Origin of the sequence: Yersinia rohdei ATCC 43380 (assembly GCF_000173775.1) — a bacterium.
GTDB lineage: Bacteria > Pseudomonadota > Gammaproteobacteria > Enterobacterales > Enterobacteriaceae > Yersinia > Yersinia rohdei.
Map to the genome: position 1 here is coordinate 115,343 of NZ_ACCD01000003.1, position 57,671 is coordinate 173,013.

Below are 57,671 nucleotides of genomic sequence, written 5' to 3' on the forward strand. Positions count from 1 at the left end.
AGCTGGCACTTTCCCCCACCGATTCCATTGCCACTCCGTCAATATGCAGAGCCCAATCGCACTGTTGCTGATGGGGGTTGGCGATACTGCTGATATCAATAATGGCATCTTCCAGCCATAAAATGCGGCGGCGGAATTTAACATCACGATAAGCTGCGGTGTCCCATTGCACCTGGGTATGGCTATCCAGTTTTGGGGCTTTTTTAGCCCAATCTACCTCTGTATCTAACCAACTGAAGTTTGCAGATTGATGCCAGTTATGAATAACCGGTATTGCTGGCGGCTGATTGGCCTGATTAATGCTGATGGTATTGTGGCTGGCGCTGTTTTTGTAGTAACCGTAATGCAACTGCGCACCATAGCCGGTAGTGCCTAAATCCGGCAGGATCTCTTGGTTTTGCTCAAACAGAATTAAATTCAGTCGATCATAATGATCGTGTTCACCCCCATAAGGGCTGTGTTTTACCAGTAAAGCTCGGCCAGATTGTGGTTGGCGAAAAATGGTCAACCCACAATCTGGGGCATGCAATGTATCTGTTGGAATGATAGCAACCTTTTGTGGCGGCAATTCTTCAACGCCATACAACAGGGCATCCAAATTTAGCCGGGGTTGCTGGTGATAAATATGGTGCAGGGCGGCGGCATATTCATCATTTCCATAAGTTTTAAATGCAAACTCATACAAATGGGCATGATCAAGTTGCTCCTGCCCGGCGGTGCAATCATTGATGCGGGGGAACGTGCCATCTGGCATCAACAGTTTGAGAGGGAAACTGAGCATATCGCGATAGTAAGGTAAGGTCAGCAGACTATAGCTGCTGCCCGCCGCCAATTTTTCAAATGACCAAAAACCTTGCAGGGCGTAAAAGTGATAATGCACCGAGCCCTCAAACCATAGCCCTTCATTGAATAGCCCATGCTCCAACTGATAACGCAGGCCATAATCAGCATTAACAGCAAACTCGATATAGTGTTCTTCAGCCAAAATCAGGCCGATTACTGCAATCGCGCTACTGATTTTAACTTCATGGTTATGTAACTGACGGGTGCGGTGTTGCATGAGGAAATCAGCACCTGTGCGCAATAAGCGCCCGGCAATACAGTCGCGTTGTTCCTGGCTGAGGGTGTCGGCGATAAAATCATAACCCAGTGCAAAATCAAGCAGACAATTGGCTTCACACAATGTTTGCGCATTAGCTTTGCCCGGCCCATTGTACGGGATGCCGCCATGAACTTGATAATCTGGATAATAGCGAGCATAGCTCAGCAAGATATCCCGCACTTTATTGAAATAGATTAGCTCGCCAGTTAATTGCCACAACAACCCTAACTGATTACAGGCCTTGGCATTCAGGCCATTGAGTGCCCGCCACCAGGCCCCGTCATAGGGTTCACCACTCAATAACTGAGAATCTACCGGGCACCGATGTTGGGTCGGAGAGTTGCGATCCCACTCCAGCCGCACACCGTGGTCGGGGCAATAATAATAATGGTTCCAGGTGGCGATACCGGTGGCTGGGACGAGTATTTCCGCGTCCAGAACCACCTGATTCTCGGCAATCAGGGCCGCAATAATCCCCGGCTGCTGTACTGCACTGTCTTGTTGTTGCACAACCCGCTGGCGAATTTTAGCCATCTGCTTGTCAGTAAACTGCTTCATTTCTGGTCTGTCCTCGGCGCTATCCTTTGTATTGGGATAGCGGCTTATTTTTGTGTTATCGGGTAGAGCAGGATTTCAACAGCATCTGGATATTTGGCGATAAGATATTGCGCTTTTTGTTTAAAATCAGGATCTTCTGGATAAGCGCGAGCCGCTGTAATCATATTGACCAAGGCTTTTTTATCTTGCATACCATCCAGGTCTTTATAGGGCCAGGCTTGGTCGGTATTGATAAAACTGGCCACATATTGATAGCCTTTTTTCAGACTGTGTTCGTCCAAACTAAAGTTCCAAATATCTTTGTCAGCCACTTCACCAAGGCGGCCCAGCTTGTTATAGGCCTCCAGATGGAAATTGCTGTAATGCCACGGGCGGGTGCGCTCCAGCTCGGCATTTTGCCGGCCTTGCATATCAAAATGTGATGGAATTCGGCGCAGCTGTGTTATTTCCAGGCGTTTTTGCGCGGCGGCTTTTTGGTCACTGAAAAGTGCAAAAGAGGCGGCTTGGGCATCAAAGTAAGTGCCGTGGTTATTGTGCCAATTATCCTCTTCGAAACCGTTTTGGCTGGTGTTCATCCATTGGTAAAAATCTTGGTACCAAAGTTTGATAGCTTGATAGTCGGCAGGGGTGAGGACATTGGCCGGTTGTATTAATTCAACGGCATCAATTACATCTACTAATGCCCGACTATCAATCAAGCCAATACCACGGCCTTCATTAATGCCAGGGATTGCTTGAGCATATTGCAGATTTGGGTTCATGCGGGTGTTTGGATTGACGAACCAGTTGACCAATTGATCTCGCGCTTTCTCGGCATACTCGAGCTTGCCGGTAAAGCTATAAGCTAGCGCCAGGTAATAGACATCTTCGCTGAAGCTGTTCATGCGCTTTTTATCCGTCGCGTCACTGTTGGCCGCTGGATTTGTTTCGCCGTCTTTGCGCAAATAAGGCATGCCATCTTCCTTACTTGGGTCTGGCCACCAATAAGGCGGGAAGCTGTAATAGTCGTGTTTATCCCCACTGGCTGCTAACAGACTTTTATCCATGACAGAGTAAAGTGGCTTTTTTAATGCTTTATCCGCCTTAGCTATCAGATTTTTATAGGATTTTTCATACAGCGGGTTGTTTTGCTTAATCTGCTCAATGCTGTAGTTGATATCATCCATTTTTAATAATAATGGGTGACTCTCAGCCGCATAAATAAATGGCGAAGACCCCAGAAGAATAGCCAGTAATATGTTTTTTTTACTCGAAATTTTCATTATTACTTTCCTTATTCTTTATGATTTATAGGACTTAAAATAAAGCAGCGAGGTTTGTTAGGTTAATTATTTATGTTTGCTTTATAAAAAAATCAGTCTAATAAAAATAATATTTTAAATATTATTTCACTGTTTTTTCTAAAAGAGAACAATGTTCCATTTCTGATGGATTTGAATTCTAAGGTAAAGTTTCTGGACTTTTGTGATCAAGATCTACTTTATAAATTATCTGAAAATAAATGCGTTAAATTGTGATTGGCATCAAATTAAAACTCTGTTTTAGACACTTTTTAGCCAATTATAGCAATCACGTGTTTTTTTGATTTTTTAAAATAAATAACTCAACTTATTGTTTTATATCTTAATTTTTATTTTTATTGATTTTATCCTGATTTTTCAAATGTGATCTCAAGCAGAAAAACATAAATGGAATTAAGTTTTGTTTTTTATGGTGTAGTTTTTTGCTTTTCTCTGAGTTCTAATGTTATCGAGTATTTCGCAATTTCATTCCGTTATTTAAACATCTGGGTAAATTCATAAAAATTAGATTTCAACGAGGACGCTAAGATGAAGACACCAATAATAATGTCAAAAGTAAAAATAAAATCTTTGCTGTTGTTAACTTATTTAGCTATGGGAATTCCTTCTCTTCACGCGGCAGAAACCTTGCAAGTGTGGATTCGTGCCAGTAATGATTCCAAGAATATTTATAAAAAAGAAGCTGACACCTTTGAGAAAAAAACGGGCATCAAAATTGAATATTTCAATGCGACAACTGACTTTGAACAACGCCTGGCGCGGGCTGCTGCCGGTAATGCTTTGCCGGATCTGATTTTCAATGATGCCGTGGCCATTGGGCAGTTTGTTCAACTGGGCATTGTGGAGCCGATTGAGCCGAAAAATATCATTGGTGGGGAAGACATATTCGATACCGCCTGGAAAAGTGCCCAATATATTGATGGTAAATATTATGGTGTGCCCACTTCAGCACAAACCTTCGCTTTGTTTATACGCAAAGATTGGCGAGAAAAACTGGGGCTTGAACAGCCTAAGAACTGGAAAGATATCAGCGAATTAGCTAAAGCCATGACCTTTAATGACCCCGATGGCAATGGCAAAAATGATACTTACGGCTTTATTTTACCGGCCTCTACCACTCGTGGTTACGCCAGCTGGTTTATCAGTTCCTACCTTTGGCAGGCCGGTGGTGACTTTATTCGCCCAGCGGGTGAGGGCAAGTTTAAAGGCGCACTGGAAGAGCCCGCCGCCACTGAAACACTGAGTTTTATGCGCGGCATGGTGTGTGACAAGAGCGTCCAGCCTGGTGCCATTAATGCCACCACCGCAGATGCTATTCCGTCATTCCGTTCGGGCCAAAGCGGCATGTTCTTCTCCGGCCCGTATCACATTGCTTTATTTGATAAAGATCCCGGCAAAGAGACATTTGAAGTTATCCCGCCACCGGCAGGGCCAGCAGGGCAGGCGACACTGGCTGAAGGCACCACAGTCTTTATGATGAAAAGTAGCCAGAAAAAAGAAGCCGCTCAGAAATTCATAGAATTTATGATTTCACCACAAGGGCAGCAAATCGGTATGGGCATGGGCAGCAATAATATGCCGGTCGTGCGGTTGTCGATTAACAAACAGGTTGATACCAAAGCCGTTTATAACGATCCGCGCTGGGCAATGTTTGCTGATTTGTACGCCGAGCATGGCCGCTATATTCCACAAGTACCTAACTGGACACCTATTCGTCAGGTGACATCTGAAGGTTTCAACCGCATTTTAGCCAACTGTGACAGTGATATCCCTGCTGAATTAAAAGCAGTGAATCAGAAAGTAAATGACGAGTTGGCTAAACAAAATGTCTTAGGGCAGTGAGGGGATGATGATAACGCTAAGCCCCCGACTGAAACGTAATCTGGTTCCGTGGCTGTTCCTGGCCCCGGCACTGGTCATCTTCACCTGGTTTAAATTTATCCCCATGCTGCAAGGGCTGGTGATGAGTTTTTATAAGGTTAATTTTAACCAGCCAAATGAATGGGTTGGGTTTGCCAACTTCTCCCGTGCTTTTGGTGATGAAGCCCTGCATTCTGCGGTTTTTAACACACTGTTATATGTGGTGGTCACCATGGTGGTGGCCGCGTTTATCTCCTTCTTCTTAGCCATGCTATTAGAAGGCCCAGCTCGGCATCTGCGTTTTATCCGAACCGCTATCTTCTTGCCAGCGGTCACCAGTGCGGCGATCGTCGCCGAAATGTGGCGAATTCTGTTTAACCCGACCAGTAATGGTGTGGTGAACCACATTTTGTCTTGGTTCAGTATTGAAGCTCAGGGATTTCTGGCCGACACCGACCAGGCGCTGTGGACGGTGATGCTGCTGCATATCTGGAAAGCCGTGCCTTACAACATGGTTATTTTTATTGCCGGGTTGGCTGGCATTAATCGCGATTTGTATGACGCCTCAAATGTGGATGGTGCCAACTGGTGGAATCGCCTGCGTTACGTCACTTTGCCGGGCATGATCCCCGCACTTTCTGTGGTGCTGATGCTGTCGTTTATTCGTGGTTTCCGTGTGTTTGCTGAAGTCTATGCCACCACTGGCGGCGGCCCCTCTAATGCGACGGAAATGATAATGACCCATATCTACAAACTGGGCTTTGAGCAGTTTGATTATGGGTACGCCTCTGCGGTGTCCTTCCTGCTATTCGCCTTCACTGTGGTGCTGACTATCTGTCATCTCACATTGAAAAAGCGCATCGCCCGCTACTAACCTGAGCCGGAGACGGGGAATGAAAAGTAAAAGTTGGAACAGTATTGGTCGCTGGATAATTTATGGCCTGTTGCTGGTGGTGTTTGTTGGCCCGTACTGGGGAATTTTCGCCACCGCATTCAGTGGTGCGCCGGTAAAACCCGGTGAGCTGCTGGCCTGGCCAAATCAGTTCTCATGGGAGAACTTTATCTTTGCCTGGATGGATATTGGTGTTTGGCAATATCTGCTGAACTCCATTGTGGTGGTGTTCTTTGGCACGGTTTTACAGGTGTCAGTCAGTGCGCTGGCGGCTTATGCTCTGGCACGTAAAAAGTTTGTCGGCGTCTCACTGACCAGCTTGATTATTCTCTCGACCATGATGCTGCCGGAAGAAGTTATCGCTATTCCGCTGTATATGATAATTAACTGGCGGCTGCCGGTTATCGATGCTTCGCTGTACAACAGCTATCTGGGCATGATCCTGCCGGTCGTCGGCTGGGCTTTCTCTATCTTTGTATTGACCGAGTTTATGGCGGCTATCCCAAAAGAGCTGGAAGAGGCGGCGCGTATTGATGGCGCTAGTGAATGGCAAATTTTCTTCCATGTCATTCTGCCATTGGTTAAGCCCGCATTGGGCACGGTAGTGACCTTCGGCTTTATCATGATTTGGGATCAATATCTGTTGCCATTAATTGTGGTGAATCAGGACAGTCTAAATACCATTCCGGTGATCCTCGGCACTTTACGTACTGATGAGAGCATCACACCGAATATCTTTATTGCCATCACTCTGTTGGCGATGTTGCCGAGCATCATCGTGTATCTGGGTCTGCAAAAACATTTCAATCGCGGGATTATGTCTGGCGCGGTTAAAGGCTAGGGAGAAACAAAATGGGATCGGTTGTACTTAAAAATGTCTGTAAATCTTACGGTGACACCCATGTTATCCGCGATGTATCACTGGAAATCCCTGATGGTGAATTCTGTGTGTTAGTCGGCCCGAGTGGCTGCGGGAAATCCACCTTATTGCGCATGATTGCCGGGCTGGAGGAAATCTCCGGCGGCACAGTTGGCATCAATGATAAAGATGTCACTGATGTTGAACCCAAGATGCGCGACATCGCGATGGTGTTCCAAAGTTATGCCCTTTATCCGCAAATGACGGTGCGCGAAAACATGGGTTTTGCGCTGAAAATGGCCAAAATGTCCAAAGCTGATATCAGTAAAAAAGTAGAAACCACGGCCGAGTTATTGGGTCTGGAGGCCCTGTTAGAGCGGCTACCCAAAGATTTATCCGGCGGTCAGCGCCAGCGGGTTGCTATGGGGCGGGCGATTGTACGTAATCCACAGGTATTTTTATTTGATGAGCCGTTGTCGAATCTGGATGCCAAATTACGCACCCAGGTGCGCGGCGAGATCCGCGAGTTGCATCAGCGGCTGAAAACGACCTCAGTGTATGTTACCCATGACCAGATAGAAGCGATGACGATGGGGCAGATGATTGTGGTGCTGCGCGAAGGGCGGATTGAGCAGGTGGGGTCGCCTTTGGATCTTTACGATCGCCCGGCCAATCTGTTTGTTGCCGGCTTTATTGGGTCACCAGAAATAAATCAGTTGAAAGGTAAAGTGGTGCAACAGGGCGGGGAATTCTTGCTGCGGCTGGCTGACGATTCCTTGCTGAAATTGCCCGCGGATTTGCAGGTCACTGAGGGGCAAAATGTGGTGTACGCCATTCGGCCAGAGCAGGTCAATGTGGTGGATGAGACTCACTGTGCCAGCGCGCTGAAAGCCACTATTACCGCCATAGAGAATACCGGCTCGGATATGCAGCTATTTTGCAGTACTGGCGGCGGGCGTTTTACCTCGGTATTTAAACAGCGTCTGGCGGTGAATGAGGGCGAGACGGTTTACCTGCAACCTAAGCTTGCCGGTATCCACATTTTTGATGCCATCACCGGGCTACGGGTTGCCTGCAAGGCTGCATAAGGAACCCATGTCCATGACACCAATGAAATTATACACCCTGGATACTGACTGCTTAATTAAAGCCAAAGCGGTATTACAGCAGCCATTTTCACCTTTGCAACCGGCATTACGCCGGTTACTCAGTGAAGCTGATGCTCTGCGCGATCAGCGGCCGGAAAGTGTGACATACAAGGCGCTGTTGCCCGTCAGCGGCGACATTCACGATTACTATAGCTTTGGCACTTACTGGTGGCCGAATCCGCGCAAGCCCAATGGGTTGCCCTATGTCCGCCGTGATGGGCACACCAATCCGCAGAGTCAAAATGACGATACCGACACCCAGCGCATTGTGCGGATGTGCGATAACTGTCTGACACTCGGGCTGGCCTATTACTTTACCGGCAACAGCCGCTATGCACAGGTGGCGGCAGAACAAATTCGGTGCTGGTTTTTAGATGCCAAAACCCGGATGAATCCACACCTCAATTATGGTCAAGCTATCCCTGGCATTGTCTCTGGGCGTGGGACTGGGCTAATCGACACCCGCCTGATGTGGATGGTGATAGACACGATTGGTTTGATACTGCCCGCCAAGCTGCTGGATACTGAGGATACCGCCGTGTTGCAGCAATGGTTCCGCGACTTTAACCACTGGATGTTCCACAGTGAAGTGGGCCACTCTGAATATGTCTGGCACAACAATCACGGCACCTGGTATGACGTGCAACGCGCCGCCAATGCCATGTTTTATGGCGATCGTGGGCTGGTTTCCACCATTATTAAGCAGGGAATAACCCAGCGGCTGGCGGCGCAAATTGCCCAAGACGGCAAGCAGTGGATGGAACTGGAACGCACTGTGCCATTCCACTATTCCCTGTTCAATTTGGAGGCGCATTTGCTGCTGTGCCGCTACGGCGAACATGTGGAAATTGATCGCTGGGAATGGGTGCAAGATGGCCGCAATGTACAACAGGGAATTGACTATTTGCTGCCATTTATTGCTGAACCCGAGCTCTGGCCTTACCGTGATTTACGTGGCATCGATTATGACAGCGCCTTACGGCTGTTATTGCAGGCGGCGCGCGGTTACCCAAAAGATGCCAAACGCTATCAGGCCGTGCTCGCCACTTTACCGGCAGAAACCCTGACATCCCGAGATAGGCTATTGTGGCAAAGTTAGCCGCAGAGTTAACCGAGTAACACATTAATAAAGATAAAGTTGAGGTACACTCAAGGCTGTTTTTCAGTGAGTGGACGACCTAAATAATGAGTGACATCAATAATCCTGACGACCTGGCCTGCATTACCCGCTTCCTGCGCCGGCAACATGTGCTGACGCTGTGCGCTGGCAGCGGTATGGATATCTGGTGTGCCAACTGTTTTTATGTCTTTGATGAAGCCCAAATGGCAGTTTATCTGATGACAGAAAAGCACACTCGCCACGGCGAACTGATGCAAAAAAATCCGCAGGTTGTCGGCACCATTGCCACCGCACCGCGCACCATAGCATTGATAAAAGGCATTCAATATCGAGGCAATATCACTGAATTAACCGGTGAGACCGCCCAAGTGGCCCGCCAGCGCTACTGCCGCCGATTCCCGGTGGCAAAAGCTGCATCGGCACCACTCTGGCAGATAACGTTGCTGGAGATCAAAATGACCAATAATACCCTCGGTTTTGGCAAGAAACTCTATTGGCAGCAATCCCCTTCGTCCTTGACGCCACAGGGTTGTTAGCGGCACTCCCCAGCCAAATCACTGACTTGTCGTTGACCTTATTTAAAGGTGCTGATTGCGATGGGGTTGCTTACCGCCTTACCGCCTTTTGCCATCTATTGGGTAATATTGCCCCGTTTTGATTATAACTGGCTGTTTTCCGATGTTATGTCATAGTGTTTCTGATATGTATTATTCATAGCAATTGAATGAACGATTGTCTCCGGTGGGGGCGGTGTCAGTATTTTTATCGGGAGGTCAGATGGCGAAGGTACTATTGCTGGGAGCAAGTGGCTTGGTAGGGAGCGAATTATTGCGCTTGCTACGTTTGGATGCCAGAGTCACATCTATTATTGCGCCAACCCGTAAGCCATTGCCTGCTATGAATAAACTGAATAATCCGCAAGGGCAAAATATCGGCGAGTTGTTGAAAACCTTGCAGGAACCGGTGGATTTGGTTTTCTGCTGTTTGGGCACGACACGCCAGCAAGCGGGGAGTCAGTCGGCATTTCGTCAGGTGGATTATCGGCTGGTGCTGGCAACCGGCGAAACCGGTTTGCGGCTAGGGGCGCGGCATTTCCTGCTGGTGAGTGCTATAGGTGCCAATCCGAACTCCTGGTTGTTTTATAACCGTACTAAAGGTGAGGCTGAGCGGGATTTACAGGCGCAAGGTTGGCCCCAACTCACTTTTGCTCGCCCCTCAATGTTGGCAGGAAAGCGCGCCAAACCCCGGCTGATGGAAACACTCAGCGCCCCATTATTTGCCTTATTGCCAGATAAATGGCGCTTAATTAAAGCTAAAGATGTCGCGCAGGCGATGCTGGATCAAGCTTTTGCTCCACCGCAGGATGGCGTGACTATTTTGACCTCAGCACAAATGCAACATGCTCGCCGTACTTGAAGCCGCAGGAGTTAGCTGCACTGACTCCCCCGCATCACATACGGGGAGTTGAGCTTATTTAAACAAGTTTATCGGGTGGGGCTTTGCAGTAAGCAGTCAAAAGTGATGTTGGCGCGACTCCAGAGCTACCCATTAATCGTCAAATGGAATCGGGTAAAAAGTCAGTATTCCCAATGAGTTATATTGGTTATCTCGGCTATGGGATCCCGTGACCCTAAAGTTGGGATCACATTTGCGCCCCCTAATACCACGGAAATACCCCCTGAAGGTTATCCATATGGTAATGTGTAAATCAAAAACGCTGAATTTCCCCCATGCTAAATTGCTTTTCCAGTGTCAGTAACTCCGCATCAATTATGTTGTTTCTCCGCTAGTCGCTCCCTATCTATCTCAATCTTTGCCCATCATGGCGCGGGTGTGCTTGCCAATATCGTGCGGTAAAAATACCTGTTAAATTAATAAGATAAGATTTAATTACCCATGCCGGATGGCAGCAGATGAGTCGCTGATACGAGACAAAATATTGTAGGTAAGGGGATAATTAGCGGGAATATGAGTTGCCATTCTGGGCTAGAGCAGTGCGCAGAATGGCATCAAGGTTCAGTGCAGAGTAAAACAGATTAACGCAGGTAATGGATAACTTGATTACCACTGCCGCGCCAGATAAGCGCGGGATCTTTTAGATCCTGTACAAATTTGCCATCGACCAGCACATTGATCAAATTCACCACTTGCTGCTGTTCCTCGGTCAGTTCATCCAGCCGGTAACCAGTCCAGAGCCAGATATCCTTGCTATCACACTCTTGGCGCACACGTTTTACCAGTTGCAATATGGCCGACAAATTTTGCGGATGCAGCGGATCACCGCCGGAGAGGGATAGCCCTTGTCGCCGGATGCGGGAGTCATTCAGGTCAGCAATGACTCTGTCCTCCATTTCACGGGTAAACGGCTTACCCGAATTCAGTCGCCAGGTGCTTTTGTTATAACAGCCAACACATTCGTGCACACAGCCGGAAACGAACAGTGTGCAGCGCGTGCCGGGGCCGTTGATGACATCGACCGGGTAGTATTGATGGTAATTAATAATCAGTGCCTCCCTTTATCCTTGCCGTTGCAAGGGTGTTGGCTGCATTCACTCACCCGCATCACTGACTTGAGTCAGCTCAACGGGAAGCTTATTTGCCGCCTACCTGCAACGCCAGTGACTTTGGGTCATATCCTGTTTAGTCATCAGCCCAGCTGCCCATTAGCCAGGTGTTTTACCCGCCGTTTCACTTCTTCTTGCTTGCCGGTGTTGAATGGCCGAGCATCCGGGCTACCCAGATAGCCACAGACCCGACGAGTTACCGACACTTTTGATGGCTCATGATTGCCGCATTTCGGGCAAGTAAAGCCCTTGCTGGTGCAGGAAAACTCGCCGGTAAAGCCGCATTCGTAACATTCATCAATCGGCGTATTGGTGCCGTAATAAGGCACCCGGCTGTAGCTGTAATCCCAGACATCTTCCAACGCTCTGAGATTGTGCTGCAAATTAGGGTATTCGCCGTAACAGATGAAACCGCCGTTCGCCAATGGGGGATAAGGTGCTTCGAAATCCAGCTTGTCGTACGGATTTACTTTCTTTTCAACATCCAGATGGAAGCTGTTGGTGTAATACCCTTTATCAGTGACGCCATCCACCACCCCAAACTCTGCGGTATCCAGGCGGCAGAAGCGGTCACACAGATTCTCACTTGGCGTGCTGTACAAGCTAAAGGCGTAGCCGGTTTCATCTTTCCAGCTATCTGTGGCTTGTCTCATATGCTCGACAATAGCCACGCCTTTTTCACGTAATTTTTCGCTATCAAAGACATGAGTCTGATGACCAAACAGCGCATTCACAGTTTCATGAATACCAATAAAGCCCAGAGAGATAGAGGCGCGACCATTTTTAAAGATTTCAGAGATATTATCATCTGCTTGCAAACGCACCCCGCAAGCACCCTCCATATACAAGATTGGCGCGACGCGGGCTTTGATCCCTTCCAGCCGTGCAATGCGGGTCATCAACGCTTTTTTGGCTAACAATAGGCGCTCGTCCAGCAATTGCCAGAATTTCTCTTCATCCCCTTTGGCTTCCAATGCAATCCGCGGCAGATTAAGGCTAATAACCCCAAGATTATTGCGGCCATCGTGAATCTGCTGGCCATCTTCTTCGTAAACCCCAAGGAAACTGCGGCAACCCATTGGGGTCTTAAAGGAACCAGTGACTTTAACCACTTGATCGTAATTAAGAATATCGGGATACATGCGCTTGGTTGCGCACTCTAGCGCCAACTGCTTGATATCATAATTGGCATCGCCAAATTTATGATTCAGGCCATCACGAATAGCAAAAACCAGTTTCGGGAACACGGCAGTTTTACGATTTTTACCCAAACCAGCAATGCGGTTGCGCAGAATAGCTTGCTGGATCATACGCGACTGCCAACTGGTGCCCAGCCCAAAGCCGAAGGTGACAAACGGCGTTTGGCCATTGGCGGTATGCAGTGTATTGACTTCATATTCCAGTGATTGGAAGGCGTCGTAGCACTCTTTTTCAGTACGCGACATCGCGTAACCGGCGGCATCTGGGATCTGCCACTCTGCGGCGACAGATTTATGTTTATTAAAGCTTTCAGTGACAAAGGGGGCCAGAATTTCATCAATGCGGTTTATGGTTGTGCCGCCATAGATATGGCTGGCGACTTGCGCGATGATCTGTGCCGTCACGGCGGTGGCAGTAGAAATGGATTTTGGCGGCTCGATTTCCGCATTACCCATTTTAAAACCCTGAGTCAGCATGCCATTCAGGTCGATTAGCATGCAGTTGAACATCGGGAAGAAGGGCGCGTAATCCAGGTCATGATAGTGAATTTCACCACGTTCATGGGCCAGAACCACGTCACGCGGCAAAATATGCTGTTTGGCATAGTGTTTGGCTACAATACCGGCCAGCAGATCGCGCTGAGTGGGGATAACTTTGCTGTCTTTATTTGCATTTTCGTTTAGCAGCGCTTTGTTACTTTGCTCGACTAAACCGCGGATTTCCTGGTTCAGGCGACCACGTAGCTCTCGCGAAATATCTCTGTCATGGCGATATTCAATATAAGCTCGGGCGAGCTGTTTGTATTGACCCGCCATCAATTGGTTTTCTACCGCATTTTGGATATCGCGGATATCAACCTTCGCCTGGTTCTCCATCGTCTGAGCGACCACTCGGGCAACAGTTGCACAATAATCTGTATCCACAACGCCAACAGCCAGGGCCGCGCGCTCGACAGCTTCCTTGATTCGCACCTCATCAAAAGGTACCTGACAACCGTCCCGTTTAATCACTACTGTTTTCACAATGTCGCTCCTGTATCCTGCCGCGTAGGGTTATCCACAAGACAACCCGCAGCACATAAGGGCTGCGAGGGGGGTGTGGATGGTTTTGTGGATAACTACTACATATAGATATATTAATTGCTTTAAGCACTATATATAGGTGGAGGCAAACAAGTTTGACTTAGAACAAGGAATGCGGCGTTAGCTATCTATCCTTCGTATTTGCAACTTTAAGGTTGTTATTTGGCTTTGAATGAGTTTTTGATGTTGAGGTGTAATCAGGAATGTTGCCGACAAGAAGGAAGGGGAGAGTGAGTCGGTATGGATGTGAATCGCGCTGGCTGGTCAGCCCTAAAGACGTAACAGGCAGACCCGTAGGGCAATATTTCGCGCCAGCGCGGGGCTGTGCAAGGGGCGCGCCGGCCCCCTTTGGCGGTGGGTTCAGCAAAGATAAGGTTAACTCGCTGCTTTAATAACCCCCCAATCCCCAATGCTCAACTGCACCGAATTGCTAAACTTTACCCCATAAAATGTTCGGCAAGCTCTAGATCCCGTCGGGTAAACTCCCGCACTATTTTGCCACTTTCCATCATGGCCGCGCGTTCGGACATATGTGCGACAACATCACTATCATGGCTGACTAACAAGTATGTCATGCCGTGTTGGTGTTTTAAGTGGTTGAGTAGATTTAGGATTTCGGCCTGAACCGACATATCTAATGCCGAGGTCGGTTCATCGAGCAGCAACAGTTTTGGCCTTAATAGCAGGGCGCGGGCGATAGCAATGCGCTGGCGCTGACCACCGGAGAATTGATGTGGAAAACGCCGCGCGGCAGAGGCGGGTAAACCCACTTGCTCAAGTGCCTGGTCAATCCGCTGCTGAATATTTTGCTCGCCGTGAATCTTTAGCGGCTCACCCAGAGTGCGCTGAATAGTATGTTGAGGATGAAGCGATGCATAAGGGTCTTGGAACACCATCTGCACATCTTTGCGCAGTTGACCGACGAAACGTTGCTTCGGCTGTAAAGGGTGCCCCAGCAAGGTTATTTCGCCCTGCCATTCCCGCTGCAAACCGGCCAGAGTGCGCAACACGGTGGATTTACCGCAGCCAGAGGCACCTATCAAGCTGAAAGTTTCGCCTTCTTCAACAGCAAAACTGACGGACTCAACAGCGGTTTTCACCTGATTCTGTTGGGCAAAACTGACGTGTAAATTCTTGACTTCAATCAGTGCCACGAGTGCCTCCAGAGAAATCTGCATTGCGATCCAGCACCGGCAGGTCAGTGCCATAGGTGCTGGCATTCGGGCGGCAAGCCCATAAAGTATGGGTATAAGGATGAGTTGAATGAGGCAAATCTGCCGCCAGCCCTTGGTCTACCAATTTCCCCTGATACATCACTAACACTCGATGGCAATGTTCGGCGACCAGCGGCAGATCGTGGCTGATCAGCAACAAACTCATATTGCGCTGCTCAGTTTTCTCGACGATCAATTCAAGGATCTGATTTCGTAATTTGGCATCTAAGGCCGATGTGGGTTCGTCGGCAATTAATACTCTGGGATTATTCACTAAGGCTATGGCTAGCATGGCCCGCTGCCCCATACCGCCAGAAAGTTGGCCGGGATAGCTGTGATAAGCGCTGTCACTTAATCCGACAGAAGCCAGTGCATTTAGCACCCGCTCATAGGTATCTGCACGGGAAAGGCGGTTGTGCAAGAGCAGAGATTCAGTAATTTGTTTCCCGATGGTGCGCACCGGATTCAGCGCGTAGCGGGGGTCTTGTAGCACCATAGCAATTTCACTGCCACGTAATGCGCCCCATTGCTTGGGTTTCAGGCGCGTCAGATCGTGTTCGATAATCTGGCCCGGGTTACCTTGTTCGTCGGTATTATCCGCGTAATAACTTAGCTTTTTGGCACTGACTTTGCCGGGGGCGCGGACTAAGCCCATCAAGGCTCTGGCGGTAATGGATTTGCCAGAACCCGACTCACCCACCAGTGCGACTCGTTCGTGGCCGAGATGAAATGAAATATTATCCACCACCCTTTGTTGCTGAAAATCGACACACAAATTGTCGACGGCGAAAACTTTATCAGTCATGGTGAGGATCCAAAATATCGCGCAGGCCATCGCCTAGCAGGTTAAATGCCATGCTGCTGAGTAAAATAGCGCAGCCCGGGATCGCGGCAATCCACCACTGGTCGAAGATAACTTGCATGCCGTCAGCTACCATTGAACCCCATTCAGACATCGGCGGGCGCGCCCCTAACCCCAGGAAACCCAATCCCGCCGCGGCCAGAATAATCCCCGCCAAATCGAGTGCCAGTCGCACTACCGCCGATGGGAGGCACATAGGTAAAATATGGCCCCACAGCAAACGTAACCCTTTGATTCCCATCATTTCAGCGGCAGCTAAATAATCACTTTTACGTAATAACTGAATTTCGGCTCTGGCCTGGCGGGCATAGGCCGGCCAAGTGGTGAGAGCCAATGCCAGTGCGCCGTTAATCAAACCGGGGCCCAACATGGCGACAAAAGCAAAGGCCAGAATCAGCCGTGGCATTGACATCACCACATCCGTGACCCGCATGAGAATTCGCTCAAGCCAGCCACCGTAATAGCCCGAAAGCACCCCAACCAGCAGCCCCAATGGCAAGGTAATCACGGTAACTAACAGCACTAATCCTAAGGTTGGGCGAGTGCCGTAAATCAGGCGCGACAGCATATCGCGGCCATAGCTATCAGTCCCTAACCAGTGAATCGCCCCTGGGGGTAAGAGCCGGTCAGCCGAGTTTTGCCAGTTGGGATCAAAGGGGGCCAGCACGGGGGCAAAAATCGCGATGATGACCAGCAAGGAGAGAATAAACAGCCCGATGCTGGTGGAGGGGGAACGCCTTAGCGCTTGGCAGAATTTTATGATTGTCATATCAGCGCGTTCTCGGGTCTAGCAGGCGAACCAGCAGATCCGTCACATTGTTAATCAAAATAAAGCACATTCCGAGCAGCAGAGTTCCGCCCATAATGGCCGTGGTGTCTCCGGCAAACAGCGCACTGGTGAGGTAGCGGCCAATGCCCGGCCAGGCAAAGACAGTTTCAGTTAACACCGCGCCTTCCAACATGCTGGTATACGCCAGCGCAATCACGGTCAGCAAAGTACCACGGATATTTGGCAGCACATGCATCAGCAAGATGCGCATCTCGCCCGCACCTTTGGCCCTTGCCAGTGTGATGTACTCTTTATTCAGCTCACTGAGGCAAGCGGATCGCGTCAGGCGGGTGATGCTGGCTAAGGCATAGTAAGAGAGCAGGGCAACCGGCAAGATTAAATGGGCGATGGCATTGGCAAAAGCACTGGCATCACCAGACAGCCAGGTATCTATCAGGGCAAAACCGGTTTTGGCTTCCACTGTATATTGATAGATATCATCAAGGCGGCCGGGGCCGGGGCTCCATTGCAGGCGAGCATAAAACAGCAGCAGCATTAACAGGCCAAGCCAGAAGATGGGCACGGAATTACCCAGCAGAGTGATAAAACGGATGGTGGCGTCCAGCTTGCTGCCCGCCCAGCGGGCGCATAATAGACCAAGGATAACCCCCAGTGATGCGCCGATGATGAGCGATAATGTCGCCAACTCCAGTGTGGCAGGAAACACGGTGAGCAAATCATGTAACACCGGCTGACCACTGGCACTGGCCAGACCTAAATCGCCGTGGGCAAGGCGCTCCAGATAATGCCAGAACTGTACCGGTAATGGTTTGTCTAGCCCAAGTTGTTGTTTAACTTGCAGATAAGTGGCTTCACTGGCGTGGTCGCCCACAATTTGTAACACCCGGTCTACCGGCGACATTGCCGAGAGAAAAAAGGTGATAACCAGTAGGCCGAACAAGGTCAGGGCCAGGGTAAATAATCCCTGTAAAAAGCCCCAAAGACGACGCCGGGATTGAGTTCCCGGCGTATTATTTAATGCGACAGACATTGGCTAGCAACTCACTGTTTCATAATAAATTTATCAGCAAAAGCTATGCCCAAAGAGCTTGGAGTTGCAGGCAGTGAGTCAGCAAAGCCCGCCATACCCCCTGCAACCTCAAGTATCAAGGGCAAAGACTACTTACTGACACGGTCATAGTAGACCATATCTGCATTCAGACCTTGTTGGTAACCTTTTACATTATCGCGCAGCACCACTTGTGCTTTGGCTTGATCGATAAAGATATAAGGCGAGTTCTGTTGCAGTTCTTGTTGTAGCTGGGTGTAGAGCGCAGTGCGCTTCGCGGGATCGGCCTCTGCCACTGCCGCCAATGTCTGTTTATTCAACTCTGGGATAACCCAGCCATTCAAACCGGCAACCGTGCTGCTCTTACCGTCATTATAGGCAAAGGCGCTGGCATTGGAGTGCGCGTCGAAATAATCAGGGATCCACAGGCGGATAGCCGACTGATGCTGCTTGGCGCGAACGCGACCATAAACCTGGCTGCCGGCGGCTGGCAGTAATACCAATTTCACCCCACCTTGTGCAAAGCTGGCTTGCAAGGATTGAGCAATGGTAATAAATGGCGGTTTATTTTCTACATCCAGTGTCAGTGTCGGGTCTTTAATACCCGCTTTTGCCAGAATATCTTTGGCTTTAGCAGGGTCAAAGGTGAATGGATTGCTTTCCAGCGCACCCGGCAAACCGACCGGCAGGAAGCTTTGATGCACGAAATACTGGCCTTTCAGCAAGTCTTTGGTAATACCTTGATAATCAACTAAATAGCGGGCAGCCTGCCAAAACTCTGGTTTTTTCAACAGTGGGTTGGCGGGATTGGCGGTATTAAAGGCTAAATAGTTTTGTTCCGCCGAGGGGATCTCAACGACTTTAACGCCAGCTTGTGTTTTCAGTGCCGCAGTTTGATCTGGCCCTAATTCACGGGCGATATCGGCATCACCTTGCTGAATCAGCAGGCGACGTGCACTTGGATCTGGCACGTTTTTGATAATAATATTTTTAATCAGTGGCTTACTGCCAGGAGTTGTTGGGTTGGCATCCAACACTATGGCCTGATGCGGTTGATAAACCCGCATTTTGAATGGGCCGCTGCCAGCAGAATTCATCTTCAACCAAGCATTGCCATAATCGTCATCTTTAATGTTGGCGGTAACGGCTTTTTTATCCACAATTGAGGCAATCGGTGTTGATAAAATATTCAGAGCAACTGCTGGGCTGACATCCGCACTCCAACTCAGTTGTACCGTATTGGCATCAATCTTCTTCAGATGTTGGTCGATATTACTCGGTTCCCAGCCCAATACGTTAAGAATAAAGGCGGGCGAGCGGTTCATTTTGACCGCGCGAGCATAAGAATAAATAACGTCATCGGCTTGTACCGGATTACCGGAGGAAAACACGGCCTGTGGACGTAATTTTATCGTTAGAGTTTTGGCCGCTGCATCGCCTTGCCAGCTTTCCGCCAGAATCGGTACGACTTTTTCCGGGTTATCACGATCGGCTTGTATCAGCCGCTGATAGAGACTTGGGACGGTCTGAATGCTCGACAGTTCATTACTTTCAGCCGGATCAAGGCTAACGATATCATCCAGGGATTGCACAACGACCAGAGTATCTGGAGGGGTTGCAGCCAGCGCACTGCCGGTTACTGCTGCCATAACCAAAAATGACAGAATTTTAGCTTTCATTGAGACTCCCTGAAAATGGATTAAGACCAATATGCTGTTAATATATATAGGTGGTATTTGATAGTTATACCAAGTGGAAATTGTTGTTTTTTAGACTATTTCATCACAGTTTCTCACGATAATGGCTTTGCTGTCTGGGGTCAAAGTCTCAACAGTTATTTGTTATATCAATTAGTGATAAAAAAACATTACAAAAAGGTAATGATTTTCAGGCGATCTGAAAATGTCACAGACTTTCCACTAAATTCAGAGTGAACTGATATAATGAAACGTTATTTCATTTTGTTTATAAAAAGGGAAAGTCATGATTACCGGAAATATTCATCATTTGGAATTGCTGCCTTATCTACCTGAGCAACTGAAAGCTGCCATTGAATATGTGAAAAAAAATATCACCGCAGAAACCCCATTGGGCAAGCATGATATTGATGGCAATAATCTGTTTGTTTTAATTTCCAATGATTGCACTGACTATCTGGAAAACCGCCGTGCGGAATATCACGCCAAATATCTGGATATTCAGATAGTGCTGGCCGGTGTGGAAGGGATGACGTTCAGTAATTGTCCTGCTGGAAAACCTGATACTGATTGGCTGGCAGATAAAGATATTGCCTTTTTGCCCGCAGGTGTTGATGAGAAGCAGCTTGTGATGCAAACCGGCGATTTTGTGGTGTTTTACCCCGGTGAAGTACACAAGCCATTATGCGCGGTAGGTGAGCCGGCAAACGTGCGCAAAGCCGTGGTTAAAATGGCGGTAAAGTAAGCCATCTTGCTGGCGAGTTAGGGTTGATTTGTAAAATAGCCGGTCAATGTGATTGATCGGCTCAGACTGCTGATAAAGTTGATTAGAGGGGCAATAAGCTAACAGCATCAGCCGTCGGAGCGACCATTGGTGCAGTCGCCCCCGCTGATAATACTGTGTTGCTATCAACCTCATCGGCTTTATTATTTTATCCTTGGCTCAAGGTGGCCACCATCACCGCTTTGATGGTGTGCAGGCGGTTTTCTGCTTGAGAAAATACAATACTGTGAGCCGATTCAAACACTTCGTTGGTCACTTCCATTCCGCCCGGTAAATCATAAAGTTCCGCCATTTGCTTGCCGACAGTGGTTTGGTCATCGTGGAAGGCGGGCAGGCAATGCAGGAATTTAACCTGTGGGTTGCCAGTGAGTTTTACCACATTCATATTGACCTGATAGGGTTTCAACAGCGCCACACGTTCCTGCCATACCTCTTTGGGTTCCCCCATTGAGACCCAAACATCGGTATACAGAAAATCTGCCCCTTTGACACCCTCGGCGATATCTTCCGTTAACGTAATTTTACCACCGGTTTTTTGAGCTTGCGCCTGACAAGTTGCCACTAATGCGGCATCTGGCCAACATGCTTTTGGTGCCACCAGACGTAAATCCATGCCCACCAGCGCTGCGGCCTCCAACATGCTGTTGCCCATGTTATTACGCGCATCACCAAGGTAGGCAAATTTCATTTCACTCAATGGCTTACCTGGTAATTGCTCTTGCATGGTCAGCAAATCGGCCAGTAATTGGGTTGGATGGAACTCATTGGTTAACCCATTCCAAACGGGCACACCGGCAAATTCTGCCAGTGTTTCAACCACCTGCTGACCATGACCGCGATATTGAATACCGTCATACATGCGCCCCAATACTCTGGCGGTATCTTTAATTGATTCTTTATGCCCGATTTGGCTCCCACCTGGGCCGAGGTAAGTCACACGCGCACCTTGATCATATGCGGCAACTTCGAAAGAGCATCGAGTACGAGTCGAGTCTTTTTCGAAGATGAGCGCGATATTCTTACCTGCCAGTTTTTGCAACTCTTGGCCGGATTTCTTAGCTTGCTTCAGCTCTGCCGCCAGTTCCAGTAGGGCGGTAATCTCGGCGGGGGTAAAATCCAGTAACCTTAGAAAGTGACGTTTATAGAACTGACTCATAGTGCTCATCTCCATGTCCCCCGGGTACTTGTTGCCGCAGCACGATTAATCACCTGCCACTACACCAATTTCTGGAGGTTTAATTGAACTTCAATATGAATTTATATTCAATTTATACGTATAAATATTCAATTACAACCCCCATCAATAAATCTTTCTCGTTTGTAGTGGAGGCAACCGCGTGGGTGTGGGAAAATAGCCAGATACAAAGCCCATTGACTGAGGATAAAGGCATGGCAAACCGCGAAAAACTGGACGAACAACGTGACGAAACTCGCCTGATCATCGAAGAACTGCTAGATGACGGCAGCGATCCGGATGCGCTATACACCATTGAACACCACCTTTCATCTGAGAAGTTCGAAGTGCTGGAAAAAGCCGCCGTCGAAGCTTTCAAGCTGGGTTATGAAGTAACAGATGCCGAAGAGCTGGAAATCGAAGACGGCTCTGTAGTGATGTGCTGTGATGTGATTAGCGAAGTCGCACTGAATGCAGAAGTGATTGATGCGCAAGTCGAACAGCTAATGGCACTGGCTGAAACCTGTGGCGTAAATTACGACGGCTGGGGCACCTACTATGAAGACCCTAACGGCGAAGATGAAGAAGACGGCGAATTCGACGACGAAGAGTTGATTGATGAAGACGACGACGGTAAGCGCCACTAATTTGATGTTTTGAGCGTTAGCTTTATCGCGACTAAGCTCATGCAGTAAAAGCGTGGGCTTTTTTGTGCACTAAAGATAGCTTATGAGCGATTAGAAATTAATACTGCGGGCAATATCTTTAAGTTTTATAAAATGTCGGCAGGTGAGATTTTTTTCGGTTTCCGCGAGTTGTTGCAGGAATAAGCTATTGAGTTTATCTAGCGTCGGGTGATCAAAACCATACCAAGTATCATACAGGTGTTCGACACTTTGCGGTGGACCAAAATACATGGAGAAGCAGAGTCTATTACGTAATGTATCGTCGAAATTAACTAATTGTCGGCGATTGAGCGGCGGAATGGATTTACTGGTGGGAGGCGGCACTCGGAGACGTAATGGGATAATATTTTGCTGATATTGGCCTAAAGCGCCATGATCGGCGGAATGAGCCACGGAGACATCCCAAATAAAGGAGGTCAACGCCCGGACGAAAATATCATCCTGAGTTATCTTTTGGGCGTTGGGAAAACCAGGCACCCAAGCGGCAATGGCATTGCTCCAATAAGCGACTATTGGATCTGTTGGGGATATATGCCGTACTACGCCACTGACAAATTCGAATATCACGGCGTAATAAGCCAGTAAAAAATCTTCAAGGTCAGACCATATTTTTTCAGGATATAGCGGATATTTATATTCGGGATAACTGTCGTTTCCATTTATACCGCAAAAGGCATCTTTTAACTGACCAGGCCAGCCCATATCTTTATGAATTACTGGGATATTTCCCCAACCAGGGAATGGGGTGTAAGGCAGGTATTGGTTATTATGACCAACTGAATAGGGGATAAGGGTTACGGCCTGATTGATGGCTAACTGAATACAGGTATGGGGCGTAAGTAATTTATATAATATATGCTGAGTTGGCAAACTGGTTAGACTTATGGCACTAATGGCATCCATAGGGAAATGGAGTTGAGGGTGTTTACCTTGAACACAAAGCATTAAGATGCCTTGCAATACGAAATATTTTGCCAATTCCCAAGCCTCGCCGTCTTTTGGGCTCAAGATTAGATTGTTAATTTTTATTGCTAGTGGAATACCGGTGGTTTTGTTTATTCGTTTAAATATGGTCACCGTTGGGGCGGAGTAAATTCCATGTAATGGCAGAACTTTATTCATGCTTAATGTATCTATTTTTAAATAGTAAGGTTCTCCACTTTTATTTCGTAGGTTATTTATATCTATAACATCAGAAAAATCTATAGCTTCTTGCTCAGTGATGCAATCAGTTAATAATTTGCTAAACATGCCAAAAAATATTTGATGAGAAAAATTTTCATCACTGGCTGGTTTTAGTCGCCAATCCCCCGCCAACATTTTTAAAATTATTTTCACCCTACCAGATTTCAATGTTTTACTATAATGAGAAACGACTTTGATTCTAAAGTCATCTAATTGATCTTGTGGGACATTTTTAATAATCGGAGGCAACTCGGCGACGAGAGTGTTTATCATCGGCCAGGGGCCATTAGCGCCATATCGGTAATCAGATAAAGTATAACCGGGTGCTGGCCCAACCCATTTATCATAGCTTTGCACAGTCATTATTGTTACCTAAATATTAAATTTAATAATAAGTATACGTGATTTTTTTTTATTTATTATTCATTTTTTTTGTTGGTTGTTAATTATTTAATGAATTTACTTATTTTATTTTACAACTATATTAAAATCATTAAAAATAAAATTAATATAAAAAATAGCACATAAAAATGTTCTCTTAGAAGTGAAAATATAGAGGAATTAAAGCGTTTTCAGCATGGTAACTTCACAATCCACATGGCCGGTATTTCCCATTGGGCCATCAATATGCTCAAAACCTAATCTTTCATATAAACCTACCGCACTGGTCAGGCTGGCAGTGGTTTCCAGATAGCAGCGGCCAAACCCTTGTTGACGGGCAAATTCTAGTGCCTGCAAGGCTAATTGTTTAGCTAGCCCTTTGCCGCGCAATACCGGTAGGAAATACATTTTCTGCAATTCACAGATATCCGCATCACCACCAGATAAAGGTGCCACGCCACCGCCGCCCGCGATATTGCCATTCACTTCAATTACCCAGTAAGCACTACGCGGCTGACTATACAGCTCATATAAACTTTCCAGATTGGGGTCAGACACGGTATAGCCCTTATCTGCGGTCAGGCCGAATTCAGCCGAAACATCCCGGATAACATTGGCGATAGCAAGATTGTCTACTGCAGTGATGGGGCGTACTAACAGGCGAATAGGTGTAGCTGTGGTCATGGCGTATTACTCTATAAATCGAATGGTAATAACTTAGTAATAAACTGTAATACCACCGAATGACACTCAGAGGCAATGATAAAAAACAGCGGGTATAATGAATATCCCGCTGTTTTTACTTCACCGATGTCAGATTAATTACAGCGCAGCAATAACTGCCTGCTGCTCAATTAATTTCTGTTTAGCTTCAGCACAGGTCGCCATTCTTTCGCGCTCTTTGGCAACTACGGCTTCTGGCGCGCGCGCCACAAAACCTTCGTTACTCAATTTACTTTCGATGCGCTCAATCTCTGCTTCCAGCTTCGCAACTTCTTTTGCCAAGCGATCCAATTCAGTGGCTTTATCAATCAGACCGGCCATTGGGATCAATACTTCAGCACCTTCAACCAGTTTGGTCACAGATACCGGGCCTTTATCACCATCAGCTAGCAAGGTGAGAGAAGATAAGCGCGCCAGCGACTGGATGAAACTCTGGTTTTCCAGCACACGACGCTGAGCATCAGCATTGGCACCACGCAGCATTACGTCCAGCGGTTTACCCGGCGCGATGTTCATTTCCGCCCGAATATTACGCACGGCAATAATGGTTTGCTTGATCCATTCCAAATCACTCAGGGCTTTCTCATCGACCTGGTTGGCATCATATTCTGGGAAAGGCTGCAACATAATGGTGTCCGCAGTAATGCCTTTCAGGGTTTTAACCCGCTGCCAGATAGTTTCAGTGATGTAAGGAATAATAGGATGAGCCAGACGCAGCAGCGCTTCGAGCACTTCTATCAGTGTGTGGCGAGTGCCGCGCAATTCAGCTTCTGAACCGGAGTTCATCACCGGTTTGGTCAGTTCCAGATACCAGTCACAGAATTGGTTCCAGGTGAATTCATACAAAATACCTGCTGCCAAATCGAAGCGATAGGTGTCCATTGCTTCACGGTAAGCTTTGATGGTCTGATTGAATTCAGCCAAGATCCAGCGGTCAGCCAGTGACAGCACCATTTCGCCGCCATGTTGCCCACAATCCTGCCCTTCGGTATTCATCAGTACAAAACGGCTGGCGTTCCATAGCTTGTTACAGAAGTTGCGATAACCTTCCAGGCGCTTCATGTCCCAGTTAATATCACGGCCAGTCGATGCCAGTGCGGCCAGTGTGAAGCGCAGGGCATCAGTACCGTGGGGTTCAATGCCGTTCGGGAACTGTTTCTCGGTGCGCTTGCGGATTTTATCGGCCAGCTGCGGCTGCATCATGTTACCGGTACGTTTTTCCAGCAACTCTTCCAGCGAGATACCATCGACCATATCCAGTGGGTCGATAACGTTGCCTTTGGACTTGGACATTTTCTGCCCTTCGTCATCACGGATCAGGCCGGTCATGTACACAGTTTTAAACGGCACTTGCGGCTTACCATTTTCATCTTTCATAAAGTGCATGGTCAGCATGATCATGCGGGCAATCCAGAAGAAAATAATGTCAAAGCCACTGACCACGACACTGGTCGGATGGAAAGTTTTCAGTGCTTCGGTCTGCTCAGGCCAGCCCAGAGTTGAGAACGTCCACAAACCTGATGAGAACCAGGTATCCAGCACGTCTTCATCCTGACGTAAGGCCACATCTGCGCCCAGGTTATTTTCACGGCGCACTTCAGCTTCATCGCGACCGACGTACACTTTGCCGTCTTCGTCATACCAGGCCGGAATGCGGTGGCCCCACCACAATTGGCGAGAAATACACCAATCCTGAATGTCGCGCATCCACGAGTAATACATGTTTTCGTACTGTTTAGGGACGAATTGAATCTCGCCGTTTTCCACCGCTTCAATGGCGACTTTCGCCAGCGGGGCAGTGCGAACATACCATTGGTCGGTCAGCATAGGTTCAATAACCACGCCGCCACGGTCGCCATAAGGTACCGTCAGGTCGTGTGGTTTAACCTCTTCCAGCAGGCCGAGTTTATCAAATTCAGCCACGACAGCTTTACGAGCAGCAAAACGCTCCAGACCTTGGAACTGTGCTGGAATTGTGCCGCTGCATGCATCGGTGGCTTCACCATTGGTATCAAACACTTCGCCTTCTGCACGGATATCACCGTCGAAAGTCAAAATGTTTATCATTGGCAGGGCGTGGCGTTTACCGACTTCATAGTCATTAAAGTCATGGGCCGGGGTGATTTTCACACAACCGGTGCCTTTTTCCATATCGGCGTGTTCATCACCGAGGATAGGAATGCGGCGACCCACCAGCGGCAGGATCACTTCTTTGCCGATCAGATCTTTGTAACGCGGATCTTCCGGATTCACTGCAACACCGGTATCGCCCAGCACGGTTTCTGGGCGAGTGGTCGCGACAACCAGGTAATCTTTCCCTTCAGCGGTCTTCGCGCCATCGGCCAGCGGGTAGCGCAGATGCCACATGGAGCCTTTCGATTCGCGGTTTTCTACTTCCAGATCAGAGATGGCGGTGCGCAGCTTCGGATCCCAGTTCACCAGGCGTTTGCCACGGTAAATCAGATCTTCTTTATGTAAGCGGACAAAAACTTCTTTAACCGCGTTAGACAGGCCCTCGTCCATGGTGAAACGTTCGCGTTCCCAATCCACAGAGTTACCCAAGCGGCGCATCTGACGAGTAATGGTGCCGCCTGATTCGCCTTTCCATTCCCAAATTTTATCAATAAATGCATCACGGCCGTAATCGTGGCGAGTTTTGCCTTCTTCTGCGGCAATCTTGCGCTCAACGACCATCTGGGTCGCGATACCGGCGTGGTCGGTACCCGCTTGCCACAAGGTGTTTTTACCTTGCATGCGCTGATAGCGAATCAACGTATCCATGATGGTTTGCTGGAAAGCATGGCCCATGTGCAAGCTGCCGGTCACATTTGGCGGCGGGATCATGATGCAGTAGCTTTCTTTGCTGGTATCGCCGTTCGGCTTAAAATAACCCTGCTTTTCCCAGTGCTCATACAGCGGCTGCTCGATTTCCTGTGGGCTATAGGTTTTATCGAGGGATGGCTCAGCTTTGTCGATATTAGAAGGTGTGTTTTCCATTTTCTTTTTTAGTTCAATTAGTTGGCGGCGTTGCCGTAGTCAAGTGGAAGCCGACGCTGCGATAAGACTTATATCGGTCGCGCGCCAACTGTTTCAAATTTTCTTCGTAAGGAACGAAGTCTACCACTTCATGGAAAGCAGTGGCAAAAGCTGCGAACTCTGGCAGCAGGCTGATGAGCAAGTCACGGGGGGAATTGCCACGCCGTTCTGGCCATGCCAGTTCTACCGGCGCACCATATTTTGGCCCTTCACCGGCCAGATTATGTGGCACAAATCTTTCTGGGGCTCGCTGCCACAGGGCTTCATCCAGCCGTTGGGCCTGCTCCTGACTTTCACAGGCGATAAGCACCCGTTTGCCTGCCCGCCAACGTTCTGCTGCCACTTCACAGGCCAAGGCCTCATGAGCGCGCAGCTCACCGGCGGGCGTGTCGTGTTCGAGCAGATAGAAGGTGGCGTTTTTCATAGGTTCTCTGCACTCTTCGTCCTTGAAGCCGCAGGGTTGTTAGCTGCTCTCGCTCACCCGAATCACTTACTGATGTAAGTTCATCGGGATAAGTTCGTTTGCCGCCTACCTGCAACTCCAATGACTTTGAGTGTATATCCGATGGAAATAGAGTAAACGATTAATCGTCGCCGTTTTGCCCGGCGCGGTTAAGCAGGAACTGAGACAACAACGCGACCGGTCGGCCTGTTGCGCCTTTGTTCTTACCTGAACGCCATGCTGTTCCCGCGATATCCAAATGCGCCCAACTGTATTTACGGGTAAAGCGTGACAGGAAACAACCTGCGGTAATCGCCCCACCAGCGCGGCCGCCAATATTTGCCATATCAGCAAAATTGGAGTCCAGTTGCTCGTAGAACTCATCACCCAGCGGCAAGCGCCATGCGCGGTCACCGGCTTGTTCCGACGCCCCGATAAGCTCATGAGCCAATGGATTGTGGTTCGACATTAAACCGGTAATGTGATGGCCCAGCGCCACGACGCACGCGCCGGTCAAGGTGGCAATATCAATGACCAATTCTGGGTCAAAACGCTCGACATAGGTTAGTGCGTCACACAATACCAGCCGGCCTTCCGCATCGGTATTCAGAACTTCAACGGTCTGACCGGACATGGTGGTGAGGATATCACCTGGACGATAAGCACGACCACCCGGCATGTTTTCACAGCCCGCCAACACGCCAATTACGTTTAATGGCAGTTGCAGTTCAGCAACCACGCGCATGACACCATAAACTGTTGCCGCGCCGCACATGTCGTATTTCATTTCATCCATGCCTTCGGCCGGTTTAATCGAAATACCACCGGAGTCGAAGGTTAGCCCTTTGCCCACTAGCACAATTGGCTTAGCGTCAGGGTTAGGATTACCTTTATATTCTATCACCGACATCAATGATTCATTCTGAGAACCATGACCAACAGCAAGATAAGAGTGCATTCCCAGCTCTTTCATTTGCTGCTCACCAATCACACGAGTGATGATATTGGTGCTAAATGCATCGGCCAACTGGCGCGCTTGAGATGCCAAATAGGCGGCATTACAAATATTTGGCGGCATATTGCCCAAATCTTTAGCTGCTTTAATGCCCGATGCCACCGCTAAACCATGCTGGATAGCCCGTTCGCCGCTGGTAAGCTCACGACGAGTTGGCACATTGAACACCATTTTACGCAATGGGCGGCGCGGCTCGGTTTTATTACTTTTAAGCTGATCGAAGGTGTAAAGCGTTTCTTTGGCAGTTTCTACCGCCTGACGCACCTTCCAGTAGGTATTACGGCCTTTGACATGCAATTCGGTCAGGAAGCAAACCGCTTCCATTGAGCCGGTGTCATTAAGGGTATTGATGGTCTTTTGGATCACTTGCTTGTACTGGCGTTCATCAAGCTCGCGCTCTTTACCACAGCCAATTAACAAGATGCGCTCGGAGAGAATATTCGGCACATGGTGCAGTAACAGCGTCTGCCCGACTTTGCCTTCAAGTTCACCACGGCGCAATAAAGCGCTGATGTAGCCATCACTAATTTTGTCGAGTTGTTCGGCAATGGGAGATAGACGGCGGGGTTCGAAAACGCCGACTACAATACAGGCACTGCGCTGTTTTTCCGGGCTGCCGCTCTTTACACTGAACTCCATGTACTCTCCTGAATCTTAAAGACAAAGGCGGGAGCTAACGCTAGAATGTAGCACTCCGCAACGAACTCTCTCCGTTGTGTTAACGACCTGTGTTAACCTTAACGGCATAAGTTGTTTTGTTTTGGCGACTATAAGCATGTTCCTATAGGACACCTAAACGCTAGATGTTGTAATACTATTTTAGCTGTGAAGGTTGCCATATGATGAGAATAAATGGCGGATTAACGATGAAACTATCGATTTTCCTGCAAAAAGACAAGTTTTCACAGGCGTATTAGCGTGATCATCATTAGATATCTGGTACGGGAAACACTTAAGAGCCAAATTGCGATTCTGTTCATCCTGCTATTAATCTTCTTTAGTCAGAAGTTAGTTCGGATATTAGGCGCTGCGGTTGATGGTGAAATCCCCACAAACTTAGTTTTATCCCTTTTAGGGCTCGGTGTGCCAGAAATGGCGCAACTTATCCTGCCATTGAGCTTATTTCTTGGCTTGTTGATGACCTTGGGTAAATTGTACACGGAAAGTGAAATCACCGTGATGCATGCCTGCGGCATGGGTAAAAAGTCCTTAATTATAGCTGCATTGATTCTGGCGGTTGCTACCTCTGCATTGGCAGCGGTTAACACTATCTGGCTTGGGCCTTGGTCTTCTAAACATCAAGACGAAGTATTAAACGACGCCAGAGCTAACCCGAGTCTCGCCGCCTTAGCAGGCGGGCAATTTAAATCCTCAAATGATGGCAGTTCGGCCTTATTTATCGGCAATGTGTCGGGCAAAGAGTTCAACCGTGTATTTTTGGCACAATTGCGGCCAAACGGTAATCAACGCCCCTCGGTCATTGTCGCGGACAGTGGCCATATGACAGAGCGGCCTGATGGCTCGCAAGTGGTTACCTTGAATAAAGGCACCCGCTATGAGGGCACGGCGTTATTACGCGATTTCCGTATCACTGATTTTGTCGACTATCAGGCAATTATTGGTCATAAGGAAGTGCAGCAAAATAATACCGTGGCAGAACAGATGAACATGAAACAATTGTGGCGCTCGAACGAACCTGATGCCCGCGCTGAGTTCCACTGGCGACTGACCCTGATTGTGTCTGTGGTCATTATGGCATTATTGGTTGTGCCGTTGAGCGTTATCAACCCGCGCCAAGGCCGAGTGCTGAGTATGTTACCCGCCATGTTGCTTTACTTGATTTTCTTCCTGTTACAAAGCTCCCTGCGTTCTAATGCAAGTAGCGGTAAACTGGATCCCCTGGTCTGGATGTGGACAGTTAACGGCGTTTACCTGGCTCTTGCGGTGATATTGAACCTGTGGGATGGCCTGCCGGCTCGTAAGTTACGTGCTCGATTGAGAGGTGCTGCCTGATGTTTGGTGTATTAGACCGTTATATCGGACGGACTATCCTCAATACTATCTTGATGACCTTATTTATGCTGGTTTCTTTGTCCGGCATCATCAAGTTTGTCGATCAACTGCGTAAAGTTGGGCAGGGTGATTATTCCGTAGCTGCGGCGGGGATGTTCACGTTACTGAGTATCCCTAAGGATATAGAAATATTCTTCCCGATGGCGGCGCTGTTAGGGGCATTGCTGGGGTTGGGCACACTCGCCACGCGCAGTGAGCTGGTGGTGATGCAGGCCTCGGGTTTTACCCGCCTACAAATTGCCGCCTCGGTAATGAAAACGGCGATTCCATTAGTTTTACTGACTATGGCCATCGGCGAGTGGGTAGCACCGCAAGGCGAGCAAATGGCGCGTAACTTCCGTGCGCAACAAATGTACGGCGGTTCATTATTGTCAACACAGTCGGGTTTATGGGCGAAAGACGGCTCAGACTTCATTTATATCCAGCGCGTGTCGGGTGATAACGAACTGACGGGCGTTAATATTTATCATTTTGATCCACAAGATCGGTTGCTTTCGGTTCGTTATGCGGAAACCGCGACTTTCGACGACAATCTGTGGCGTTTATCGCAGGTCGATGAATCTGATTTAAGCAATCCGAACAAAGTGACTGGCCGGCAAACCTTGACGGGAGAATGGAAAACCAACCTGACGCCAGAGAAACTCGGTGTGGTTGCCATGAACCCAGATTCACTGTCTATCAGCGGATTGTACAGCTACAGCAAATACTTACAGCAAAGCGGGCAAGAGTCGAACATCTACGAGCTGAATATGTGGAGTAAGATTCTGGCGCCATTCTCTGTGGCGGTGATGATGTTGATGGCGCTGTCATTTATTTTCGGCCCATTACGCAGTGTCCCTATGGGGCTACGGGTCGTTATTGGCATCTCATTTGGCTTCTTGTTCTATGTACTAGACCAAGTTTTTGGCAAATTAAGCCAAGTGTATAGCATCCCGCCGCTACTGGGTGCCTTGTTGCCGAGTATACTTTTCCTCCTAATCAGTGTTTATTTGCTACTAAAACGGCGTTGATGGCGTTTTTTTCAACACTTAGACTAATCTTGGTGGGATAACAGTTGCATGCGGACTTTTGGTAGGTATAATTCACCTCGTTCTCCGCATACTACTTCAGTGCCGAAGTGGCGAAATCGGTAGACGCAGTTGATTCAAAATCAACCGCCGCGAGGCATGCCGGTTCGATTCCGGCCTTCGGCACCATTAGTATGAAAATCAAGTCACCGCAAGGTGGCTTTTTTTTTGCCTAAAATCCAGACCCCGCAAGGCTCCTCTCGCTTTTTCAGTCAACATAAGTCAACCTGATTCAATCTACATCAACTTACTGATGCGGGTACAAATGTGGGTATAACCCGGTTCGATAATGTTTGTACCCATACAGAACCCTTGAAAGGATACTCAACATGGCTCTGAGTGATGTAAAGGTTCGTACGGCTAAGCCTGAAGAAAAAGCCTATAAGCTGACAGATGGTGATGGCATGGTGTTGCTGGTTCACCCGAATGGTTCTAAATACTGGCGGCTGCGTTATCGCTTCAGTGGTAAAGAGAAAATGCTGGCGTTGGGGAAATATCCTGAAGTATCACTGGCCGATGCTAGGGCACGACGTGACGAAGCACGTAAGCATTTAGCAAATGGCATCGACCCTAGTGAGAACAAGAAATCCGTCAAGGTAGAGCAGGAGCAAGAAGCGATAACTTTTGAAGTAGTGGCATGCCAGCAATCAGAAGTGGTCTGAAGCGCATAGCGCTCGTGTGTTGCAAAGTCTGGAAGATAAGCTGTTTGGCGCTATTGGTAAACGTGCTATCAGTGAACTTAAGACCCCTGATTTGCTTGCACCAATTAAAACCGTAGAGATGGCTGGACGTCTTTAAGTGGCTTCCCGCCTGCAACAACGAACCACAGCAATTATGCGCTATGCAGTACAAAGCGGTTTAATTGATTACAACCCTGCGCAGGAGATGGAGGGCGCTGTTGCTTCCAGCAATCGACAGCATCGTCCGGCACTGGAACTAAAACGTATCTCTGAATTACTCCAGAAAATAGATGGCTATACCGGAAGGCCGCTAACCCGCTGGGCAACGGAACTCATTCTACTTATCTTTATTCGTTCTAGCGAACTGCGCTTTGCCCGTTGGTCAGAGATCGATTTTGAAACCGCGATGTGGACCATACCTGGGGAACGTGAAGCATTGGAAGGTGTGAAGCATTCATATCGAGGTTCAAAAATGCGCACTCCCCATCTTGTTCCCTTATCCCGCCAGGCTCTCGCCATTCTGGAAAAGATCAAAAGCATGAGTGGAAACTGTGAGCTGATCTTTATCGGCGATCATGACCCACGTAAACCAATGAGCGAAAACACGGTAAACAAAGCGCTGCGGGTGATGGGGTATGACACGAAGGTCGAGGTTTGTGGGCATGGCTTCAGGACGATGGCTTGTAGTTCGTTAATTGAGTCGGGATTGTGGTCGAAGGATGCGGTAGAGCGGCAGATGAGTCACCAGGAACGTAACTCTGTGCGAGCGGCTTATATTCATAAGGCCGAGCACTTAGGAGAGCGGAGACTGATGGTGCAATGGTGGGCTGATTATCTGGATGCTAATCGGGAGAAGGGGATTAGTCCGTTTGATTTTGCCCAACTACACGTGTTGAAATAATACCATCTGGTTATTACCCATCAGTCTAGGAATAACCCGTAAAAAGACATCCAGGAATAAAGATGTCTGGATGTCTTTTTTGTTTGTGGCTCACATGGAACAGTATTGACTGCATGGGATGCAATGGTAAAAACTCTGGCTAGACTTGGGTTCCTGTACACGGGTTTGCCATTGAGGACTTCGGAAGGAACACTGGTGATGGTGAAAAAAGAAAGACCCCCATGTGCGCGGGGAAGATTCTATCACCTTCGAACTGTGCCTATCTGCTCAGGATTCCACTTCCACTCCGGTGCAAACTCAATAAAATCAATGGTACTCTGACTTATGGACCGCTTCGCCGATATAGCACGCCGTTGCTCACACAAACGCTGAGCATTATTAGGGCATAGCCTTCTGCTGTGCTATTACGCCTGAGCTCACGGGAAACCGTCGACGGGCTGACCAATCTCACGATAACTACAATTCTCTTTAAAAAGCAGGGCAATCTGGTATCGTTGCTCCTCAGTTAGCTGCTGTACTTCATGATTACTCGCTCATCTTTCGCTGGAAGAGGGAACGCTTATCAGCTGTTAACGCCTTCCTCACCATAATGACCTAACGTTGTACTTATTATCTGAATTCGCGGCATGCTAAAACTTGGGGAAACCCGTCGACATCTTGCCTGAAAAATCACGTATGGATGATGTTATAGCTGAAAATAGGGATGTTTCCCTTCCATGAATAATCAATTCTCGCCCTCCGATATGAAAACCATTCTGCATTCAAAACGTGCCAATCTCTATTATCTTCAACATTGTCGAATTCTGGTCAATGGCGGGCGGGTTGAATATGTCACAGACGAAGGTAAGCAATCTTTGTACTGGAATATTCCGATTGCCAACACCACGGCGGTAATGTTGGGAACAGGAACTTCTGTCACTCAGGCCGCCATGCGTGAGTTTGCTAAAGCGGGAGTGCTGGTTGGATTTTGTGGCGGTGGGGGCACGCCTTTGTTTACTGCTAATGAAGTTGAAGTGGATGTTTCCTGGTTAACGCCACAAAGCGAATACCGGCCAACGGAATATCTACAGCATTGGGTGAGTTTCTGGTTTAACGATGATAAGCGTCTGGCTGCGGCCATTGCTTTTCAGCAACAGCGCATTGCTCAAATTCGTACTCATTGGCTCTCGGCGCGTATGCAGCGTGAACAGACTTTCGATGTCGATGCTGCTCAACTTAATTCAGTGCTGGACAATTTTATCCAGCGCTTATCCGCTTGTCAGAATAGCAACGATGTTCTGGCACAAGAGGCGGTCATGACTAAAGCGCTCTATAAATTGGCGGCTAATGGTGTGAAGTATGGCGAGTTCCTCCGTGCCAAACGCGGTAGCGGTAGCGGTATCGACATCGCTAATCGATTTTTAGATCACGGTAACTATCTGGCTTATGGCCTTGTCGCTACTGCGGCTTGGGTTATTGGCCTGCCGCATGGTTTGTCAATACTTCATGGAAAAACCCGACGCGGTGGTTTGGTGTTTGATATTGCTGATTTGATTAAAGATGCTTTGATTCTGCCACAAGCCTTTATTGCTGCGATGGCCGGGGAGGATGAACAGCAGTTTCGCCAGCGTTGCCTCACTGGATTTCAGCAGGCGGATGCACTGGATGTGATGATTGATACCCTTAAGGACACCGCAGAAAGTCTGTCACAGGTGGGTAAATGAATATATTGCTGGTTGCTCAGTGCAGTAAAAAGGCATTGATAGAAACTCGTCGTATTCTGGACCAGTTTGCCGAGCGGAAAGGGGATCGTACCTGGCAAACACCGATTACCCAAGAGGGTTTGAATACGTTGAGGAAACTGCTGCGTAAAACCGCCAAGCGTAATACGGCAGTGGCTTGTCATTGGGTCCGGGGAGCTAACAACACGGAACTGCTGTGGATTGTGGGCAATCTACGCCGTTTTAATGCGCAGGGCACGGTACCGACGAACAGCACGCAGCGCGATATCTTGCGTAGTCGGGATGAGAATCAATGGCACAATGCGGAGGTTATCGCGCTGTTAGCGGGAATTGCCGGGCTGTTTCACGATTTCGGCAAAGCTAACCGTTTGTTTCAAAACAAGCTATTGAAAATAGGGGCTTCTTTTGAGCCTTGCCGACATGAATGGGTTTCACTGCGGTTATTTACTGCTTTTGTCGCTGAACGGAAGGATGCGCAGTGGCTACAGGCGTTGGCAGAAGTGAGCACTGAGGATGAGCCCGCGCTGCTGGCTCATTTGATTGTTGATGACCTCCGCACGCAACAGAATCCATTCACCACGTTGCCGCCGTTGGCGAAAGTTGTTGCCTGGTTGATTGTCTCTCATCATCGGTTGCCTGTTTATCCCGCGTCATCCCGCTGGCCGGAATATAAAAATCCACCGGATCTGAAATATCATGACCACTGGCTCAGTGAATGCTTTTCACCCGGCTGGAATTCCCCGCAGTTTAAGAATGACTATGCGGGCTCGGTACGTGAACATAACTGGCAGTTTCCGCAGGGGACACCGTTTAAGAGCGCAACCTGGTGCAGGAAGGCGCAGGAAATTGCCCGGCGTGCCCTACAAAGTAATGTGCTCTACAGCGGGGAAGGGTGGTTTGAACAACGCTTTACGTTGCATCTTTCTCGTCTGGTTCTGATGTTGGCAGATCACTTTTATTCAGCGCAGCCCGTGACGGAAAAGTGGCAAGATCGCAACTATACCGCTTTTGCCAACACCGATCGTACCACCCACGAATGTAAACAGCGGCTGGATGAACATAACATCGGTGTTGCTCATAATGCTTTCCTGCTGGCCCGCAGCCTACCTGTGCTGAGAGATTCTCTGCCTGCGATAACCCGGCATAAAGACTTTAAAAAGCGAGCAACCGAAAGCCGGTTCCGTTGGCAGGATAAGGCATATGATCTCGCTTGCGCGTTAAGAGAACAAACTCGGCAGCAAGGTTTTTTTGGCGTCAATATGGCTTCTACCGGCTGTGGTAAGACGTTTGCCAATGCCCGGATTATGTATGGTTTGGCGGATGAGACGCTGGGCTGTCGTTTTAGCGTGGCGTTAGGTTTACGGACATTGACATTGCAGACCGGTGAGGCGCTGCGCGATAGGTTGCACTTACAGGATGATGATCTGGCCGTTATGATCGGCTCTGCCGCCGTCAAGGAATTGAACGAGCAGGAGCAACAGCGGGAACAGCAGGCTTCAGGCAGCGAGTCGGCAGACGATCTGTTTGCCGAGCATATGTATGTAAAATATGACGGTAGTCTGGAAGATGGCCGCTTAAGCCGTTGGTTGACGGCAAGTCCAAAACTACAGCAATTGCTGAGTGCCCCGATCCTCGTCAGTACTATCGACCATTTGATCCCCGCGACTGAAGGTATCCGAGGGGGTAAGCAGATTGCGCCTATGCTGCGCTTGCTAACGTCGGATCTGGTGTTGGATGAACCTGATGATTTTGACCAAGCAGACCTTCATGCATTATGTCGGCTAGTCAACTGGGCGGGGATGCTGGGTAGCCGAGTATTACTCTCGTCGGCAACATTACCACCGGCCCTGATTGTGGCGTTATTTGAAGCCTATCAACAAGGGTGGATGGATTATACCCGCGTCAACGGCGAACCTAATCCACATGGCGAGATTTGTTGTGCCTGGGTAGATGAATATGATATCGGCAATGGCAGTATTGCAGACCGAGAAAGCTTCAAGCAAAAGCATCAGGCTTTTGTTCTGCAACGTGCGCAGAATTTGCTGAGCCGGCAACAGGTGTTACGTAAGGTTAGGCTGGCGGCAGTCAGTGGCAATCATGGTGGCAAGCTGGAAGCGGTGCGTTCAATAGCTAGCGTGATCCAGCAGCAGATGTCGATTCTGCACCAAGCCCACCACCAGTGTCACACATCGGGTAAAAAACGGGTTTCTATCGGTCTGGTGCGGATAGCCAATATCAACCCATTAGTGGCGCTCGCTTCAGCACTGATGGCGACGGCACCAGAAACAAATTATCGGATTCACTACTGTGTTTACCACAGTCAACACCCTTTGGCACAGCGCTCCCATATTGAAACCCGGCTTGATGCGGCGTTGACGCGTTACGATCCTGACGCGCTCTGGCATCAGCCAGAAATTCAGGCCGCGATACAAAAGGCACCGGAGGAGAATCAGTTGTTTGTGGTGCTGGCAACCTCGGTAGCAGAGGTTGGGCGCGATCATGATTATGATTGGGCAATAGTCGAACCCAGTTCTATGCGCTCACTGGTCCAACTGGCGGGGCGGGTACAACGGCATCGGCAGTGTCCACCTGAGACTGAGAATATTGTCATTCTTACGCACAACATTAATGCGTTGTCCGGGCAGGAAATTGCTTACCGCCACCCAGGTTTTGAAAGCCAGGAGCGCCGCTTTTCCAGTCACGATTTATCCGTATTGCTGCGAGGCATCAAGTACCAGGAAATTAATGCATTACCCCGTATTTTGTCACCAGAGCCGCTTAAGCTGAAAACGCAATACGACAACTTTGCCGAGCTGGAACATGCTCAACTGTTGTGTGCCTTATTCCAACATAAAAGTGGTGAGAAGCCTCTGCTCAGTGCTTCTCGCTGGTGGTTGAACCAGCCCACCTGGCACGCTGAATTTCAGCGTTGCACCCCGTTTCGTCAATCTGCGGCGGATGAACAGTATTTTCTTTATCTGGAAGAGATCGGCGAGATTGCCGATTTTCGCCTGTATGACATGAATGCCAGGCCGCCTTGTTATGTGCCGGTGAGTGTGATTGAACCGGTAGCGCTAACACTCGCTGTAGGTAATCAGCCTTGGTTCAATCTGGATGCCGACTATGTTTACCCACTCTTGGCTGAACGGTTTGATCTGGAACTCAACGAAATCAGCGCTCGCTATGGTGAGATCCGTTTGCGGAAGACGGATCATTCCTCTGTGGCATGGCGCTATCATCCGGTGTTAGGTGTGTTCCGCGCCCTTGAGTAAGGGCGCGGGCTACCTGCGCGATAGTGAGGTCATAAGTACTTACTTCTAAGCTACCGAGTCGGTAGGAGTGCAATCGTATTGGTTGATGAATGTTAAGTCTTTTTTGGCATTTTAACTATATAAATACGTAAGTTTAAATAAACTTGTTGGAAGGTTACTATTTGAACGATGTTCGCTATGTTCTATGTCGTACTCGCTACATTAATGTGAGGATCAATTTATGGAATATACGGGGCTCTCAGCAGCAATTGCTGGCTATATCGATGAGCGACGAAGAGTTAAAAAGGAACCTGTAGAGAAGAGTTGCGAAAAGGCGCTAAAGGAGGAGCCGGAGGCAGCCAGACGTGTGGCAATCAGTACGGAATATCAGGCACAGCTTCAGGCACTGGATAATCAGTTTGCCTATATACCTTGGTTAACCGATGCGGCTAAACGAGCCAAACAGATCAGCCTGGTGACTCACGCACCGAAATTTACCCATGGCGATGCGAAAGGAAGCGGTGTACTCGATGACAGAGAGTCAACCGTTGCCAAGGGGTACTTATCCACATTGGTACTGAGCCAACCGGAAATAGATACAATTGGTAACGCAGCAGCTGCGAATTCGGCGACGTTGTTACTGCTCACCGTGGATGGTATCAGCGTGGCGGATTGCATCGCGCAAGACGATATCTCTCCTTTTACCCCTTTTACTGACGATCCGCAGCTATTGGGAGAGTGGTTAGCGGGTTTTAAGCTGGCATTGGTGGATAAAGATCCCAGTTCTCACCCTCTTGCCAAGCAGATCTTTTTTCCTGTTGCAGAACAGAAATATCACCTGTTAAGCCCGTTGTTTCCTTCTTCTCTGGCACATGAGATTTATGCCCGTATCGGGCAGAGCCGTTTTGGTGAACAGGCCAAAGAGATCCGTGAAGCCAAAAAGGCCGGGAAATATCATGCTGAACTTCAGGTTAGTTATCCCGGAACGGCAATCCAGATCTACGGCGGCTCCAAGCCATTGAACATATCCAGCCTGAATGTCGCACGCGGGGGCAAAATGCTATTGCTCTCTTGCGCGCCGCCCAGTTGGCGTGGCCGCTTAGCCCCTCCCAGCGGTAAAGATATTTTGTATAGCAGTGAGTTTAACCGCCGTACCTGGCAACAGGTCAATCAACTGAAAAGCTACCTGCTCAGTGTGGCGGAAAAAGAGAGTACGTTGGAGATCCGACAGCAGCGTGGGCGTTATGTGGTGGCGCTGGTGGATGCCTTATTAAACTACGCTACGGAGATACAGTCCCTAACCGAATTAGCAGGCTGGAGCTCGCATCCTGACTGTAAATTACCTGATGCGCAGAAAATATGGCTCGATCCTCATCATCCTTCCACAGAGTTTCAGCAACAACGCAGTAAAAATGCCTGGCCGGGCGAGATCGCCAAGCAGTTTGCTCATTGGTTGAATAAAAAACTGGAGCACAAGCGGATGACGTTTGCCCTGGCTGAAAGCCAGGCCTGGCAGAAGGTCTTCAGTCAACGCCTCTGGGCGTTTGACCTTGGGCGGAGGGAGGAAGTATGAGTACATTAATTACCCTACGCCACCTTCAGGTCAGCAATGTAAACACCATTGCCGGGCTGACTTACGGCTTTCCTGCCATCACTCAACTTTTGGGTTATACCCATGCGTTATCGCGCAAGCTCCAGCAGAGCCACGGTATCGAGTTACAGGGCTGCGCAGTGGTGTGCCATCATCATCAGATTCAGGCCTATCAGCCTTCGGGATGGGGAGATTATGTGTTTGCATTGACGCGTAATCCGCTGACTAAAGAGGGAAATACGGCCCCTATTGTTGAAGAGGGGCGTATGCAGATGGAGATCTCCCTGGTTCTGGAATGCCAGGGGCTGATTTCTGGCGGTGAAGCTGGCATTGCGGCGCTACGTGAGTATTTATTTCCGTTGTGCCAGAGCCAGCGATTGGCTGGAGGGACGATCAGCAGGCTACAGGATATCGACATTGTTGCTTTTCCAACGACGGCACAAGAGCGATCACGTTTTACCCGGCGTCTTCTGCCCGGTTTTGTCCTGCTTGATCGTTCCTCCCTGTTGCAGCAGCACCTATTACGCCTGCAGCAAGACCAACCTGAAGCCGATCTCTTGGATGCCTGGCTCGATTTTTCTGCGCTGAAATATCAGGCAATACCTTTGCAAGATGAGAACGGCGTGCAAGATGATAACAACAAAGCACAATGGGCTTATCAACCCAAGCCAGAAAGCGGTTGGTTGGTGCCGATCATGACAGGATTCCGCGCTATTTCACCTTGCTATGAGCCAGGCATCGTAAACAACAGCCGCGATTGGGCTACGCCTTTCCGTTTCGCAGAGGCGGTATACGGTATTGGTGAATGGAAAAGCCCACACAATATTGATGACTTGCGACAGATGTTTTGGCAATACAGTCATGACCAAGACTGGTATCTCTGCCAGGCACAACCTAACACAGTGACAGGCAGCGCTTTTCAACTCGAAGAAGATTTCGACTTTTTCTAATAAAAAAGGAATTGGATCATGGCAACTATTACATTAAAAACGGCATCAGTGCTGGCATTTGAAAGCAAGTTGGCTTGTTCTGACGCGATTATGGCGGCGGGCAATTGGGAAGAGAGAACGGATGTCACCTGCTGGCAGCCTATTCTGGTGCAGGAAAAGGCGGTGCGCGGTACGATTTCCAACCGTTTAAAGGCCGCTATTAGTAGTGATTCAACGAAACTAGATGCAGAGATTCAAAAAGCCAACCTGCAAACCGTGGATGTAGCAGCATTACCCTTTGACTGTGACACATTGAAAGTGAGCTTTACTCTGCGTGTGCTTGGCGATTTAGCAACGCCTTCCACCTGTAACGATCCCGATTATCAGGCCGCTCTGGCTGCAGTGATCCAGGGCTATGTTGCCCGTCAAGGATTTAGTGAACTTGCCAGACGTTATGCAACCAATATTGCCAGTGGTCGTTTCCTATGGCGCAACCGAGTGGGTGCTGAACAGGTCGAGGTGCGGGTGAGTTGTGGTGGTCGCCCTTGGGTGTTTGATGGCTACGCGCACGGTTTGCATGAATTTCCTCCGGTGACGGGCGATCTGCTGGAGTTAAGCAAAGCGATAGAAGCGGGTCTGCAAGGGCAGCAGTATACCTTTATTGAGGTTCAAGCTTTTGTTCGACTGGGGCAAGGGCAGGCGGTTTACCCTTCGCAGGAATTGGTGATGGGGGGCGGTAAAGGAGATAAGAGCAAATTCTTGTTCCAACTGAACCAGGTGGCTGCCATGCACTCGCAAAAAATTGGTAATGCTCTGCGTACGATTGATACCTGGCACCCAGAGTCAGCGGAGGTAGGGGCGATTGCGGTAGAGCCTTATGGCTCCGTCACCAATCGCGGCAAGGCTTACCGGCAACCCCGAGAAAAGTTGGATTTTTATAACCTGCTGGATGCTTGGGTACTGAAAGGTAAAGAGCCTGATTTGGCACAGCAGAATTATGTCATTGCTATGTTGATTCGCGGTGGCGTCTTTGGTGATGCAAGCTAAACGAGGTGATTATGGATCACTATTTGGATATTAAGGTTCAACCCGATCTGGAAACCTCAGCACAGGATTTGCTCAATAATCTGTTTGCTAAATTACACCGCGCGTTAGGGCATTATGCCGCAGGGAGAATAGGCGTTAGTTTTCCCTGTAGTGATAAGACGTTGGACTGCGTGTTGCGTTTACACGGCTCGGCGCAAGACATCGATAATTTGATGCAGCAAAACTGGTTACAAGGTATGCGTGACTACGTTCGATGCAGTGCGGTATTGCCGGTGCCTGAGGCAGTACAATACCGAACGGTGAGGCGAGTACAGGCAAAAAGCGCCCATAACAAGCGGCAGAGATCGATTGCTAAAGGGTGGCTAACTGAACAGCAGGCGTTTGAACAAATACCCGACACCCAACAGAAATCTCTCAGGTTGCCTTTTATTCAACTGCGTAGCCTTTCGAACGGCAATACGATGAGAATTTATATTCAGCATGGCGAATTGCAGGAACAAGCTCAGTTGGGAAGTTTCTCTGCCTATGGTCTAAGTAGCAGTACCACCATACCCTGGTTTTAACCCTTTTTTTCGGCTATTGCTAACTGATTGTTTTGTAATGGTGTAATGAGAGGGTGAGAAAAAAGGGTTTATCAGTCAATATCCTGATTTATGTTTAATAAACAGGGTGATGGCATATTTTTATTACCGTTCGCTGCCGTGCAGGCAGCTTAGAAAACCAAAGAGAGAGAAACATTGTGGATAACAAAGTTCGCTGCCGTGCAGGCAGCTTAGAAATAGGTAATAAGGCAGTAATGTTTCATCTTCATGTTCGCTGCCGTGCAGGCAGCTTAGAAAAGTATCATTCTTTGGCGTCAAATCGGGATACGGGTTCGCTGCCGTGCAGGCAGCTTAGAAAATGACGAGTAAATCAGCGAGTGCCGCTGCCAGGTTCGCTGCCGTGCAGGCAGCTTAGAAATTCTAGGCACATTAAGACGCGCATTTTGCCGAGTTCGCTGCCGTGCAGGCAGCTTAGAAACACGTCGTCACGTGGAGCGGATTGCCCTAATTGTTCGCTGCCGTGCAGGCAGCTTAGAAACATTCGCAGAAGTTAAGGCGGCGCACGATACTGTTCGCTGCCGTGCAGGCAGCTTAGAAATTTTAGGTAAAGTGGGTGCGGCGCAGGGCGCAGTTCGCTGCCGTGCAGGCAGCTTAGAAAAGTCACACCGTCCGCGAGCTAAAGCTGCTACAGTTCGCTGCCGTGCAGGCAGCTTAGAAAAAGCACCATATGAAACAAGCCCAGCACCTATCGTTCGCTGCCGTGCAGGCAGCTTAGAAAGATAGCTGTTGCGGTGTCTCTTTCCTGAAAAGGTTCGCTGCCGTGCAGGCAGCTTAGAAATTCTTGCTGCCATTTCTAATCCTTGATATTAAGTTCGCTGCCGTGCAGGCAGCTTAGAAAACAGGCGCTGGCGGGATGGACACTGGCACGGTGTTCGCTGCCGTGCAGGCAGCTTAGAAAGCAAAACGGGATGGCTTCCGTCGCTGTGGCATGTTCGCTGCCGTGCAGGCAGCTTAGAAAAGCGGTGTAAGTAGCGTAGAAGCCACCTACGCGTTCGCTGCCGTGCAGGCAGCTTAGAAATACTACCTCCATGGGGACATATGTGGGTATAGGTTCGCTGCCGTGCAGGCAGCTTAGAAAATAAAAAAAACTATTTCACCTTCAGTGTCTCGGTTCGCTGCCGTGCAGGCAGCTTAGAAATACTTCCCCGATCTGCGCCAACGGCTGTTTATGTTCGCTGCCGTGCAGGCAGCTTAGAAATGGTCTTGTTGCATAGCACGACGCGCCAGCCGGTTCGCTGCCGTGCAGGCAGCTTAGAAAGCCAACGCGGTAATTGGTTACATGCGGCGGTAGTTCGCTGCCGTGCAGGCAGCTTAGAAATGGAGAAAGAGCGCAAAGAGCGTGAGAAAGCAGTTCGCTGCTGTGCAGGCAGCTTAGAAACTTTGCCGCTGTGTCACTCAGGACCTCGGTTGACATTTGATCTTATATACCCAATTTAGTTTTTAGCACTTCGTAAGGTGTTTTTCCACCATGTGCTGAATGGGGGCGATGACAGTTATAAAATGCCTCCCATTCCGCTAGTTTTTCATGAAGGTCGACATCATCCGTATAATCGATAAGCTGATAAAATTCCTGTTTATCTGTCAGATGAGAACGTTCTACTTTTCCATTTAATCTCGGTGTCGCTGGTTTAATATAAACATGCTCCATCCCTAACTCATGCACATGCCAATTAAATTTCGCCTGGAACTCATGGCCATTGTCTGTCCTGATGGTTTTTAGTCGGAAAGGAAATTTATTCACAACGTAATCAATAAAATTAATCGCATTGGCTTGATTATGCCGCTCATAAATTTTTAAGGCTCGTATCCGGGTCGCATCATCAATTGCGGTATATTGAAAACGCTTAATCCGTTGACCATTAGGACTATTAAAAAACAAGAACTTAACATCAACCTGCACATGATGCCCAGGAACCTGTTTCTCATAGCGTTTGAACAACGGCTTAGAGCGTTGTCGTTGATTTTGTGGCAGTTGATTTAGTCTGTTTCGAAGAAGCACGTAATAACAGCCAGAGCGCGATACTTTGATATTATGAAAACGTAACAAGTACCACGATATTCTCTGAGGTCCAAAATGATAAGTTGTGCGCAAGTAAATAATTTGCTCCTCAATGTGCTTTGCCACACGTCGAGTAGGATTTTCTGGGCAAGGTTTATGATTGATTAATCCTTGTTCTCCATAGCGCTCATAGGCTTTTTTCCATGTGTAATAAGTTCGCCTGCTAATACTAAAATGTCGGCAGGTTTTTGCGATATTTTTGGTGTTATTTGCATAGTTTAAGACTTTTGTTTTGTGCGTTATATCGCGCTTCGCTTTAGCATTCATCATATCCAGACCTCCGGCTATAGTTAGAAAACACTAACTGTCCACCGAGGTCCAGACTTTCACAAGGAGAGTCGCCTAATGTTTAAGCTCCAGAGCTGATAGAACATTATTGAGAAGCGCTATTTGGAGATACTGGATCAGTAGTTACAGTGAATTTTGACGCTCTCAGATACCGAATTGAGCAGGTTGGGAATGATTAAACCATTACAATTATTTATAGGGCGCTGAAGTTGCAGTTAAACAGGGCCTATCTGAATTTAGTCACGGGCAGTTATTTACTCAAATTGGCTATGGTCAACCCATATGCAGATATTATTTATATCGGTTAAGGATTACAGCGGTTGTAGGCATTCCTAACCCCTTCTGTAGGGGGGGGCTTAATTTCAATATAATCCCAAAAATATTTTTAACTTATATTTATATGAAAATATTTATTTTTTTAAGATATAAAGACATTTTCTTTATAAAATGCTTATTTTTTTATAAAAATAAGCACAATGCTCTGTTTTATTGATTTATTAAACAACTCTTGATCTAGATCAAAAATGTTTGGCAACTTTAAATATCGTATATAATAAAAACAATAAAAATGTGCAGGGATATTTAATAATTATCCAAAACACACTGAGAGAGTCTATATAAAAATAGAGGTAAATATTGTTGTAAATAAAGTAATTATTTGATGGTGAGTTGTTATTTTCTTCAGTGTATAACTGGGGGTAATGCTTACTAAAATAACTATTACTATATTTGCATTATAACTTATTGGTGAAATGGATTAATTAATTTCACCCTTAAATTAATTAGGTGTAAGGCGTATGGAAATGTTATCAATAGCGATCATAACCAACAATACTTTCTATAAGTTAGGTTTGATTTATTTATTAAAAAATATTTTGAATAAAAAAATCGATAAAGATTATTTGTTGAACAATGCTTATGAGCAAAAAGAAAGAAAAAAACATAATGTAATATTTGAAGACTTTATGGTGATAGTTAATATTTATAAAGATGGTTTTTTTTCAGATGAGAGTGTTAATGAATTTGATAAACCAATGTTAACTGTAAACATACCATTTAACAGTGACAGATTAGATATTAATGAGATTGTTTCTAAAATAAATAAAATAATAAAACTTGCAAGATTGAATGGTTGCGATATGACAAGTAAAGAGATTATTGATTTTTTAGAGCTTGAAGATAATTTACAACTTTCAGTAACAGAAAGCAGTCTGGTGAAGTTAACAAGTCAAGGATATAGCATTAATGATATATCTGTAATGCTTAATCGATCTGAAAAAACGATATTGAATTATCGCAGGAGTGTAATTAAAAAATTGGGTATTTTAAATAAATTGGAATTTTATAACTACTCATCAAACATGAAAAACTATGGTAGTAAAGATGCTATTCTTATTAATATTTAATATTTAATATTTAATATTTAATATTTAATATTTAATATTTATTCGGTCTCTGTTTAGATCGTCAATCAAAAGAAATTAAAATTTTGTGCGGTAAATATTAAAAATCGTATTTAATAGTGGCATGTTTTTATAAAACATTATGCACCCCTTATGACTTAATATATGAATATCATATCTGATATTTAGAAAACCATCCTATCTGTTTATTTTTATGATGGTTGTTATTTATTTTCTAAGTTCTAAAAAATAATTTAATCATTGTTGTATTTATTATTGTGTTAATCAGCGTTAATTAATAATTAAAAGAGGGTGGAAATATGAATACGTTAATATTTAGTAAGTGTAAATTAATGACATTCTCATTTGAGTATGTTTTTAACCATGTTTTTAGCACTAGGAATTTAAAAGAAGTCATAATGAAAAGTTATGACACAATTGATCCATTTATCAATGCGATAAACCAAAATACAAAGTTAGTCTTAATTGATATTACATCGGTTGATTATATAGATGCTTACAGTATGTTAAAGGAAATTAAAGAAAAATCTAAGGTCATTGTTTTATGTGATTCTGAAACAGAATTGCATATTTTACCAAAAATCTACAATGCGGTTTTATATAAAACCAGTAGTATATTGAATATAATAATAACAATAGAAAGAGTTTGTGATAATAAATGTAATGATATGATTGTTGATTTAGATAGTGATGATTTTGAAATGCCGGAGCTAACTAAAATAGAAAAATCAATATTAGAATTAATTATTTCTGGCGTAGATAATGACCAGATAGCAAAACTACTCTTGATCACGCGTGAAAAAGTGATGGGCTATCGTTGTAATATATGTAAAAAATACAATATTAATAGCTTAAGCGTTCAGTATCATAAAGATAATCCACCATATGACGGATAAAATCAGATTAATAATCTATCTGCGAAGCTCAATTTATTATTGTTACTTAAGTTATATTCGATAATTTTTAAAATTCCAAATTACATCAATTTAATATCTTAATTAATCATTCTTCAATAATATATTACCCCTAAGTAAAATAATATCACGCCATAATTATCTGATGAATTTACTCTTACCAATCTATATCTTTTAATGAAAATCACTTCACATTATATATATGTGAAGTGATTTTTTATATTAATTGGAAGACATCACTTTTGGATTGAAACTGTTGATGATTTTCACGTAGTGTTTACGTTGATATTCAGTAAATTCACCGCCGGTTCTTGTTAAGGTGAAAATAAGCACAACGCGATTGTCAGGGTTTGAAATAGCGTGATGTGGTAACAACACAATAGACTGAACCTGACGAGTCCTTTCTCCATTTTGTAAGTAATTATTTGCTACTTGTACTACGGGTAATTTTGCTGGGCCGAGTTCATGTGTCAGCATTTTTCCTTCAATCTGAAATCCTGGTAGTTTATTTCGCAGTGCTTCCATTTCTTTTTCACAGAAGGTTTCTGGTGTTTCTTCTTCGGTCAGTAAGGCACGGTTAATGATAATGTTATATTCGTTTTTCTCAGGATCTCTAAACATCAAGATATTCACTGTTTGATCCAGAGTTGGGGCTGTGGTCAGAAAAGTCCCCTCATAAATTGTATAATTTGAAGATGTAGCATTCATAGAATTTTAAACTCCCACATTCTTATCTTGTGTTGGTAACAATAGCACTTCAACACGTCTGTTTTGGTCTTGTCCTATTTTGGTGTTATTAGATGCTATAGGTTCTAATGCACCTTTACCCCGAACAATTAAATTATTAACAGGAATAGAACTGTTTTTTATTAACCAGTCACCAACTACCTGTGCACGCTGTTCAGAAAGTTTCATATTAAATGAAGGGCTTCCTGTGTTATCTGAATGGCCAATAATTAAAACTTTAGTGTCTGGATTTTTTTCCAGCAAATATAGCAGAGACTTCAGTATGTCATTGGTCTGCTTATTTGGTTTTAGTTTACTGCTGTTTGAGTCAAACAGTGGTGCCATTCGGGCAGAACTAAATTTTGGAACATTGGTATAGGTTTCTATCTTATGGTTTACTCGTTTCAACAATGGAGCACATTGAGATAATCCCCAGTGTGTTATATCGAATGAGCTTATGCATGTGGATAATGCCTTTCCTTTATTGGTTAATGCCGCAAGATTCTCTGCAAGCTGTTGAATAGACAACTCGTTAATATTATCTAGCGGGGCTAACTGCTGGCTATATTGTTGATAGAAAACTTTTTGCTGCGATACGGTATGTGCCATATGCACGGCGAGCAGCATCGCGGCAAAACCAAGGCTCCATACCCATTTCACCTGAGTGGGTGGCGCTATTTTCTCTGGTTCTATTGTTGGCATGGCTGGTTTCGTTTGCCAATTAATCACTTTTGGGAACGGGGGCAGTGAAACAGCAGAAGCTAAACCGGGTAAAATTCCTAATGTTCTCTCCAGCCATACTGACCAAGCCCCATGCTTGATAAACCCTTTGCCATTGTCCGATAAAATCACATCAGTTAGCTGTAATGATGTGTGAGAGAACAGTGTTTGCAGGGTATGGGTGATTCCGGATTCGTTTAACCAGGCGAATAATTGATGCGCCATCACATTACGTTGAAACGCGAACTCTGTACTGTTGTTATCTTGCAGTGCAAATTTATGGCTTAATGCTTGAAAAGAAGAGGTAATATCAACTTCTTCCTGGTTGGCAAGATTAATATTTCCTGTCCAGTAGGCGTTATCAGGATTATGGCTGAGACGTTCCCCACTCAGTTGTAAATAAATAGCAAATACACTATTAAGTGGCGTTTGTAGTGGCAGGGTGGCAAAACTGCGCTGCCACTTTGTCAGCTGTGAAATTATAATCGATGCATTGTCATATACATCAGGTAGGAATGGGAAGAAAACCAAAATCTGCGCTGAGGAATGGTGGTCAGCAATAAACTTAAGACGTTTTTGCAATGCCTCTGGATCAGAAATTAATATCCAGGTTGCATGGTCAGAAAAACGAGTATTATCAGTAGCTCCCGGATTGCTAAACCATTTGGCCGCATAGGGGCCAAGGATTAAAATAACTGTATTTTCCTGAGCTGCTGGCTGTGGAGCCACCACTTGAAGAGGCTGTTTTTCCAAATTAGATTGCTCTGGTTTAGATTGCACCGATTTAAGGGTGTAATGCCGCCAGACAGCAGCTGCCAATAAGAAAATAAAGATAAGGAAAATAACGTTATTCCAAAACGTATTTTCTTTAATAGTAATGCTTGCTATTAAAAAGCCACATGCTGCCAACCAGAGCAGTAATAGCGATTTATTTAATTTCACCGTAAACATATTAAGAAATATCACCTAAATAATGAGAACACCAGAACCAGAGTGCAGAGAGAAACAATACCAGCGTAAATAAAGGAATACACAACGAATACCAGTGACGACGTTGGACTGAGTCAAGGCTGGTTTGGTCTGGCTCTTTGATATTGCATGCCGCGTCTGCTTCTACTTCTACTTCTGGTTCGATATCAGTTTTATCGTCAGTAGACACCAAATTTAGTGATAACAATTTGTGACTATAACGAGCGAGTAGTTGCTGTGATTTCACATCGCGAATTGATAGGTCACGCGAGAGCAGGAGTATCTTGAATGTATAATAATATATGGTTTCATCATCGCTGTTTAATAATGCTTCCAGGCTGGTGTGATCGACAGGTAAAGGCATGCTATAGCCATAGAAATAATCTAATAATAAATAGCTATCCCAATTTAACCCTTTATCTTTAATGCAGCTGTCAATGCGTTTATCAAGATAATGACAAAGTTGATGGCATAAACGATCAACTTCAATGGGTGGGTGCTGTTCCGATTTAAGCGTGTCACTGAATTCTAAAATCAGCGCTATTATTTTTCGCTGAAAATCGGATAGCGACGGAATAATGCCACTGAACGATAATAACGTATCAGCGCTTAAGATTTGTTTAAAAATGTCTTCACTTTTCACCAGGATTTCTCCACAACATCACCCCAACCCTGCATATGAATATAAGGACATATTCTGACCGTGTGTGGGTTTACATTCTTGTCAGTATTAAAGGCTAATTTCAATTCAACGATTGACTCATCTATTTTGGTAATGATTTTATTCATATTATTCAGGTCGACTTTTTCTGCACTGACTTGTGTATTTTGTGGGTTATAGACGCCAATGTGCCACCACTCGACATCTTCACGAGTAAAATCGACTTCATTTTTTTCTATTTTTAGTGTCTTTTTATTTACAACAATCAGCGATTGCAACCACTGTGAGTGGGATGCAGGCAGTTCATTGAAATAGGCTATTTTATTGGTACCTGCAGCATCTGGATGTGTGGTTAGTTTTTTAAAATTGAGGCCAACCCGATATTCAAATTCTTGTAAAGAACGCTCAGTACCCAGTATATAGCGGCCAAGTTCAATCGTTGTTTGTTCAGTACCGAGCAGTGCTCTAACCCGGCTTTTGGCGATTTTGTCTCGCTCCCACCAAGCAAGATCAATCGCACCTGACTCTTTTGCCTCGTTATTATGATCTGTCCACACTTTGCTATGGTTACTTCTAGTATAGAAATGCCAGAGTAAAATTTTATGCGGCGCATAAGTATCGTAGCCATGAGTAAAAGCACGGGCAGCCATAGCAATCTCTTCGCCCAGAAAAAAAATGTCAGGGTCGTTGGCAACGTCATGCACAAAACTGCCATCACTAAAAATGAAACCGGCAGCTAAATAACCACAGCGAACGGGTTCAGTTTCAGTAATAGGGGTCGACATCATTTGCACCATGCCTTCTGGTGTAAACGCATTGAATGTTAGACGGCTGACATAATCTTTTCTGTTCTCATTTTTTTGATCAGGTTCATAACCGGGCGGATAGCTGGATAAGACCGGTTTAGGGCTCTTAACCCGCAGGCTATTTAACATCGCGATCATTTCTTGATCCCAGTGTGGTATAAACCGACAGTGAGAATCTATTTGCAAGAAATAAGCTTGGTTTTGAAATAGTTGTTCGGCCATATGTCTGGCCCAACAGGCACCCTTACTTTCATAATAATGTACGCTTAAAACCCAAATGCGCGCACCGTTATATTCCAGAAGATATAATGGATAGCCAAGATAGGTTTTACTTTCGTTAAGTTGCATACCCTGATTTAAAAAAGTATTAATATCATTATCATCCTGCCAGAAAACTGCAATATCAAGATGTTCTGGATGTTTGGATGTATTTATCATGTCATGTAGTGTCGGGATTAATTCAGAATCCCGATAGCTAGCAATGCTCACAAAAATAGAAGAGGCAAACTTCATAAATATTCCGTGTAAATGAGTAATGTTGCTGTAAGAGGTTAATTAATTTGTAAAATTATTTCCGCAGCGGCACTAAAACGACCATTAGCGGGCTTGGCGTTTACCACTGCAGGTTCAAGAGTGGCTTTCCACTTAAATTCAGCTGGCGTGGCACTTAAGATATTTATTTTTTGCTCGGTACTATTGCCATCTAGTGTTAGTAATTTCCCGCTACTGTCGCTGATTTTTATGCGCAATAGATCATCCTGACCATTGTTATCTTTGACTTTAATGTAATTTCCATCAGCAGTGGGAGTTTGCGTAGTAATTGCCGCAGTTGCCGAATATTGGCCATAATCGGTTTTGCAGGTGATATCAAAATCAAGGTTTCGCTCTATTCCATTACTTAAATTGCCAGAGGTAACCAGACCGAAATCAATAACTTTTGACCCATCAAAAGTACAAGATGGAGTGCTAATAATGGTGATTTGGCCAATATCCAGCTTTTGAGCAAAATTGGCCAGGCTATTCGTGTTTACCCAGTTATAAGCCGCGGTGCCGCCGGGCAGAACTACCTGACCTGCTGGATTATTTAATGATAGTGTTTCTTTGGTTTTATAAAGCTCAATCCTGAAATAGGAGATAGCAGGATAAGTCCATCGACCAATCTCGGTACTGAATGTCATCTCGGCACTGGTGTTAAATGTCCCAAAGGCACCACCATTATTCCACAAGGGTTTAATGGCAATCCCCTCAATATTGGTAGCAAATAGCCCATTGCCCAAGCTGGCACCGAGCAGTGTGGAAACATTTTTGCCGTATGGGTTACCAATTGCACAATCAACATAAGTAACTCTGTCACCTTGAGTTGCCGTATCTGCCTCAGCAATAAATTTTGTTGTATCTGCGGGCGCATCTGCATCAATAGTGATGACGAATGCAGGCACAGTCATGGTCGATGGCAGTATCCCTCTATCTTCACTGGTGGTATCAATAGTACAAATAGCCTGTGCCTGCCCGGTAATAGCGGCACCAAATGCTAAGATGAGAAGCTTTTTATTCATGGTTAACTACTCCTGTCCTGCATCAAGTTTAGAAATCAGTTCCTGAGGAATAATTTGAAGTAATTCACCAAAACTTTTGCCGATCGTTTTTTCTGAAAAGGATAATAAAGCAATGACGGGACTACTTGGTTCTGAGGCAGCAAACCACTGACGTACTTCGATTATTCGAGATAAAGCGTCTGCGCGACTTTGGATCCCTTTTGGTTGTGGCGGAACCTGTATCGGCATAGGTGCAGGTTGTAATATTGCTGGCGATTGTGGCTGAAAAGAGGGGGCTTCGCTGCCTATCTCTGCCACTATTGGTGGTGCTGTTTCTACCCCTGAAGGCTCGGCAGTTATCTCGTATGGTGGGTTCTCTTCAGGAACAGCAAGATATTCAGGCATTTCAAAAGCGGTCAGCGGTGCCATATCGTCACTACCAAAATGGCGCAACAGTGAAGCCAACCTGACAAAATCCGGTGTGAGATCACCAAGGGAGCCACGCAGGCGTGCGGCTAGCTCTAACAGTAATGCATAGGCTTTCTGCAATGAGGCTATCGCACTGTCGGATCGCGTTAGCCATTCGTGTTGAATCGCTTCCATAGTGCCTTCGTCCAGGGCGCCCTCTTCGCGAGGAAAAGAGTGGGCTTTTTCAAATTCTTTCACCGAAATTTGCATACCAGCAGCTTTAGGTAAAAGTTGGTTGCGAAGGTCGGCGATAAAGCCATCAATATCGTCCAAATCAGCAAATGCATTGGCCCGCATAAATGGTTCAAATTCTCCTTCATCCAGCAATTGCGGATGCAGGTCTTCAGGCCAGAGATTCAAGCAGTAAATTAAAGCTTCAAGCCCTTCTTGCACCGCACTGACACCAATTTGGCGCATTCGACAACGTATGAGAATAATAAACAGCCGTACATCCCGAGCTTTAGCCAGTAGTTCAAGGCATTTTCTCTCGGTATCAGTCCAGTTAATTGACTCGGCGACTTCAACAAAATCACCATATTCAGCAGTCAGTTTGGGCTGTAACTTTGTTTGCAGCATGAGAAATGCTGAATCATATTCGAGATCCAAGCCACAAGGATTGTCTCCCGGAATAGGCTGCATCAGGTTGCGGTAATAACCTGTATTTTCAGCGATGTTCTGTACACTCATTTATCTTCCTTTTAACGCCATAAGACGTTGTAATCTAATCTTTTTATCTTGCACCGATGGGGGGGCGACTAAGGTCTAATAGCGGTGCATTTCAGGTTCAAAACTCATGCCTTTTACATCAGCGGATGTGTCGTTCCTGGCCAGCCAACTGGTGTATCCCAATTGACTTTCTCCCGCTAGCGAGGCGACGGGAACTTCATTAGCCGCCAGCAGCAGTTGGACTTCCCAGGCATATTCAAAGCCGACAAAGTGACGAACCCATTCACGTAATATGGGTAAATCCTGGCCCGATGGGCTGAACCGCAGGTATTGTTGTAGGCTGAGCGGGCCGAGGATCAGCTCAAACTTATGCTGTCTATCTAAAACGGTATTGCCCAGAATGGCCCCGTCCCCCAGCAACATGGCTGAAGCCCCATCCCCTAGCTGGGTCTGGTCATCTTTATCCAGAAAGATCCATTGCTGGGCGAATTCCACCATGCGAACAGGCACTTCAAAGTAGTATTGCAACGCACCGACCAAGCCCTCTGGGTTGCGCGCTTCACGAATCAAGTGCGCAGATGAGGCGAGCTGAGCATGCACTGGTAGTGGGCTGTGCATCAGTTCTTTGAGATCAAGCCCTGCCAGACAGCCAACATAGAAAGAGAATTTCTCATCATCTTGCCTATCGAGTGAGGATGTGTCTTGAGAGACAAACCATGCGCGATATAGCTGTGATAGCGCCCGATGATGAAACAGGTCAACGAAGTCGGTCATGGTATGGTCATGCATTTCGGCGCGGGTGTAGGCCAATTCAGTCATTTGTAGTGGCATCGCACCGTGCGGGCCCCAAACTCCCAAGCTGAAAAGCTGCAGGTCCATCTTCCCGTCTTTCATTTCTACATGTGCTATTTCACGAGGCGCAAACGCCATATTGGCACTTTGTCCAATACGGAATGTTTCCTGCTCGGGCAGCATAGCTTTTCCAGGTGCGGGCATATCAGGAGTGCGGGCGGCATTGACCCGCATCATGCTGATGAAACCCGCGTTCCAAGGTTCGGCCTCTTGATACCAGCTATCAAGGTTGACTTGGCTTGCTTGGTTAAGCTTTTCGTCGGCGTTCATTACAGGACGCCTCGTGTTCCTGGGCGGGCTTTCCATTGGCCAACGCGGCCTCTTTGCATCGAATGTAATTCCGTTTCGGTAAATACGTTGATGGCAGCATGACGAGCCAAATAGTTTTCCATGATCAAACCAAACAGGTAGGGACTGATACCTGAGAAGCCTTCTTCATCGACTGTTAGGGTGCAACAAATACCTCGGCCATAAACCAGCAAACCATTACCGGGTAAGCGGCGGATTACCGGTTCGCTTTTGCAGCCAACCAATGCATCAATTTGTGTATTCGATTCAAGATCTGATGCATTAACAAACAGACGCAACATATTGCGCAGTGATTCACCCCCATTGGAATGGGACATATCAGACAGCGGCAAATAGTTGAAACTGAGCTGACGAATCAATCGCCAGGCCGACTCATCTATTGCAAAGGGGGCGCGTGGTGCACTGGGCTGGAACAAGAATCGAGCACCATGAACGGGTGCTGAATTCGACATGGTTAATTCAAAGTTATTACTACTTGAAATCAGACGTGGCAAATCTCGGTTAGTAACCTGTGCCTCGATAGATAAATAGCGCAGATCATCGCCATACGGGGCTTCTTGTTGGTCAACCAACGAAATGAAAACCTCGGTACTGGCATAAGGTGTGCGGGTGTCATACTTTCTTTTATTATCTTGGCTGGTTCTGGACTTGCGAGTGATCGAAAAATAGCGACCAAAGTTACCATTGTCGCAATGACGAGTTTGATAGAGCGGGTTAAATACCACCTCTTTACTGCTTTCTGCCTGTTGACCAAAGACGCGATTGATCGAGAAAACTTCGTAGTCTAGTGGGCGGCTTCGGTCTGGTACTACGTGGAAATCGTTCAATGCGCGATTGATCTCGATCTTATCCATTCGTTTTGGAAAAAGATTGATTACCGGGGTGCAATTTAATAGAAAGCGAGAGGGGGCAACATGGCTCACCAGTTCTTGCGGCAAGCGGTCGAGTAAAATGATGATCTCCGCTTCATTGGTGTGATTATCGCGCAGACTCTTGGATAACTGTGTCAAAGTAAAGAAATAGAACCGCTGGCGGCAAGTAAAATACTCCTGCATAAGGTTATGGCCGTGAAAAATATTCCACGATAGCGGCAGCAAGCTTTGATCAGGGCTTAGCCCCTCAAAAGCGAGCGAATTTTCACTGATGACCGTATCTTTTGCGGCTACAGCATTACCTGCCCGAATGATGGTGGCAACATGGCTGGCATGCAGCAGTTCAAAGATATTAGAGACTATTCTCTCATCACCATTAATATAAATTGGCAGCCGATCAAGCCCCTCTAATTGTGAGAACTTCAGATCGCCGGCTAATTTTAATTTAATGCGCAGGGCACCTTTTAGCTGATGATAGGCAATACGGTGTTTTTCCATATTGGGCATATCAGGAGGTATGGAGCTTAAACGAGCTTCGGTTATCTCTAGCGGCCACAACTCGACATCTTGCCCACTACGAAATTCGCAGCGAGTGGTTTCTCCCGGTGCGATATGGGTGAAGAACGAGCTGCCACGTGGGACGTTATATCCTTGTGTAAGGTCACCCTCTTTAATATTTGGCTTGAGCTGAATCACTCCCATCGAAGGGGTTGGTGAGTTGTAGTTAGGGTAGACAATATCTAACAAACGCTGAGTGAATTTAGGGAATTCCGCATCAAGCTTAATTTGTGTTCTGGCAGATAAAAAGCAAAAAGACTCAATCAGGCGTTCGACATAAGGATCTGCAACCTCAATTCCACGCATACCCAACCGCCCTGCAATTTTAGGGTGTTTATCAGCGAACTCTTGCGCCATTTCGCGCATAAACGTGAGTTCTTTATTATAGTAGTCAAGAAATTTGTGGTCCATTTACAGCCTCAGTTATTATGCCTGTGCTATTTATCTCTATTGGTTAAATTACGTTTTCTTATATTAACTTCTTAGGATTTAACGTATTAATAATTGGTTAGATAGCAGTATTGTTAATTGTGTGTGTCAGTATTTGTCAGCGTTTGTCAATTTAACCTATCAGTGTGATAGTATTAATCACCTGACAGCATGACGAACAAACTTTCTTGTGTTTTTTAAGGTTCAATTAATTAGATTATTATTGCATGCTATTATTTTTGGCTCAACTTCCTTTAAAAGCACATAATGAAAAATAGATTTAATATTTTATTTTTTGTTATAAAACAGTGCGTTATGTTTTTTCATAAATGAATATTTAGGATTTTTGCCTGAACTTTACACTTGGTGAATTTATGATTATTATTATTTTAATTTTAGAAAACACTCTGTTGTAGGAATTTTCTCACAACCAATTTCCATATTTCTCTCTTAATTAATGGCAGTCCCCTTAATATCTAGTGTTATGTGATATATAATATGAGCTAAAATCTTAAAAGTGATAAAATCTAATAATTACACTTTCTCTTTTTAATTTACCTCACTATTATAAGTCCCAAGAAAATACGTATTCTCATTAATCGTATAAGACTTTACACATACACAGATATGCGTGTTTATATACATGTGCATACCTAAAATTTTTAAGACATAAATACAGTGTTGAAAGACCAGGATAAACAACGTGGCTATTACGAGAAAAAACCTTTTCGGCAAACTGGATGCCACTCTTTTTAAAGGTATTGAAAGTGCAACGACAATATGTAAGTTACGCGGCAACCCTTATGTAGAGTTAATTCATTGGGTTAACC

The 57,671-nt window shown here is 46.5% G+C and carries 44 protein-coding genes, 1 tRNA gene, 2 pseudogenes and 1 CRISPR repeat array (2 of these 48 running past the window's edge); of the genes and pseudogenes, 22 read left to right on the plus strand and 25 right to left on the minus strand.

Translation table 11 applies throughout. The annotated features are described in order from the left end of the window. A protein-coding gene (locus YROHD0001_RS13350; protein ID WP_004713724.1) for a heparinase II/III domain-containing protein crosses the window boundary here: on the minus strand, positions 1–1,660 show its 5' portion. The gene continues 365 nt to the left of window position 1, outside the view; only the first 1,660 of its 2,025 coding nucleotides appear in the window; the start codon lies at positions 1,658–1,660; its stop codon lies off the left edge, out of view. 44 nt (positions 1,661–1,704) lie between these two features. Continuing rightward, entirely contained in the window at positions 1,705–2,922 is a 1,218-nt protein-coding gene (locus tag YROHD0001_RS13345; protein ID WP_004713726.1) for an alginate lyase family protein, read from the minus strand. Between the two features lie 567 nt (positions 2,923–3,489). Here YROHD0001_RS13345 and YROHD0001_RS13340 point away from each other — a divergent pair. The 7 genes from YROHD0001_RS13340 (at position 3,490) to YROHD0001_RS13310 (ending at position 10,256) form a co-directional block, all read left to right on the plus strand. Further along, on the plus strand, positions 3,490–4,803 hold the full coding sequence (locus YROHD0001_RS13340; RefSeq protein ID WP_032816260.1) for an ABC transporter substrate-binding protein: 1,314 nt from the start codon (positions 3,490–3,492) through the stop codon (positions 4,801–4,803). Between the two features lie 7 nt (positions 4,804–4,810). Next, the gene (locus YROHD0001_RS13335; RefSeq protein WP_032816261.1) at positions 4,811–5,695 is read left to right on the plus strand and encodes a carbohydrate ABC transporter permease; all 885 of its coding nucleotides are present in this window, start codon (positions 4,811–4,813) and stop codon (positions 5,693–5,695) included. A 19-nt stretch (positions 5,696–5,714) separates the two neighbouring features. Next, positions 5,715–6,554, plus strand: coding sequence for a carbohydrate ABC transporter permease (locus tag YROHD0001_RS13330; protein ID WP_004713729.1), 840 nt, complete (start codon positions 5,715–5,717; stop codon positions 6,552–6,554). Positions 6,555–6,565: 11 nt separating this feature from the next. Continuing rightward, the gene (locus tag YROHD0001_RS13325) at positions 6,566–7,660 is read left to right on the plus strand and encodes an ABC transporter ATP-binding protein (RefSeq protein ID WP_004713730.1); all 1,095 of its coding nucleotides are present in this window, start codon (positions 6,566–6,568) and stop codon (positions 7,658–7,660) included. A 7-nt stretch (positions 7,661–7,667) separates the two neighbouring features. Then, complete coding sequence (locus YROHD0001_RS13320; RefSeq protein WP_072086972.1) at positions 7,668–8,819, plus strand: alginate lyase family protein; 1,152 nt, start codon at positions 7,668–7,670, stop codon at positions 8,817–8,819. Between the two features lie 86 nt (positions 8,820–8,905). After that, positions 8,906–9,376, plus strand: a complete 471-nt coding sequence (locus YROHD0001_RS13315; protein ID WP_004713732.1) for a YhbP family protein — start codon at positions 8,906–8,908, stop codon at positions 9,374–9,376. A gap of 241 nt (positions 9,377–9,617) precedes the next feature. Further along, complete coding sequence (locus tag YROHD0001_RS13310) at positions 9,618–10,256, plus strand: Rossmann-fold NAD(P)-binding domain-containing protein (RefSeq protein WP_032816264.1); 639 nt, start codon at positions 9,618–9,620, stop codon at positions 10,254–10,256. A 620-nt stretch (positions 10,257–10,876) separates the two neighbouring features. On the opposite strand, the gene nrdG is transcribed toward YROHD0001_RS13310, so the two are convergent. The 7 genes from nrdG to YROHD0001_RS13275 form a co-directional block, all read right to left on the minus strand. Then, entirely contained in the window at positions 10,877–11,341 is a 465-nt protein-coding gene (nrdG, locus tag YROHD0001_RS13305) for an anaerobic ribonucleoside-triphosphate reductase-activating protein (protein ID WP_032816266.1), read from the minus strand. A 146-nt stretch (positions 11,342–11,487) separates the two neighbouring features. Continuing rightward, complete coding sequence (nrdD, locus tag YROHD0001_RS13300) at positions 11,488–13,626, minus strand: anaerobic ribonucleoside-triphosphate reductase (protein ID WP_004713735.1); 2,139 nt, start codon at positions 13,624–13,626, stop codon at positions 11,488–11,490. Positions 13,627–14,123: 497 nt separating this feature from the next. Next, a complete protein-coding gene (locus YROHD0001_RS13295) occupies positions 14,124–14,840 on the minus strand; it encodes an ABC transporter ATP-binding protein (protein ID WP_032816268.1) in 717 nt (238 codons plus the stop codon). Beyond that, positions 14,827–15,705, minus strand: a complete 879-nt coding sequence (locus tag YROHD0001_RS13290; RefSeq protein WP_032816271.1) for an ABC transporter ATP-binding protein — start codon at positions 15,703–15,705, stop codon at positions 14,827–14,829. Before YROHD0001_RS13290 ends, YROHD0001_RS13295 begins: the two co-directional genes overlap by 14 nt. Beyond that, complete coding sequence (locus YROHD0001_RS13285) at positions 15,698–16,531, minus strand: ABC transporter permease (protein WP_004713738.1); 834 nt, start codon at positions 16,529–16,531, stop codon at positions 15,698–15,700. Before YROHD0001_RS13285 ends, YROHD0001_RS13290 begins: the two co-directional genes overlap by 8 nt. Before the next feature lies 1 nt (position 16,532). Further along, positions 16,533–17,582 carry an ABC transporter permease gene (locus tag YROHD0001_RS13280; RefSeq protein ID WP_004713739.1) on the minus strand — a complete coding sequence of 350 codons (1,050 nt, stop codon included), beginning with the start codon at positions 17,580–17,582 and terminating at the stop codon, positions 16,533–16,535. A gap of 128 nt (positions 17,583–17,710) precedes the next feature. Further along, positions 17,711–19,279: an ABC transporter substrate-binding protein gene (locus tag YROHD0001_RS13275; protein WP_004713741.1), complete on the minus strand. Its 1,569-nt coding sequence runs from the start codon at positions 19,277–19,279 to the stop codon at positions 17,711–17,713. 304 nt (positions 19,280–19,583) lie between these two features. On the opposite strand from YROHD0001_RS13275, the gene YROHD0001_RS13270 reads away from it, so the two are divergent. After that, positions 19,584–20,042, plus strand: a complete 459-nt coding sequence (locus YROHD0001_RS13270) for a NanQ anomerase/TabA/YiaL family protein (protein ID WP_004713742.1) — start codon at positions 19,584–19,586, stop codon at positions 20,040–20,042. A gap of 187 nt (positions 20,043–20,229) precedes the next feature. Here the strand turns inward: YROHD0001_RS13270 and argF are convergent, their stop codons facing one another. After that, complete coding sequence (gene argF / locus YROHD0001_RS13265) at positions 20,230–21,237, minus strand: ornithine carbamoyltransferase (protein ID WP_032816273.1); 1,008 nt, start codon at positions 21,235–21,237, stop codon at positions 20,230–20,232. Positions 21,238–21,470: 233 nt separating this feature from the next. Between argF and rraB the strand changes: the two genes are divergently transcribed. Next, positions 21,471–21,902 carry a ribonuclease E inhibitor RraB gene (rraB, locus tag YROHD0001_RS13260; protein WP_032816301.1) on the plus strand — a complete coding sequence of 144 codons (432 nt, stop codon included), beginning with the start codon at positions 21,471–21,473 and terminating at the stop codon, positions 21,900–21,902. Positions 21,903–21,992: 90 nt separating this feature from the next. Here the strand turns inward: rraB and YROHD0001_RS13255 are convergent, their stop codons facing one another. From YROHD0001_RS13255 to pepA, 5 genes are all read right to left on the minus strand, one after another. Then, positions 21,993–23,489: a hypothetical protein gene (locus YROHD0001_RS13255; RefSeq protein ID WP_004713745.1), complete on the minus strand. Its 1,497-nt coding sequence runs from the start codon at positions 23,487–23,489 to the stop codon at positions 21,993–21,995. 198 nt (positions 23,490–23,687) lie between these two features. Continuing rightward, positions 23,688–24,191: a GNAT family N-acetyltransferase gene (locus YROHD0001_RS13250; protein WP_004713746.1), complete on the minus strand. Its 504-nt coding sequence runs from the start codon at positions 24,189–24,191 to the stop codon at positions 23,688–23,690. Between the two features lie 138 nt (positions 24,192–24,329). After that, complete coding sequence (locus tag YROHD0001_RS13245) at positions 24,330–27,227, minus strand: valine--tRNA ligase (RefSeq protein ID WP_004713747.1); 2,898 nt, start codon at positions 27,225–27,227, stop codon at positions 24,330–24,332. A gap of 13 nt (positions 27,228–27,240) precedes the next feature. Next, positions 27,241–27,690: a DNA polymerase III subunit chi gene (locus YROHD0001_RS13240; protein WP_004713748.1), complete on the minus strand. Its 450-nt coding sequence runs from the start codon at positions 27,688–27,690 to the stop codon at positions 27,241–27,243. A gap of 160 nt (positions 27,691–27,850) precedes the next feature. Next, entirely contained in the window at positions 27,851–29,362 is a 1,512-nt protein-coding gene (pepA, locus tag YROHD0001_RS13235) for a leucyl aminopeptidase (protein WP_004713749.1), read from the minus strand. A gap of 279 nt (positions 29,363–29,641) precedes the next feature. Here pepA and lptF point away from each other — a divergent pair, with 279 nt between their 5' ends. The 4 genes and pseudogenes from lptF (at position 29,642) to YROHD0001_RS19265 (ending at position 33,444) form a co-directional block, all read left to right on the plus strand. Further along, on the plus strand, positions 29,642–30,736 hold the full coding sequence (gene lptF / locus YROHD0001_RS13230) for an LPS export ABC transporter permease LptF (protein ID WP_004713750.1): 1,095 nt from the start codon (positions 29,642–29,644) through the stop codon (positions 30,734–30,736). After that, complete coding sequence (gene lptG / locus YROHD0001_RS0117425; protein ID WP_032816274.1) at positions 30,736–31,806, plus strand: LPS export ABC transporter permease LptG; 1,071 nt, start codon at positions 30,736–30,738, stop codon at positions 31,804–31,806. Before lptF ends, lptG begins: the two co-directional genes overlap by 1 nt. 101 nt (positions 31,807–31,907) lie before the next feature. Continuing rightward, positions 31,908–31,992 (plus strand) — tRNA-Leu (locus YROHD0001_RS13225). A 200-nt stretch (positions 31,993–32,192) separates the two neighbouring features. Beyond that, a pseudogene (locus YROHD0001_RS19265) lies at positions 32,193–33,444 on the plus strand (tyrosine-type recombinase/integrase). A 245-nt stretch (positions 33,445–33,689) separates the two neighbouring features. Here YROHD0001_RS19265 and YROHD0001_RS20270 read toward each other — a convergent pair. After that, positions 33,690–33,959: pseudogene (locus YROHD0001_RS20270) on the minus strand (helix-turn-helix domain-containing protein); the annotation flags it as partial. A 201-nt stretch (positions 33,960–34,160) separates the two neighbouring features. Between YROHD0001_RS20270 and cas1f the strand changes: the two are divergent. The 6 genes from cas1f to cas6f all read left to right on the plus strand — a co-directional run bounded on the left by cas1f (position 34,161) and on the right by cas6f (position 42,546). Then, positions 34,161–35,147 (plus strand): type I-F CRISPR-associated endonuclease Cas1f, encoded by a 987-nt coding sequence (gene cas1f / locus YROHD0001_RS13220; protein ID WP_032816275.1) that lies wholly within the window; start codon positions 34,161–34,163, stop codon positions 35,145–35,147. Continuing rightward, entirely contained in the window at positions 35,144–38,437 is a 3,294-nt protein-coding gene (gene cas3f / locus YROHD0001_RS13215) for a type I-F CRISPR-associated helicase Cas3f (protein WP_032816278.1), read from the plus strand. The genes cas1f and cas3f overlap by 4 nt, the downstream gene beginning before the upstream one ends. Before the next feature lie 346 nt (positions 38,438–38,783). Beyond that, the gene (gene csy1 / locus YROHD0001_RS13210; protein WP_004713756.1) at positions 38,784–39,989 is read left to right on the plus strand and encodes a type I-F CRISPR-associated protein Csy1; all 1,206 of its coding nucleotides are present in this window, start codon (positions 38,784–38,786) and stop codon (positions 39,987–39,989) included. Then, positions 39,986–40,957 (plus strand): type I-F CRISPR-associated protein Csy2, encoded by a 972-nt coding sequence (gene csy2, locus YROHD0001_RS13205; protein ID WP_032816280.1) that lies wholly within the window; start codon positions 39,986–39,988, stop codon positions 40,955–40,957. The genes csy1 and csy2 overlap by 4 nt, the downstream gene beginning before the upstream one ends. A gap of 18 nt (positions 40,958–40,975) precedes the next feature. Further along, on the plus strand, positions 40,976–41,983 hold the full coding sequence (csy3, locus tag YROHD0001_RS13200) for a type I-F CRISPR-associated protein Csy3 (protein ID WP_004713758.1): 1,008 nt from the start codon (positions 40,976–40,978) through the stop codon (positions 41,981–41,983). 11 nt (positions 41,984–41,994) lie between these two features. Beyond that, entirely contained in the window at positions 41,995–42,546 is a 552-nt protein-coding gene (cas6f, locus tag YROHD0001_RS13195; RefSeq protein ID WP_032816282.1) for a type I-F CRISPR-associated endoribonuclease Cas6/Csy4, read from the plus strand. Between the two features lie 128 nt (positions 42,547–42,674). Then, positions 42,675–43,963: direct repeats of the CRISPR family, unit length 28 nt; unit sequence GTTCGCTGCCGTGCAGGCAGCTTAGAAA. A 42-nt stretch (positions 43,964–44,005) separates the two neighbouring features. Here cas6f and YROHD0001_RS13190 read toward each other — a convergent pair. Continuing rightward, on the minus strand, positions 44,006–44,914 hold the full coding sequence (locus YROHD0001_RS13190) for an IS481 family transposase (RefSeq protein ID WP_004713761.1): 909 nt from the start codon (positions 44,912–44,914) through the stop codon (positions 44,006–44,008). 815 nt (positions 44,915–45,729) lie between these two features. Between YROHD0001_RS13190 and YROHD0001_RS13185 the strand changes: the two genes are divergently transcribed. Both YROHD0001_RS13185 and YROHD0001_RS13180 read left to right on the plus strand, forming a co-directional pair. Next, on the plus strand, positions 45,730–46,338 hold the full coding sequence (locus tag YROHD0001_RS13185; protein WP_004713762.1) for a helix-turn-helix transcriptional regulator: 609 nt from the start codon (positions 45,730–45,732) through the stop codon (positions 46,336–46,338). A 416-nt stretch (positions 46,339–46,754) separates the two neighbouring features. Continuing rightward, positions 46,755–47,252, plus strand: coding sequence for a LuxR C-terminal-related transcriptional regulator (locus tag YROHD0001_RS13180; RefSeq protein ID WP_004713763.1), 498 nt, complete (start codon positions 46,755–46,757; stop codon positions 47,250–47,252). 240 nt (positions 47,253–47,492) lie between these two features. Here the strand turns inward: YROHD0001_RS13180 and YROHD0001_RS13175 are convergent, their stop codons facing one another. From YROHD0001_RS13175 to tssF, 8 genes are all read right to left on the minus strand, one after another. After that, positions 47,493–47,978: a DcrB-related protein gene (locus YROHD0001_RS13175; protein ID WP_004713764.1), complete on the minus strand. Its 486-nt coding sequence runs from the start codon at positions 47,976–47,978 to the stop codon at positions 47,493–47,495. 6 nt (positions 47,979–47,984) lie between these two features. Then, positions 47,985–49,667: an OmpA family protein gene (locus tag YROHD0001_RS13170; protein ID WP_004713765.1), complete on the minus strand. Its 1,683-nt coding sequence runs from the start codon at positions 49,665–49,667 to the stop codon at positions 47,985–47,987. A gap of 1 nt (position 49,668) precedes the next feature. Next, entirely contained in the window at positions 49,669–50,328 is a 660-nt protein-coding gene (locus YROHD0001_RS0117435; RefSeq protein ID WP_032816284.1) for a hypothetical protein, read from the minus strand. Then, positions 50,325–51,665 (minus strand): GlcNAc-transferase family protein, encoded by a 1,341-nt coding sequence (locus YROHD0001_RS13165; RefSeq protein ID WP_004713767.1) that lies wholly within the window; start codon positions 51,663–51,665, stop codon positions 50,325–50,327. Before YROHD0001_RS13165 ends, YROHD0001_RS0117435 begins: the two co-directional genes overlap by 4 nt. Positions 51,666–51,703: 38 nt before the next feature. Beyond that, the gene (locus tag YROHD0001_RS13160) at positions 51,704–52,708 is read right to left on the minus strand and encodes a fimbrial protein (protein ID WP_004713768.1); all 1,005 of its coding nucleotides are present in this window, start codon (positions 52,706–52,708) and stop codon (positions 51,704–51,706) included. A gap of 6 nt (positions 52,709–52,714) precedes the next feature. Then, positions 52,715–53,842 (minus strand): type VI secretion system protein TssA, encoded by a 1,128-nt coding sequence (locus tag YROHD0001_RS13155; RefSeq protein ID WP_004713769.1) that lies wholly within the window; start codon positions 53,840–53,842, stop codon positions 52,715–52,717. A 75-nt stretch (positions 53,843–53,917) separates the two neighbouring features. Continuing rightward, positions 53,918–54,943 carry a type VI secretion system baseplate subunit TssG gene (tssG, locus tag YROHD0001_RS0117440; RefSeq protein ID WP_032816285.1) on the minus strand — a complete coding sequence of 342 codons (1,026 nt, stop codon included), beginning with the start codon at positions 54,941–54,943 and terminating at the stop codon, positions 53,918–53,920. Continuing rightward, complete coding sequence (gene tssF, locus YROHD0001_RS13150) at positions 54,943–56,823, minus strand: type VI secretion system baseplate subunit TssF (RefSeq protein ID WP_032816287.1); 1,881 nt, start codon at positions 56,821–56,823, stop codon at positions 54,943–54,945. The genes tssG and tssF overlap by 1 nt, the downstream gene beginning before the upstream one ends. A 721-nt stretch (positions 56,824–57,544) precedes the next feature. Here tssF and tssH point away from each other — a divergent pair. Further along, a protein-coding gene (gene tssH, locus YROHD0001_RS13145) for a type VI secretion system ATPase TssH (RefSeq protein ID WP_004713771.1) crosses the window boundary here: on the plus strand, positions 57,545–57,671 show its 5' end (the start). The gene runs 2,531 nt beyond the window's last position; the window shows 127 of its 2,658 coding nt (coding positions 1–127); the start codon lies at positions 57,545–57,547; the stop codon falls past the right edge of the window.

What these genes read in the sequence shown, in the direction of transcription:
- YROHD0001_RS13345 (WP_004713726.1), bottom strand. Translation starts at nt 2,922, where the DNA reads ATGAAAATTTCGAGTAAAAAAAACATATTACTGGCTATTCTTCTGGGG.
- YROHD0001_RS13340 (WP_032816260.1), top strand. Translation starts at nt 3,490, where the DNA reads ATGAAGACACCAATAATAATGTCAAAAGTAAAAATAAAATCTTTGCTG.
- YROHD0001_RS13335 (WP_032816261.1), top strand. Translation starts at nt 4,811, where the DNA reads ATGATAACGCTAAGCCCCCGACTGAAACGTAATCTGGTTCCGTGGCTG.
- YROHD0001_RS13330 (WP_004713729.1), top strand. Translation starts at nt 5,715, where the DNA reads ATGAAAAGTAAAAGTTGGAACAGTATTGGTCGCTGGATAATTTATGGC.
- YROHD0001_RS13325 (WP_004713730.1), top strand. Translation starts at nt 6,566, where the DNA reads ATGGGATCGGTTGTACTTAAAAATGTCTGTAAATCTTACGGTGACACC.
- YROHD0001_RS13320 (WP_072086972.1), top strand. Translation starts at nt 7,668, where the DNA reads ATGTCCATGACACCAATGAAATTATACACCCTGGATACTGACTGCTTA.
- YROHD0001_RS13315 (WP_004713732.1), top strand. Translation starts at nt 8,906, where the DNA reads ATGAGTGACATCAATAATCCTGACGACCTGGCCTGCATTACCCGCTTC.
- YROHD0001_RS13310 (WP_032816264.1), top strand. Translation starts at nt 9,618, where the DNA reads ATGGCGAAGGTACTATTGCTGGGAGCAAGTGGCTTGGTAGGGAGCGAA.
- YROHD0001_RS13290 (WP_032816271.1), bottom strand. Translation starts at nt 15,705, where the DNA reads ATGACTGATAAAGTTTTCGCCGTCGACAATTTGTGTGTCGATTTTCAG.
- YROHD0001_RS13285 (WP_004713738.1), bottom strand. Translation starts at nt 16,531, where the DNA reads ATGACAATCATAAAATTCTGCCAAGCGCTAAGGCGTTCCCCCTCCACC.
- YROHD0001_RS13280 (WP_004713739.1), bottom strand. Translation starts at nt 17,582, where the DNA reads ATGTCTGTCGCATTAAATAATACGCCGGGAACTCAATCCCGGCGTCGT.
- YROHD0001_RS13275 (WP_004713741.1), bottom strand. Translation starts at nt 19,279, where the DNA reads ATGAAAGCTAAAATTCTGTCATTTTTGGTTATGGCAGCAGTAACCGGC.
- YROHD0001_RS13270 (WP_004713742.1), top strand. Translation starts at nt 19,584, where the DNA reads ATGATTACCGGAAATATTCATCATTTGGAATTGCTGCCTTATCTACCT.
- argF (WP_032816273.1), bottom strand. Translation starts at nt 21,237, where the DNA reads ATGAGTCAGTTCTATAAACGTCACTTTCTAAGGTTACTGGATTTTACC.
- rraB (WP_032816301.1), top strand. Translation starts at nt 21,471, where the DNA reads ATGGCAAACCGCGAAAAACTGGACGAACAACGTGACGAAACTCGCCTG.
- YROHD0001_RS13255 (WP_004713745.1), bottom strand. Translation starts at nt 23,489, where the DNA reads ATGACTGTGCAAAGCTATGATAAATGGGTTGGGCCAGCACCCGGTTAT.
- YROHD0001_RS13250 (WP_004713746.1), bottom strand. Translation starts at nt 24,191, where the DNA reads ATGACCACAGCTACACCTATTCGCCTGTTAGTACGCCCCATCACTGCA.
- YROHD0001_RS13245 (WP_004713747.1), bottom strand. Translation starts at nt 27,227, where the DNA reads ATGGAAAACACACCTTCTAATATCGACAAAGCTGAGCCATCCCTCGAT.
- YROHD0001_RS13240 (WP_004713748.1), bottom strand. Translation starts at nt 27,690, where the DNA reads ATGAAAAACGCCACCTTCTATCTGCTCGAACACGACACGCCCGCCGGT.
- pepA (WP_004713749.1), bottom strand. Translation starts at nt 29,362, where the DNA reads ATGGAGTTCAGTGTAAAGAGCGGCAGCCCGGAAAAACAGCGCAGTGCC.
- lptG (WP_032816274.1), top strand. Translation starts at nt 30,736, where the DNA reads ATGTTTGGTGTATTAGACCGTTATATCGGACGGACTATCCTCAATACT.
- cas1f (WP_032816275.1), top strand. Translation starts at nt 34,161, where the DNA reads ATGAATAATCAATTCTCGCCCTCCGATATGAAAACCATTCTGCATTCA.
- cas3f (WP_032816278.1), top strand. Translation starts at nt 35,144, where the DNA reads ATGAATATATTGCTGGTTGCTCAGTGCAGTAAAAAGGCATTGATAGAA.
- csy2 (WP_032816280.1), top strand. Translation starts at nt 39,986, where the DNA reads ATGAGTACATTAATTACCCTACGCCACCTTCAGGTCAGCAATGTAAAC.
- csy3 (WP_004713758.1), top strand. Translation starts at nt 40,976, where the DNA reads ATGGCAACTATTACATTAAAAACGGCATCAGTGCTGGCATTTGAAAGC.
- cas6f (WP_032816282.1), top strand. Translation starts at nt 41,995, where the DNA reads ATGGATCACTATTTGGATATTAAGGTTCAACCCGATCTGGAAACCTCA.
- YROHD0001_RS13190 (WP_004713761.1), bottom strand. Translation starts at nt 44,914, where the DNA reads ATGATGAATGCTAAAGCGAAGCGCGATATAACGCACAAAACAAAAGTC.
- YROHD0001_RS13185 (WP_004713762.1), top strand. Translation starts at nt 45,730, where the DNA reads ATGGAAATGTTATCAATAGCGATCATAACCAACAATACTTTCTATAAG.
- YROHD0001_RS13180 (WP_004713763.1), top strand. Translation starts at nt 46,755, where the DNA reads ATGAAAAGTTATGACACAATTGATCCATTTATCAATGCGATAAACCAA.
- YROHD0001_RS13175 (WP_004713764.1), bottom strand. Translation starts at nt 47,978, where the DNA reads ATGAATGCTACATCTTCAAATTATACAATTTATGAGGGGACTTTTCTG.
- YROHD0001_RS13170 (WP_004713765.1), bottom strand. Translation starts at nt 49,667, where the DNA reads ATGTTTACGGTGAAATTAAATAAATCGCTATTACTGCTCTGGTTGGCA.
- YROHD0001_RS13165 (WP_004713767.1), bottom strand. Translation starts at nt 51,665, where the DNA reads ATGAAGTTTGCCTCTTCTATTTTTGTGAGCATTGCTAGCTATCGGGAT.
- YROHD0001_RS13160 (WP_004713768.1), bottom strand. Translation starts at nt 52,708, where the DNA reads ATGAATAAAAAGCTTCTCATCTTAGCATTTGGTGCCGCTATTACCGGG.
- YROHD0001_RS13155 (WP_004713769.1), bottom strand. Translation starts at nt 53,842, where the DNA reads ATGAGTGTACAGAACATCGCTGAAAATACAGGTTATTACCGCAACCTG.
- tssG (WP_032816285.1), bottom strand. Translation starts at nt 54,943, where the DNA reads ATGAACGCCGACGAAAAGCTTAACCAAGCAAGCCAAGTCAACCTTGAT.
- tssF (WP_032816287.1), bottom strand. Translation starts at nt 56,823, where the DNA reads ATGGACCACAAATTTCTTGACTACTATAATAAAGAACTCACGTTTATG.